At 60.0% G+C, this 55,494-nt stretch carries 60 protein-coding genes and 4 tRNA genes (2 of these 64 running past the window's edge); 21 read left to right on the top strand and 43 right to left on the bottom strand.

Features of this window, described 5'->3' with window-relative positions:
* From OO730_RS05765 to OO730_RS05750, 4 genes are all read right to left on the bottom strand, one after another.
* Positions 1-634 carry the beginning of a methyl-accepting chemotaxis protein gene (locus OO730_RS05765; protein WP_264983632.1) on the bottom strand. Its footprint begins 1,364 nt before the window's first position, so only the first 634 of its 1,998 coding nucleotides appear in the window; its start codon is at positions 632-634; its stop codon lies beyond the left edge, outside the window.
* Between the two features lie 204 nt (positions 635-838).
* Positions 839-913, bottom strand: a tRNA-Glu gene (locus tag OO730_RS05760).
* Positions 914-1,126: 213 nt separating this feature from the next.
* Positions 1,127-2,317, bottom strand: coding sequence for a lipopolysaccharide assembly protein LapA domain-containing protein (locus tag OO730_RS05755; RefSeq protein ID WP_264983631.1), 1,191 nt, complete (start codon positions 2,315-2,317; stop codon positions 1,127-1,129).
* A 412-nt stretch (positions 2,318-2,729) separates the two neighbouring features.
* Positions 2,730-4,208, bottom strand: coding sequence for a B12-binding domain-containing radical SAM protein (locus tag OO730_RS05750; protein ID WP_264983630.1), 1,479 nt, complete (start codon positions 4,206-4,208; stop codon positions 2,730-2,732).
* A gap of 800 nt (positions 4,209-5,008) precedes the next feature.
* On the opposite strand from OO730_RS05750, the gene OO730_RS05745 reads away from it, so the two are divergent.
* The 3 genes from OO730_RS05745 to OO730_RS05735 all read left to right on the top strand — a co-directional run bounded on the left by OO730_RS05745 (position 5,009) and on the right by OO730_RS05735 (position 7,610).
* Positions 5,009-5,965, top strand: a complete 957-nt coding sequence (locus OO730_RS05745) for an integrase domain-containing protein (RefSeq protein ID WP_264983629.1) — start codon at positions 5,009-5,011, stop codon at positions 5,963-5,965.
* 277 nt (positions 5,966-6,242) lie between these two features.
* Positions 6,243-6,488, top strand: a complete 246-nt coding sequence (locus tag OO730_RS05740) for a helix-turn-helix domain-containing protein (protein ID WP_264983628.1) — start codon at positions 6,243-6,245, stop codon at positions 6,486-6,488.
* Positions 6,489-6,527: 39 nt separating this feature from the next.
* Positions 6,528-7,610, top strand: coding sequence for a tyrosine-type recombinase/integrase (locus OO730_RS05735; protein ID WP_264983627.1), 1,083 nt, complete (start codon positions 6,528-6,530; stop codon positions 7,608-7,610).
* Positions 7,611-7,662: 52 nt separating this feature from the next.
* Here OO730_RS05735 and OO730_RS05730 read toward each other — a convergent pair.
* The 6 genes from OO730_RS05730 to OO730_RS05705 form a co-directional block, all read right to left on the bottom strand.
* Positions 7,663-7,740, bottom strand: a tRNA-Glu gene (locus tag OO730_RS05730).
* Positions 7,741-7,746: 6 nt separating this feature from the next.
* Positions 7,747-7,821, bottom strand: a tRNA-Gln gene (locus OO730_RS05725).
* 59 nt (positions 7,822-7,880) lie between these two features.
* Positions 7,881-8,231 (bottom strand): hypothetical protein, encoded by a 351-nt coding sequence (locus OO730_RS05720; RefSeq protein ID WP_264983626.1) that lies wholly within the window; start codon positions 8,229-8,231, stop codon positions 7,881-7,883.
* Positions 8,232-8,268: 37 nt separating this feature from the next.
* Positions 8,269-8,757, bottom strand: a complete 489-nt coding sequence (locus OO730_RS05715) for a DUF721 domain-containing protein (RefSeq protein ID WP_264983625.1) — start codon at positions 8,755-8,757, stop codon at positions 8,269-8,271.
* Between the two features lies 1 nt (position 8,758).
* Entirely contained in the window at positions 8,759-9,178 is a 420-nt protein-coding gene (locus tag OO730_RS05710; RefSeq protein WP_264983624.1) for a PEGA domain-containing protein, read from the bottom strand.
* Between the two features lie 9 nt (positions 9,179-9,187).
* A complete protein-coding gene (locus OO730_RS05705) occupies positions 9,188-10,078 on the bottom strand; it encodes a universal stress protein (RefSeq protein ID WP_264983623.1) in 891 nt (296 codons plus the stop codon).
* Positions 10,079-10,365: 287 nt separating this feature from the next.
* On the opposite strand from OO730_RS05705, the gene OO730_RS05700 reads away from it, so the two are divergent.
* The 4 genes from OO730_RS05700 (at position 10,366) to OO730_RS05685 (ending at position 15,232) form a co-directional block, all read left to right on the top strand.
* Positions 10,366-11,277, top strand: coding sequence for an ArsR/SmtB family transcription factor (locus OO730_RS05700; RefSeq protein WP_264983622.1), 912 nt, complete (start codon positions 10,366-10,368; stop codon positions 11,275-11,277).
* A gap of 27 nt (positions 11,278-11,304) precedes the next feature.
* Complete coding sequence (gene ahcY, locus OO730_RS05695; RefSeq protein ID WP_264983621.1) at positions 11,305-12,735, top strand: adenosylhomocysteinase; 1,431 nt, start codon at positions 11,305-11,307, stop codon at positions 12,733-12,735.
* 92 nt (positions 12,736-12,827) lie between these two features.
* Entirely contained in the window at positions 12,828-14,171 is a 1,344-nt protein-coding gene (locus tag OO730_RS05690; protein WP_264983620.1) for an NADase-type glycan-binding domain-containing protein, read from the top strand.
* 122 nt (positions 14,172-14,293) lie between these two features.
* A complete protein-coding gene (locus tag OO730_RS05685; protein WP_264983619.1) occupies positions 14,294-15,232 on the top strand; it encodes a discoidin domain-containing protein in 939 nt (312 codons plus the stop codon).
* Between the two features lie 29 nt (positions 15,233-15,261).
* On the opposite strand, the gene OO730_RS05680 is transcribed toward OO730_RS05685, so the two are convergent.
* From OO730_RS05680 to argB, 3 genes are all read right to left on the bottom strand, one after another.
* Positions 15,262-16,515 carry a molybdopterin molybdotransferase MoeA gene (locus OO730_RS05680; RefSeq protein WP_264983618.1) on the bottom strand — a complete coding sequence of 418 codons (1,254 nt, stop codon included), beginning with the start codon at positions 16,513-16,515 and terminating at the stop codon, positions 15,262-15,264.
* Between the two features lie 87 nt (positions 16,516-16,602).
* Positions 16,603-17,004, bottom strand: coding sequence for a bacteriohemerythrin (locus OO730_RS05675; RefSeq protein WP_264983617.1), 402 nt, complete (start codon positions 17,002-17,004; stop codon positions 16,603-16,605).
* A gap of 9 nt (positions 17,005-17,013) precedes the next feature.
* Complete coding sequence (argB, locus tag OO730_RS05670) at positions 17,014-17,889, bottom strand: acetylglutamate kinase (RefSeq protein ID WP_407681919.1); 876 nt, start codon at positions 17,887-17,889, stop codon at positions 17,014-17,016.
* A gap of 254 nt (positions 17,890-18,143) precedes the next feature.
* On the opposite strand from argB, the gene OO730_RS05665 reads away from it, so the two are divergent.
* On the top strand, positions 18,144-19,337 hold the full coding sequence (locus OO730_RS05665) for a putative sulfate/molybdate transporter (protein WP_264983615.1): 1,194 nt from the start codon (positions 18,144-18,146) through the stop codon (positions 19,335-19,337).
* A gap of 105 nt (positions 19,338-19,442) precedes the next feature.
* Positions 19,443-20,291, top strand: coding sequence for an amino acid kinase family protein (locus tag OO730_RS05660; protein ID WP_264983614.1), 849 nt, complete (start codon positions 19,443-19,445; stop codon positions 20,289-20,291).
* Between the two features lie 70 nt (positions 20,292-20,361).
* Here the strand turns inward: OO730_RS05660 and OO730_RS05655 are convergent, their stop codons facing one another.
* A complete protein-coding gene (locus tag OO730_RS05655) occupies positions 20,362-20,568 on the bottom strand; it encodes a hypothetical protein (RefSeq protein WP_264983613.1) in 207 nt (68 codons plus the stop codon).
* A 90-nt stretch (positions 20,569-20,658) separates the two neighbouring features.
* Between OO730_RS05655 and OO730_RS05650 the strand changes: the two genes are divergently transcribed.
* Positions 20,659-21,003 carry a helix-turn-helix transcriptional regulator gene (locus OO730_RS05650; protein ID WP_264983612.1) on the top strand — a complete coding sequence of 115 codons (345 nt, stop codon included), beginning with the start codon at positions 20,659-20,661 and terminating at the stop codon, positions 21,001-21,003.
* Here the strand turns inward: OO730_RS05650 and OO730_RS05645 are convergent.
* The 12 genes from OO730_RS05645 to OO730_RS05590 all read right to left on the bottom strand — a co-directional run bounded on the left by OO730_RS05645 (position 20,978) and on the right by OO730_RS05590 (position 29,144).
* On the bottom strand, positions 20,978-21,748 hold the full coding sequence (locus tag OO730_RS05645) for a hypothetical protein (RefSeq protein WP_264983611.1): 771 nt from the start codon (positions 21,746-21,748) through the stop codon (positions 20,978-20,980). The genes OO730_RS05650 and OO730_RS05645 overlap by 26 nt on opposite strands.
* A gap of 89 nt (positions 21,749-21,837) precedes the next feature.
* Positions 21,838-21,984 carry a hypothetical protein gene (locus OO730_RS05640; RefSeq protein WP_264983610.1) on the bottom strand — a complete coding sequence of 49 codons (147 nt, stop codon included), beginning with the start codon at positions 21,982-21,984 and terminating at the stop codon, positions 21,838-21,840.
* A 7-nt stretch (positions 21,985-21,991) separates the two neighbouring features.
* Positions 21,992-23,188, bottom strand: coding sequence for an MFS transporter (locus tag OO730_RS05635; protein ID WP_264983609.1), 1,197 nt, complete (start codon positions 23,186-23,188; stop codon positions 21,992-21,994).
* On the bottom strand, positions 23,189-24,346 hold the full coding sequence (proB, locus tag OO730_RS05630; RefSeq protein ID WP_264983608.1) for a glutamate 5-kinase: 1,158 nt from the start codon (positions 24,344-24,346) through the stop codon (positions 23,189-23,191). It lies immediately after the preceding gene.
* Positions 24,347-24,475: 129 nt separating this feature from the next.
* The gene (obgE, locus tag OO730_RS05625) at positions 24,476-25,525 is read right to left on the bottom strand and encodes a GTPase ObgE (RefSeq protein ID WP_264983607.1); all 1,050 of its coding nucleotides are present in this window, start codon (positions 25,523-25,525) and stop codon (positions 24,476-24,478) included.
* Between the two features lie 150 nt (positions 25,526-25,675).
* Positions 25,676-25,945, bottom strand: a complete 270-nt coding sequence (rpmA, locus tag OO730_RS05620) for a 50S ribosomal protein L27 (RefSeq protein WP_264983605.1) — start codon at positions 25,943-25,945, stop codon at positions 25,676-25,678.
* Between the two features lie 21 nt (positions 25,946-25,966).
* Positions 25,967-26,278, bottom strand: coding sequence for a 50S ribosomal protein L21 (rplU, locus tag OO730_RS05615; protein ID WP_264983604.1), 312 nt, complete (start codon positions 26,276-26,278; stop codon positions 25,967-25,969).
* 132 nt (positions 26,279-26,410) lie between these two features.
* Positions 26,411-27,154, bottom strand: a complete 744-nt coding sequence (locus tag OO730_RS05610) for a ComF family protein (protein ID WP_264983603.1) — start codon at positions 27,152-27,154, stop codon at positions 26,411-26,413.
* A 4-nt stretch (positions 27,155-27,158) separates the two neighbouring features.
* Positions 27,159-27,761 carry a flavodoxin family protein gene (locus OO730_RS05605; protein ID WP_264983602.1) on the bottom strand — a complete coding sequence of 201 codons (603 nt, stop codon included), beginning with the start codon at positions 27,759-27,761 and terminating at the stop codon, positions 27,159-27,161.
* A gap of 2 nt (positions 27,762-27,763) precedes the next feature.
* A complete protein-coding gene (locus OO730_RS05600) occupies positions 27,764-27,898 on the bottom strand; it encodes a hypothetical protein (protein ID WP_264983601.1) in 135 nt (44 codons plus the stop codon).
* Between the two features lie 104 nt (positions 27,899-28,002).
* On the bottom strand, positions 28,003-28,623 hold the full coding sequence (locus OO730_RS05595; RefSeq protein ID WP_264983600.1) for an MBL fold metallo-hydrolase: 621 nt from the start codon (positions 28,621-28,623) through the stop codon (positions 28,003-28,005).
* On the bottom strand, positions 28,623-29,144 hold the full coding sequence (locus OO730_RS05590) for a nitroreductase family protein (protein WP_264983599.1): 522 nt from the start codon (positions 29,142-29,144) through the stop codon (positions 28,623-28,625). The genes OO730_RS05595 and OO730_RS05590 overlap by 1 nt, the downstream gene beginning before the upstream one ends.
* A gap of 137 nt (positions 29,145-29,281) precedes the next feature.
* On the opposite strand from OO730_RS05590, the gene OO730_RS05585 reads away from it, so the two are divergent.
* The 6 genes from OO730_RS05585 to OO730_RS05560 all read left to right on the top strand — a co-directional run bounded on the left by OO730_RS05585 (position 29,282) and on the right by OO730_RS05560 (position 34,241).
* The gene (locus tag OO730_RS05585) at positions 29,282-29,836 is read left to right on the top strand and encodes an RNA polymerase sigma factor (protein ID WP_264983598.1); all 555 of its coding nucleotides are present in this window, start codon (positions 29,282-29,284) and stop codon (positions 29,834-29,836) included.
* A complete protein-coding gene (locus tag OO730_RS05580; protein WP_264983596.1) occupies positions 29,833-30,405 on the top strand; it encodes a glycogen-binding domain-containing protein in 573 nt (190 codons plus the stop codon). Before OO730_RS05585 ends, OO730_RS05580 begins: the two co-directional genes overlap by 4 nt.
* 145 nt (positions 30,406-30,550) lie before the next feature.
* Positions 30,551-31,156 carry a hypothetical protein gene (locus OO730_RS05575; RefSeq protein WP_264983595.1) on the top strand — a complete coding sequence of 202 codons (606 nt, stop codon included), beginning with the start codon at positions 30,551-30,553 and terminating at the stop codon, positions 31,154-31,156.
* Positions 31,157-31,255: 99 nt separating this feature from the next.
* Positions 31,256-32,212 carry a tetratricopeptide repeat protein gene (locus OO730_RS05570; protein ID WP_264983594.1) on the top strand — a complete coding sequence of 319 codons (957 nt, stop codon included), beginning with the start codon at positions 31,256-31,258 and terminating at the stop codon, positions 32,210-32,212.
* A gap of 18 nt (positions 32,213-32,230) precedes the next feature.
* Positions 32,231-33,088: a helix-turn-helix domain-containing protein gene (locus OO730_RS05565; RefSeq protein WP_264983593.1), complete on the top strand. Its 858-nt coding sequence runs from the start codon at positions 32,231-32,233 to the stop codon at positions 33,086-33,088.
* Between the two features lie 247 nt (positions 33,089-33,335).
* Positions 33,336-34,241: an HD-GYP domain-containing protein gene (locus OO730_RS05560; RefSeq protein WP_264984128.1), complete on the top strand. Its 906-nt coding sequence runs from the start codon at positions 33,336-33,338 to the stop codon at positions 34,239-34,241.
* Between the two features lie 3 nt (positions 34,242-34,244).
* Here the strand turns inward: OO730_RS05560 and OO730_RS05555 are convergent, their stop codons facing one another.
* From OO730_RS05555 to OO730_RS05540, 4 genes are all read right to left on the bottom strand, one after another.
* Positions 34,245-34,676, bottom strand: a complete 432-nt coding sequence (locus tag OO730_RS05555; protein WP_264983592.1) for a GNAT family N-acetyltransferase — start codon at positions 34,674-34,676, stop codon at positions 34,245-34,247.
* Positions 34,673-35,434, bottom strand: coding sequence for an acyl-[acyl-carrier-protein] thioesterase (locus tag OO730_RS05550; RefSeq protein WP_264983591.1), 762 nt, complete (start codon positions 35,432-35,434; stop codon positions 34,673-34,675). Before OO730_RS05550 ends, OO730_RS05555 begins: the two co-directional genes overlap by 4 nt.
* Before the next feature lie 61 nt (positions 35,435-35,495).
* Complete coding sequence (locus OO730_RS05545) at positions 35,496-36,089, bottom strand: MarC family protein (protein WP_264983590.1); 594 nt, start codon at positions 36,087-36,089, stop codon at positions 35,496-35,498.
* Between the two features lie 98 nt (positions 36,090-36,187).
* Positions 36,188-37,801 carry a DNA repair protein RecN gene (locus OO730_RS05540; protein WP_264983589.1) on the bottom strand — a complete coding sequence of 538 codons (1,614 nt, stop codon included), beginning with the start codon at positions 37,799-37,801 and terminating at the stop codon, positions 36,188-36,190.
* Between the two features lie 327 nt (positions 37,802-38,128).
* Between OO730_RS05540 and OO730_RS05535 the strand changes: the two genes are divergently transcribed.
* Positions 38,129-40,414, top strand: coding sequence for an ATP-binding protein (locus tag OO730_RS05535; protein ID WP_264983588.1), 2,286 nt, complete (start codon positions 38,129-38,131; stop codon positions 40,412-40,414).
* Between the two features lie 18 nt (positions 40,415-40,432).
* Here the strand turns inward: OO730_RS05535 and OO730_RS05530 are convergent, their stop codons facing one another.
* From OO730_RS05530 to OO730_RS05520, 3 genes are read right to left on the bottom strand one after another with little or no spacing between them, the layout of a single operon-like run.
* Positions 40,433-41,683 carry an alginate lyase family protein gene (locus tag OO730_RS05530; protein WP_264983587.1) on the bottom strand — a complete coding sequence of 417 codons (1,251 nt, stop codon included), beginning with the start codon at positions 41,681-41,683 and terminating at the stop codon, positions 40,433-40,435.
* Positions 41,680-42,522: an ABC transporter permease gene (locus tag OO730_RS05525; RefSeq protein ID WP_264983586.1), complete on the bottom strand. Its 843-nt coding sequence runs from the start codon at positions 42,520-42,522 to the stop codon at positions 41,680-41,682. Before OO730_RS05525 ends, OO730_RS05530 begins: the two co-directional genes overlap by 4 nt.
* The gene (locus OO730_RS05520; protein WP_264983585.1) at positions 42,519-43,517 is read right to left on the bottom strand and encodes an ABC transporter permease; all 999 of its coding nucleotides are present in this window, start codon (positions 43,515-43,517) and stop codon (positions 42,519-42,521) included. Before OO730_RS05520 ends, OO730_RS05525 begins: the two co-directional genes overlap by 4 nt.
* A 142-nt stretch (positions 43,518-43,659) precedes the next feature.
* Here OO730_RS05520 and OO730_RS05515 point away from each other — a divergent pair.
* Positions 43,660-43,735: transfer RNA gene (locus tag OO730_RS05515), tRNA-Ala, on the top strand.
* A gap of 77 nt (positions 43,736-43,812) precedes the next feature.
* On the opposite strand, the gene OO730_RS05510 is transcribed toward OO730_RS05515, so the two are convergent.
* Both OO730_RS05510 and OO730_RS05505 read right to left on the bottom strand, forming a co-directional pair.
* The gene (locus tag OO730_RS05510) at positions 43,813-44,055 is read right to left on the bottom strand and encodes a tyrosine-type recombinase/integrase (protein ID WP_264983584.1); all 243 of its coding nucleotides are present in this window, start codon (positions 44,053-44,055) and stop codon (positions 43,813-43,815) included.
* A 6-nt stretch (positions 44,056-44,061) separates the two neighbouring features.
* Positions 44,062-44,202, bottom strand: a complete 141-nt coding sequence (locus OO730_RS05505; RefSeq protein WP_264983583.1) for a hypothetical protein — start codon at positions 44,200-44,202, stop codon at positions 44,062-44,064.
* Between the two features lie 448 nt (positions 44,203-44,650).
* Here OO730_RS05505 and OO730_RS05500 point away from each other — a divergent pair, with 448 nt between their 5' ends.
* A complete protein-coding gene (locus OO730_RS05500; protein WP_264983582.1) occupies positions 44,651-45,514 on the top strand; it encodes a mechanosensitive ion channel family protein in 864 nt (287 codons plus the stop codon).
* Positions 45,515-45,573: 59 nt separating this feature from the next.
* On the opposite strand, the gene corA is transcribed toward OO730_RS05500, so the two are convergent.
* The 3 genes from corA to OO730_RS05490 all read right to left on the bottom strand — a co-directional run bounded on the left by corA (position 45,574) and on the right by OO730_RS05490 (position 48,299).
* Entirely contained in the window at positions 45,574-46,638 is a 1,065-nt protein-coding gene (corA, locus tag OO730_RS05495) for a magnesium/cobalt transporter CorA (protein WP_264983581.1), read from the bottom strand.
* A gap of 11 nt (positions 46,639-46,649) precedes the next feature.
* Positions 46,650-46,838, bottom strand: a complete 189-nt coding sequence (locus tag OO730_RS16290) for a LapA family protein (protein ID WP_407681918.1) — start codon at positions 46,836-46,838, stop codon at positions 46,650-46,652.
* A 426-nt stretch (positions 46,839-47,264) separates the two neighbouring features.
* The gene (locus OO730_RS05490) at positions 47,265-48,299 is read right to left on the bottom strand and encodes a TIGR00341 family protein (RefSeq protein WP_264983580.1); all 1,035 of its coding nucleotides are present in this window, start codon (positions 48,297-48,299) and stop codon (positions 47,265-47,267) included.
* Between the two features lie 78 nt (positions 48,300-48,377).
* Between OO730_RS05490 and OO730_RS05485 the strand changes: the two genes are divergently transcribed.
* Positions 48,378-48,770, top strand: a complete 393-nt coding sequence (locus OO730_RS05485) for a DUF21 domain-containing protein (protein WP_264983579.1) — start codon at positions 48,378-48,380, stop codon at positions 48,768-48,770.
* 163 nt (positions 48,771-48,933) lie between these two features.
* Here the strand turns inward: OO730_RS05485 and rsgA are convergent, their stop codons facing one another.
* From rsgA to tpx, 3 genes are all read right to left on the bottom strand, one after another.
* A complete protein-coding gene (gene rsgA, locus OO730_RS05480; protein WP_264983578.1) occupies positions 48,934-50,043 on the bottom strand; it encodes a ribosome small subunit-dependent GTPase A in 1,110 nt (369 codons plus the stop codon).
* A 451-nt stretch (positions 50,044-50,494) separates the two neighbouring features.
* Positions 50,495-51,133, bottom strand: coding sequence for an FkbM family methyltransferase (locus OO730_RS05475; RefSeq protein ID WP_264983577.1), 639 nt, complete (start codon positions 51,131-51,133; stop codon positions 50,495-50,497).
* A gap of 368 nt (positions 51,134-51,501) precedes the next feature.
* Positions 51,502-52,020 carry a thiol peroxidase gene (gene tpx / locus OO730_RS05470; RefSeq protein ID WP_264983576.1) on the bottom strand — a complete coding sequence of 173 codons (519 nt, stop codon included), beginning with the start codon at positions 52,018-52,020 and terminating at the stop codon, positions 51,502-51,504.
* Between the two features lie 247 nt (positions 52,021-52,267).
* On the opposite strand from tpx, the gene OO730_RS05465 reads away from it, so the two are divergent.
* Entirely contained in the window at positions 52,268-54,220 is a 1,953-nt protein-coding gene (locus OO730_RS05465) for a methyl-accepting chemotaxis protein (protein ID WP_264983575.1), read from the top strand.
* Positions 54,221-54,318: 98 nt separating this feature from the next.
* On the opposite strand, the gene OO730_RS05460 is transcribed toward OO730_RS05465, so the two are convergent.
* Together OO730_RS05460 and OO730_RS05455 are read right to left on the bottom strand one after the other, a co-directional pair.
* Positions 54,319-54,963, bottom strand: coding sequence for an ABC transporter ATP-binding protein (locus OO730_RS05460; RefSeq protein WP_264983574.1), 645 nt, complete (start codon positions 54,961-54,963; stop codon positions 54,319-54,321).
* On the bottom strand, positions 54,956-55,494 hold the 3' portion of the coding sequence (locus OO730_RS05455; RefSeq protein WP_264983573.1) for an oligopeptide/dipeptide ABC transporter ATP-binding protein. The gene runs 385 nt beyond the window's last position; 539 of the gene's 924 nt are visible here — the last part of the coding sequence; its start codon lies off the right edge, out of view; the stop codon is at positions 54,956-54,958. The genes OO730_RS05460 and OO730_RS05455 overlap by 8 nt, the downstream gene beginning before the upstream one ends.

Raw genomic sequence — 55,494 nt, 5'->3', positions numbered from 1 at the left:
GCTCCTTGATTTCCTCCATCAATGCCCGGATTTCGGGATTTGAAGTCGAATATGACTCCATCCAGTGGCCGAATCTGCATGCGGTGGGGTCTTCCCCACCCTCGAACGGTCGGTCGTCAAGGAGCAGCACGCCGATCTTGGAGGCGAGCATGTGGTGGTCGCTGATGAACATCCACAGCCGTTTCTGGTACTGGTCCGGGTTGAGGATATCCAGCTTGATGAGCTCTTTCGATTTTTCCGTGGCTTCGTCGTTGTATCCCGCCCATTTCGTCACACCGGCAAGGAATCGCTGGATGATTTCCTCCTCCTCGTCCGAGTGGGGCAGGTTGCTGTACGCATCGAAGTGCTTCTTGTACAACTGTCGGCTTTCGTCCACGGTCAGGAACTGTTGTTTCCTGTCTTCCAGCGTGGTGTATGGCGACATCATGGCAGCGAGGGAAATCATGACCTCGTTGATGTACGATTCAGCCTGAAGCAGATTCACCATCTTCGGCATGTCCTCGTTTCCCAGCATTTCCGCGTGGCCGGCCATTTTGGAAAGTTGGATGTAGCCAACTCCGCCGACGAGCAGGGTGATGAGCGCGGTTGCGATGAATCCGCCGATCAGTTTGATGCCCAGTTTGATGTCCTTCATGTTCCCTCCATGCAAAACTTCTATCTTCCGACACTGTTCAACAAATTGAGAAGTCGGGCCATTATTTTTTGAGAAGGGATGGGGACGTCAAAAAAGAGGCGGGGGGACCGGCATGAGGAAAGAGGTCGGCCAGAGCGGTCTGGCGCAAGCCGGAGGGCATGAAAAAGCGGCAGCTGCTTCAGCAACTGCCGCTTTTTGTTTTCGTGGCGTCCCCAAGGGGATTTGAACCCCTGTTAACGGCGTGAAAGGCCGTAAACAATCAACCGGAAGGTTGCTTACCTACATTATTTCAATTGTTTAAAATCGCCATATTCGCCACTAAAACCATTGTTGCCGCTGAGTATGACACTTGGGTGACACGTGGGTGCGTCAGGTTTGAACTAGCCGATAGGTGGGGAGTGAGGAGCCTGTCTCGGTGTGGTTCTGAGGGCGGATCTCACGGAGAATGATTGTTGGAGCTGCTGCTTTTGGCTTGTCTACCCTTGCTTCCTGCTAGGCTTCTGCCTTTGGCAGATTGACGTAAATGGTTGTCATCCCGGGCTCGGAGCAATCTAATTCAATGCTCCCGTTTTGGGCTTTGACCATCAGCATGGCTGAGTATGTCCCAAGGCCTGTTCCGAACTTCTTGCCCGCAGTTACCATTTTGTTGAAAAAAGTATCCCGGATGCTTTCCGGCACTTCGCCATGATTGCGGATTGAAACGGTGCAATAGTCGTTTCGACTGAGAGTTATTGAAATTTGCTTTCCGTTCGGGGAGGCTTCGATAGCGTTGGTAATCAGATTCATGAAGGTGCTGAAGAGAAGAAACTCATCTCCACAAACAAGGAATACATCGTTTCGTTGATCGCCAGCATCCATGCAATTGATTGAAATATCTTGGTTTGAGTTTGTAATGACTCGTTGAATCCGTTCGATTACTGTGGAAATAACCTTGCGAAGGTTTACTGAGGTGAATTTTTTTTCATACGCTCCTTGCTCTATCCGATAAATCGTCAGGCTTGAGTCCAATATCTCAAGCATCTTTTTCCCACTATCACGTATGAGAGTCACAATTTCCTTCTGGTTTTCATCCAAGTTGGCGTCATCTAGAATCGCTTCAGGGAGCAGGACCGACGCCGAGATGGCTCCTCTGAGGTCGTGCTGAATAATTCTATCAATTAATTCTTTAGTATCAAGTTCTTCATGTAGTTTTTCCATTTCGTTCGTCAGAGCTGAAATGGCATATCTGGCATCGCTCAAGGCTGTCTTGACCGTCGATAATTCTTCTTCAGAGAGCCGTTGTTTACTTTCGGATGACCTGATTCGGTCGAGTGACTCCTTTTGACTTGCCTCGAGTACTGCTGAAGCCTGCTCAGCTTTGATCAGTTTCGAGTGCAATTCCAATCTCTCGGCGTCGTTGTTCGCCATCGTATTTTGCTGTTCCGCCCAGTTACTGTCCTGCCTTGGCGTGACGGGTGCAGCTTTTCTTGCCCGTTTTCCCAAAACGGCAACCAATCCAATGATGACGCCGACAAGCATGGTGACCAGAAGCATTATCGAACGTGATGTTGAAATCGTCCAAAACAGAAATGATATCTGGGTCTGTTCAATGTTTTGCAGAATGAACAACAAGCATAATAATACGAGCGCAATGGAAACGGCCAGGTGGGCCTTTCCCCGAAACGCTGTGAACTTGCTTCCCATCAACGATCTCCTTGGTTGATACGGAGTGGATGCTAAGATTTTTTCTTTTTTTTGGGAGAGAATTGGCCACACCAATCAGTTTTTGCCACTCTTGGCCAGATGGCCATGGCTGACTCCGAGACCATAGAGACCGTGGGGGGGGAGAATCTGCATGTTCCATCTTCTTTATAGGCAGTTTGAACCGAGAGATAGTAACGACAGTTTTCACATGATTCTTCCATCGGATATCTCCTGGTAAAGATGTCGAATTCGGTTACCAACGGTTTCAATCTTGAATTTTCAAATTTCGCCGTCGGGTTATCATGCAATTGCCTACAATGAATATACAAGTCATATTGCTCAGCGCCATCTCCATATGAGAGTCGCACCCGATGGCATGAAGGAGGCGTCCGGCCCTGCCCCCCCTGCTGCCTCACACGCCCATGATACGCTGGGACACCCGGGCAAAATGCAAGCCCTGAATCGCCATTTCAACCACGGCGGAGAGGGCTTTGGGCTTGGTCAACAGTGTTTTTAGCACCAGCTTCCAGTAGAGGATGCGGGCTGGTGAGGCGAACCCGACAGCCCACATGCTTTTCAAGAAAGCCTGAACATCCGTCCGCACCATTTTCCCCCGTGCCGTGGGCGCGTAGGAAGAGAGAAACGTGCTGATCCGGTCATAATATTTCCTTGGAGAGTAAAGCTCACCCACGAGTTTCTTGTATCCATCCAGCAGGGTTTCGCATCCCATGCGGGGATCGAAGTTCAGGCAGGCGTCGGTATTCTCTCCGCTCAATTCGCCAAGCAGTCTCCCTTCGGATTTGAGCCGAGCCCATAATCTCGTATGCGGCATCGCATTGAGAACCCCGATCATGGCCGTCACGACACCGATCTCCTGAATGAATCTGAATTGCTGCCCGAAAATCGACGAGGTGTCGTTGTCGAACCCCACGATGAAACCACCCATCACCTGCATGCCGTGTTGGTGAATATTCCTGATCGCCGAGCTGAAATCGGCGGTTACGTTCTGTTTTTTCCCGCACTCAACTAGGCTCTCCGTGGAAGGCGTTTCAATGCCGATGAACACCTTGTGGAAGTTCGCCGCGCTCATCATCTCCATGAGTTCATTGTCCTGTGCCAGATTCACGCTGGCCTCGGTCATGAGCTTGAAGGGGTAATGGTGCAGCCTCTGCCATTCGGCGAGCCTGGGCAGAAACTCCTTCACCCGGACTATGTTCCCGATAAAGTTGTCGTCCACGATAAAGACGGACTCCCTCCACCCGGCATCATACAGACTTTGAATTTCCCGCATCATCTGATCGGGATTTTTGACGCGAGGGCGACGTCCGTTCATGGCCACAATGTCGCAAAACTCGCAATCAAAAGGGCAGCCTCTGGAATACTGCACCGACATGGAGATATAATCCTTCATTCTCAGCAGGTTCCACGCCGGAAGGGGGGTGATGTCCAAATCGGGGTGTTCGGAGGACGTATAGTGCTTCTTGGCTACTCCTCGTTCGAAGTCCCGCAGAAATTCTGGCATGACGGTTTCCGATTCACCGATGATGAAATGATCCACATCGGGAAATTGCTCGAGATGCGACCTGAAGGCTGGTCCTCCCGCGATCACGGTTTTTCCGGCTTCCCTGGCGCGTTTCATGATATTCCTCGCGCTGGGAAGTTGCACCAACATGGCGCTGACCATGACAACGTCCGCCCATTCGAGGTCGGCGTTTTCCAGAGGGGCGATATTCGTATCAACCAGTTTTTTTTCCCATTCCACGGGAAGCATGGCGGCCACAGTGAGCAAACCGAGCGGGGGGAAAGCCGCCTTTTTTGATACAAAGGACAGTATGCTTTTGAAACTCCAGAATGTATCGGGATAGGCAGGGTAGACCAAAAGAGCGTTCATAATTTTCACCTCATATGCATAGTACTCCGATCATGGGAATCCACAATTCAAATCGTGTTATTTTTTGGTGAAACAGAAATGGGTCCACCTTGCTTCTCACCACATGGTAAAACGTGACAGCTTATAATCCCTTGAGCTCGAGTCGATCCCGCCATCCCTCTCGCCGTTGCCTGCGCGGATAACGACGCAAGTAAAGCCGTCGAGGCAAGGCCGACCGGCTCGCCGGTCGCCCGAAGGGCTTGGCCTTGCCCCGGCGGCTGCTTGCGTCACGCTCGCAGGGGAAATCGGCGTGAGGGAGAGAAACCCTGCCGTCGGACCTTGCGCGGCGATTTCTCGGAGTGATAGGACAGGGCATAACCAGTCAGGTTGAGGAACCAGAAGGAGGTAAGAATCGCGTTCAGGCGCGTTCATAAGTTTTGACGACAGTCTAAACTGATGAACGCTTAAATCGGCACCAACATGCCGGAACACCAAACACTTCGCTGCCGTTCATTTCCAAACGGCACACTTTCACATCCAAACGCCAGGCTGAAACACAGCACCCCCGCCGGACAAACGACAGGTATCTAGAAATCTGCCGTTGTCGAAATTCCCCCATGGCCACCGCTTTTTGCGCAGGACGAACGAGCCTGCGTGGTGGCACCCCTTATTGAATGGATTCTCAGGATTTTTCCTTCTGTGGGAAACGGACATTGATTTGTCCCGTGTCGGTTGTTGTGTGGCGCATTCGCGCCATAGGCGGACCCGTGGGTTCGCTTTGTCCCGGGGCACTGCCCCGAACTTCAGGAAGGAGATTCAATATGAAATCCATCAGTCTGGTACTGGGCGCGAACAGGGCAACCTTGTCCGGCCCGCGCTCGAAACAACACAGAATCCGGCAGAACGCCAAAGCCTTCGCAAGCCGGTTGCGTGAAGCCGGGTTTGGGGTCCGCAAATGGACCAACATTTCCAACAAGCATTTTGCGGCTGTGGCCGACAAAATGAAAGAACAGGGCGTGGGTGACGGGCGTATCGCCGAAATCTTTTCGGCAGCCCGTCACCTGTGCGAAGCATATGGCAACACCCGCATCAGTCCGACCAATGACGTGTTCGGCGTGAAGCGCGGGACCATTGCCAACGCCAACAGCAAGGCGGTTGCCCCTGAATTCGTCTTGGGGGCAATCGCCAAATTGGAAGCCGAATCGTCATACGAGCACGGTCCCCGGTGCGCCGCCCAGATCCGGCTTCAATACGAACTGGGGCTCCGACGCGAAGAATCGGCAAAAGTCGATCTGATCAACGATTGGGACAAGGAAGGCCGCACTCTTCGCATCCAGTATGGCCCGAAGGGTGGACGCCCCCGGACGCTGCACAATCTGTCCGATCGGCAGCAGGAAGCTCTTGAGCGAGCTCTACCATACGTCAGTCAATCCGACAGGCCGGGGATTCATAACCTCATGCCGAGCGGGATGGGCGACAAATGGCAGGAAAAGCTGTCCTACGCGGCCAGGCTTTGCGGCTTCACCAAGAAGGAAAGCGGGTGGACGCTGCACAGCAATCGTCATGAACGGTTCCACCATATGTACGTCGAGCACACGGGCTTTCAGCCGCCCAACCAGCACGATTCCGTGGAAGCCTTCCAGAAAGCCGCGCGGGACACGGCTGGGAACGAATGGCCTCGGCTCGACGCCGAAGCCCGTGACGACATCGAGGTCACTGCCGGTCATTCCCCCGGCCGCCGGGATGTGTCCGACGCCTATCTTGGCAGCTCCCGTTAGAAGAAGCCCCGCCCTTTCCGGCGGGGTTTCCCTTATTGGGCATGAGGTTGCCTGGAGATGAATCGCTCAGGCGATTCATCTCCAGGCAACCGTCCTCCCGCCCGTCGGCTTGTGGCCGATGGGCGGGAGGACGGTTGCCCCCTGATGAGCGACTCATCGAAAAGTGAAAATACCCTATCCCGATTCCTTGAGTTCAAAGGTGCCGGTGTGATCAGACTGAAGGGTTGGCTGGGAGTCCCGCTGCGGGACAGGTGTTTAACCCTTTGGTTTAGGTCGCATGTCGAACGCATTGAAGGTCAAGGATGTCGCCCGAATCCTGAATTGTTCGGAAAGCCTGGTCAGAACTCCGGCCATGCTTGCCGCGCTGGGGGCTTTTCGGATCGGAAAACGGGGCATCCGATTTCACCATGATCTGCTCGAGGCGTATATCGCCAGGGGCCAGATCGGCCATGCAGAAAAGACGCCAGTCACGGACGAAGGCGGAAGCCGGTCCAATTTGACGGATCGTCATGGCATTTGGTAACTTCAATAATGGTAAGCGACCTTCCCTGCAGGAGAAAATATGCCCTACAAGGAAGGAAAACGGTGGAGGGGCGTGGTGCGTTTCACCCCGACACATGGTCCGATCATCAGGCGCACGAAGTTCTTTGAAACCAAGAGACAGGCAGAGGACTGGGAAGGCGAAACCGTCAAGGCATTCAAGGTGGCCGATCAGAGAAACCCTGCCAAGGCCGATGTGATTGGCCGGGCTCTGACCGTGACGGAATGGGCGAATCGTTACCTCGATCACGTCGAGGACACGATGTGCCGGAAGACCTACAACGAAAAGCGGTTGGCTTTCCAGCGACTGGGGTCTTTCCTCAGGGACGACCGGTCGCTGGTCGGGCGAATCAGCCTTCACGTGGCTCTGGAGCATCTGGCCATGGTCTCCAGGACGGTAACCGGGAATTCGGCGAACAAGGATCGCAAGAATCTCGCCGCCGCCTGGGTGTGGGGAATCAAGTACCTCAATCTGGACAGGGACAATCCCTTCCAGCATGTGGACAGGTTCCCCGAGGATCGCCACCCGCGCTACGTCCCGCCGTTGGGCGACTTCCGCAAGGTGGTGGACCTGGCTGGACCTCGTCGTAGGCAACTGCTGTTGCTGGCCTTCCATACCGCGCCGCGCAGGAGCGAGCTTTGGAAGCTCAAGTGGAGCGAGGTCGACTTCGGTTCCGGACTTGTCGGCTACTGGACACGGAAGCGGCGAAGCGGAAACGCGGAATTCGACGAACTCCCCATGTCCGCAGGGCTTCGCGCCAAGCTGGCCGAATGGAAGCTGGTGTCCGGCTCCGAGGACCTGGTCTTTGGCAGTCGGTTCAACGGCCTTCTGGACCCGAACAATCGGTGGCTGAAGCGGTTGTGCGCCGAAGCCGGGGTGAAGCCGTTCGGCTTTCATGGCATCCGTCACCTGGCGGCCCGAGTGGCTATCGACAACGGTGCGACCATCATGGAAGTGAAGCACCTGCTCAGGCACAAGTCCATCGCCACGACCCAGCGCTACATCCTCCGGACGAAGAAGACCACCGGTGCCGTGGATGCCCTGGACGCGGCCTTGGCCGATGCGGTCAGAGGCCGAGCCCGGAAAAATGACACTTGCGGGTGACACGTGAAAAGGAAAAGGCCTTACGCGGTGTGCGTAAGGCCTTTGATTTCCTTGGCGTCCCCAAGGGGATTTGAACCCCTGTTAACGGCGTGAAAGGCCGCCGTCCTGGACCAGGCTAGACGATGGGGACGCAATTTGGCTGGGCTGCAAGGACTCGAACCTTGATTAACGGAGCCAGAACCCGTCGTCCTGCCAATTGAACGACAGCCCAGCAGCGAGAAGTTGATTTAAGGGCTGGCCCCTGGAATGTCAACTTCTTTTTTGCGCTATTTAGACAGCTTTGGCGAGCTGACGGGTGCGCTTTTTCAGCTTGTTGATCTTGCGGCGCAGGTAGTCGCGCTTGGCGCGGTCCTGAAGGGCTTCCTTTTCGACGCGCATGGCGCGGATCTGACGCTTGATCTCGGCGATCTGCTTCTTGTAGGGAGAGACCTGCTGCTCTTCGACGATGCCGAAGACGTCCTTGATGGACTGGACCAGCTCGGCCTTGTCCCTGCCGGAAGCGCCGGTGATCATGGGGAGCTTTTCGATGCACAGGGTGCGCAGCTCTTTGGTGGTCATCTTTTCCAGCGGCTTGGTCAGGCCAAGCTCGTCAAAGGCAATTTCTTTCACTTCTTCACTCATGGTGTACTCCTTAAAATGTGGATTGAGGAAGGATGGACTACTCGTCGTCGAACACCCTCTGGTACGCCCGGTAACATCTCCCCACGGGGGAGTCGGGGTCCAGTTCCTCGTTTAAATCGCCTAATTTCTTAGGCTTTTTAAGTTTCCTCGGAGGCTCTGGAGCCTCCGGCCGGATTGCTCCGTCCAAAGGAACTCTGCCGTTTAGCAGCTCGAATACTATTTTGTCAAAGACTTCTTCGCTCAGAAAAGCGTTGATTTTCTGGAGCAGCATGGGGGCCAGATATTGGGCCTCCTGCATGACGATGGGGTCGTCGGCGGCCAGGATGATCGTTGTTCGCCTGTGGCCCAGGGGGCGGGCGAACTGCGCCATGTCGCCCATGATGTCGTCCCAGGCGCGCCACAGCCTGACCAGGGCGAAGCCGCCCGTGGTGTCCAGCCTGTCGAGGAATCGGGGCAGGGCCTTGCCCACCTTTTTGGTTGTGTTGGCGCGACCGGGTTTGTTGTATGCGCGGAAGTAGCGGGTCATGTTACAGCCGGTCTCCCTTCGGGGTCAGCCTGATGGTGACGATGGACGGCGTGAGCACGTATGCCTCGCCGGACCGCTCCTGCTCGTCCACTTCCCTGGCGGTCTCCTTGGCCACGCCCTCGGCCCCGCCGCCTCTGATGATGCCGGAGATGACGCCGTCGCGCAGGGCCCTGTCGGGCTTGAATTGCCGCTTGAGGATGATCTCTTCCTGCTCGTACCCCTCCTTGACGATGGTCAGCAGGTGGTCGCCCTGTTTGTCCGCCCGCACCGCGCAGGGGCTGGTGCATTGTTTTTCGCCGTCCAGGTAGATGGCGGCCCCGATGGGGTCGGTGGACACGGGAATCTTCTGCTTGGGCACGCCGCAGGCGGCCAGGGCGAGCAGGCAGGCGACGGCGAGCAGGGGGGCGACTGGTCGGGACATGAATGCTCCTTACATGCAGTTGCGGGCGCGGTAGTTGACGATGATGGCCGGGCAGCCGGGCGAAAGGGCCACCTGGATGGGGGTGGACCCGACCGACGGCTTGGCCTCGTCCTCGCTGGATGAATACTGGGCCATGACCACCACGTCGGCCTTCTCGAACCTGGCCTGCTTGAGTATCTCGACATAGGGGATGCCCTCCCAGCAGTGGAAGGCGTGGCTGACGCCCGCGAGGGCCTTGGTGTAGCGCCGGGCCATCCGCTCCTTGGCCTTGTCGATGAACACGTTCATCGCCTGCATGTAGTACTTGGGGTTGGGCGAGGTCTGGCCCACGTCCAGCACATGGAAGATGTCCAGGTGGGCGTCGTTGGCCCGGGCCAGCTGGATGGCGTAACACAGGGCGGAGTCGGACGGCGTCGAGAAGTCCGTGGCCATGAGGACGCGCTTGATCTCGGCATCGGCGGGGATTTCGCTGGTCACCACCATGACCGGGCAGAACACGTTGGCGCATACCTTGCGGATGGTGGTGTCCACCACGCCCCACATGCGGTCCGGACGGTCCATGGCCGCGGTGTGGTGCCCCATGATGATGAGGTCGACGGACTCGGCGTGGATGATCTTGAGCAGCTCCTTGTGGGGAGTGCCCGTGGCCACCCGGATGGAGTGGTTGGGGATGTCCTTCAGGCCCTCGGCAAAGAACTCGGCGATCTTCTTCCGGGCCGAGGCGACGAGTTCGTCGCTGGAAATAGTTTCGTCAAAGGAGCACCAGGGGTCCCTGCCGATGGGCAGGGCATGGAAGAGGATCAGTTCGGCGCCGCGCTTTCGGGCCAGGTCGAATGCCGTCTTGGGCGCGGTCTGCACGTCTATCAGCGGGGTCACTGCCAGGAGTATCTTCTTGAACATGTGCGTTTCCTCCGTCTGGGCCGGTATATGAGGTCAGTTCGCCGCCAACCGGCTGGCGGCTTTCCACTGCTACTATTGCAATTTCAGATGAGCAGGGCAAGCAATATCAAAAGGGCGGCTGCGGCGCAAAAGGAGGCGGCTTCCCGGCTGCCGGCGTTGTTCAGGCTGCTGCATCCCGGGGCGAAATCGACAAGCGTGTGGGAAAAAGCGTCTTGACCGTGCCCCGCATCTTCATGTAGGAAGGGTTTATTCCTTATATCAAGATATCCTGATATAGGACGAAATAGATGGAAATAATAAAATATTGTAAGGCGTTAGCCGACGAAACCCGAGCCCGGCTGGTCAATGTTCTTCTTGAATACGAGTTGAACGTGGGCGAGATCGTGCAGGTCATGGCCATGGGCCAGTCGCGCATTTCGCGGCACCTCAAGATCCTGTCGGAATCCGGGCTGGTGGAGGTCAGGCGCGACGGGCTTTGGGCGTTCTACCGGGCCAGCGAGGAAGGGCCCGGCCGGACGTTCCTGGACGGCGTGCGCTCGCTGTTGTCCGAGGAGACCGACGCCTTGCGCGACCGCAACCGGGCCGAAAAGGTCATCCGGGAGCGGACTGCGGCCACCCGCAAGTTCTTCGACGACATCGCGCCGGAATGGGACCGCATGACCGCCGAGGTCCTGGGCGACCTCGACCTTGGACGCGAGATCCGCAAGCGGCTGCCCCGTTGCACCTGCGCGGCGGACATCGGCTGCGGCCCCGGCGATATGCTGGAGATTCTTTCCAAGACCGCCGAGACCGTCATCGGCGTGGACAACTCGCCCAGGATGCTTGAGCTGGCCGAGGAGCGGTTCTCCGGCGACGGCCGGATGAGCCTGCGCATCGGCGACCTGACGCACCTGCCCCTGCGCGACTGGGAGGCGGACTGCACGGTCATCTCCCTGGTCCTGCACCATCTGCCCCGCCCCCTGGACGCGCTCATCGAGGCGGGCCGCGTGCTCAAGATCGGCGGAAGGCTGATCATCGCCGAGTTCGACCAGCACGAGAACGAGCTCATGCGCAGCGAGTACGGCGACCGGCGGTTGGGCATCCCGCGCGAGAAGATGAGCGCATGGCTGGAACAGGCCCGGTTCGAAGTCCGGTCCGTCACGGAATTTTCCGTCAACATGGGCCTTGTCGTCGTTTTGTACGAGGCCGAGAAAAAATAAGAATATCACCTTAGAATCGGAGGAAATATGTCCAAGAATGTCCTGCCCGTCGACCCGACTTGCGAGAACAAGGTCGCTGATCCGTCCCAGGCCGAATGGGGCCGCATGGAAATGCAGTTGTCCGAGCGCGAGATGCCGGGCCTGATGTCCATCATCGAGAAATACGGCAAGGATAAACCCCTCAAGGGGTTGAAGGTCATGGGCTCTCTGCACATGACCATCCAGACCGCCATGCTCATCCAGACCCTCTATGAGCTGGGTGCCGACATCCGCTGGGCGTCCTGCAACATCTTTTCCACCCAGGACCACGCCGCAGCCGCCATCGCCGAGTCCGGCATGGCCAAGGTGTTCGCCTGGAAGGGCGAGACCCTGGAAGAGTACTGGTGGTGCACCGAGCAGGCCCTGACCTGGCCCGACGGCTCCGGCCCGGACCTGATCGTGGACGACGGCGGCGACGCCACCCTGCTCATCCACCAGGGCGTCAAGGTCGAGAAGGACCCGTCCCTGTGCGACAAGGAATACGACGTCCACGAGTTCCAGCTGATCATGGACCGGCTGGCCGCGTCCGTGAAGGCCAACCCGACCAAGTGGACCGAGATCGCCAAGAAGGTGCGCGGCGTGTCCGAGGAGACCACCACCGGCGTGCATCGCCTCTATGAGATGCAGCGCGCAGGCGAGTTGCTCTTCCCGGCCATCAACGTCAACGATTCCGTGACCAAGTCCAAGTTCGACAACCTGTACGGCTGCCGCGAGTCCCTGGCCGACGGCATCAAGCGCGCCACCGACGTCATGGTGGCGGGCAAGATCGCGGTCGTGGTCGGTTACGGCGATGTGGGCAAGGGCTGCGCCCAGTCCATGCGCGGCTTCGGCGCCCGTGTCCTGGTTACCGAGATCGATCCCATCTGCGCGCTTCAGGCCGCCATGGAAGGCTTCGAGGTCACCACTATGGACGACGCCGCCTCCCGCGGCGACATCTTCGTCACCTGCACCGGCAACTACCACGTGGTCACCGGCGAGCACATGGAGCAGATGAAGGACGAGGCCATCCTGTGCAACATCGGCCACTTCGACTCCGAGATCGAGATGATCTACCTGGAGAAGAACCCCAAGTGCGTGCGCAAGCAGGTCAAGCCCCAGGTGGACAAGTGGACCCTGGAATCCGGTCGTTCCATCATCATCCTGGCCGAAGGCCGTCTGGTGAACCTCGGCTGCGCCACCGGCCACCCGAGCTTCGTCATGTCCAACTCCTTCACCAACCAGGTGCTGGCCCAGCTCGACCTGGCCAAGAACGACTACGACCCCAAGGTCATGATCCTGCCCAAGAAGCTGGACGAGGAAGTGGCCCGGCTGCATCTCGCCCGCCTCGGCGTGAAGCTGGAAAAGCTGACCAAGGCCCAGGCCGACTACATCGGCGTGGACGTGGAAGGCCCCTTCAAGCCCGACCACTACCGCTACTAGCAACCGGCGGTATATCAAGCATTAAGAAATAATCGGATTCGTCCGAAAAAGAGGGGAGCCAAACGGCTCCCTTTTTTGTTACGGGAAAACGAATGCCTATGTCGAATGTGAAACCACTGCTCCTGGGTCCGGCCGCGTTGCTGCTGGCGGTACTCGTCTGCGTGCCCGCCCTGGGCGCGCCCGTGGACGGCGTGGAGGTGACCGTGCGCAACCATGAGGGGAGCTTCGTGGGCGCCAATCTCATCGACAACGACCCGGAGACGGCGTGGGTCGGCGGCGGCACGGGCGTGGGGCCGGGCAAGTGGATCGAGTTCACCTTCCCGGCCGATGTCCGGCTGGATTCCCTCAGGGTGGCCAACGGCCACCAGGGCAAGGGACGGTTCGACAAGTTCCGGCGTTTGACCAGGGGGGTCATTCTCTATCCCGACGAGACCCGCCAGAAGTTCACCCTCAAGCCCGTGTCCGGAGTGCAGACCATCCGGCTGGAGCCCAAGACGGTCAGGACCTTCCGGGTGATCATTACCGGCGTGGCCCCGGCTGCCGGGGACGAGGCCATGGGCAAGGCCAAGGTGGCCGTTTCCGAGATGACCGTGTTCGGCGAGATCGTCGGCGCGGCGGGAGCGGGAGCCGCCGGGGAAGCGAACCTGCCCGCAGAGGTGGAGACCGCTGCCGGGAAGCCGGACCCTGTGGCCCAGGCCACGCCGAAGCCGAAGGGCGAGAAGGTGCCCGGGCCCATTGCCAAGGCAAAGCCCGCAGTCAAACCGAAACCGGCAGCCAAGGCGGAGGCCGGTCGGACCGAACCTGCGGAGGCCGGGGAAACGGCCCCGAAGAAAGCCGCGCCGGTCGATAAGGCGGAACCTGTCAAGCCCGCGTCGAAGCCGGCGGCAAAGACCCCGCCCAAAAAAATTGCGGCCAAAAAAATTGCGGCCGAAAAGCCCGTGTCCAAAAAGTCTGCTGCCAAGCCCAAGCCCAAGGCCAAGGCCGGGAACACGGCGGCAGGGTCCGTCGCCTACCTGCGGCCGGTCACGGAAGTCCCTGCGGACAAGCCTTTGCAGGCGGGCGTGATCAGCCCCTGGCTCGACCTGGAACTGGTGGCCGGGATAAAGCGGTTCCTGTCCCATCTGACCACGCTCTCCGACAGTTTTCCCGACGTGCTCGCCTCGGCGATCCGGGAAAAGGAGCGCGGCGCGTTCCTCTCCCTCCAGGCCGAGACCCGGAAGAAGAAGGAGTTCAACAATCACCACATCGCCATGCTTGAACTCATCGGCCTGAATTTCGACAAGCCCGTGGAGTCCGGTGGCGCGGTGTCCACGCTGGTGCACGGTCCCTGCCGGTATTATGTGGGCGACCGGGGATACGAGTTCCAGGTCAATGCCTTGTTCACGCTGGTCAACGAGGGCGGAACGTGGCTGATCAGCGGCGTCAGGGACAAGTGACTTCCTGCGTTCCAACCCCCTCGGCCATACTTTCTATTGATATGTCGACCCCGGTTCGGGCGTCCTGAATTTGCGACCATTTGATGGAAGCGGTCCGGGAAAAGTTGTGCTATGAGTCGGCCATGCGTTTCAGCCTGATGCTTCTCATTCTCGGCTTCGCGGCACTGGCGGCCTGTCCGGCCCAGGCCCTGGACGTGGACGTCAAGGTGTCCAGCCAGAAGGTGGATTTCGGCCTGGAGTACGGGCCGGAGTATCTCCTGGACAACGACCCGACAACGGCCTGGGCCGTGGGCAAGGCGTCCTCGGGTGCGGGGCAGTGGATGGAGTTCTCCTTCGGTCTGCCCGTGAACGTGGTCAAGCTCGGCATTTACAACGGCCATCAGGGCGAAGGCCTGTTCGATCAGTTCCGCCGCATCCGCTCCGGCCGCATCATCTACCCCGACGGCACCGAAACCCGGTTCTGGCTGCGGGACGAGCCAGGCGAGCAGATCGTGGCCTGTCCCATCCAGCCCGTGAAGTCGCTGAGGATCGTGGTGGACGAGGTGTTCCCCAAGTCCGTGCCCGTGGCCCGCAAGAAGCTGGCCGTGTCCGAGGTCAAGTTCTACCTCACGCTCATGAACTCCCAGACCGACGGCGCGGCCATCGATGCCCACAACGCCGATATTTCCGGCCTGCCCCCGGCGGATCTGACCAGCGAGGTCCCCGAGGAGATCAAGGACCTGCTGCGGACCTTCTACGTCCGCCAGACGTCATTGGACGACGATTACTATCTGCTGTTCGCGCACCATGTGCGCGACAAGTTCGACTTCCAGTTCGAGGTGTTCAAGGAAATCCAGCGCCAGCGCGGGACCTTCAAGCGGCTGCGCACGGCCAGGGTGGACCCGGCCGGGCTGCGCTTCGACCTGATCTATCTGGACAGGGACCTGGCCGAGGTCCGGGTCTTCGGCTCCTATAACGTGAAGGTCGAGAACCTGGACAAGAACTTCGAGGATGACTCCGTGTTTGTGCTCATGAAGGGCGGGGAAGGGTGGCGGATACTGGAGTTGGACGAACAGGACTGATCTAATCGAAAGCTATCGATTCCGATAGCTTATATAATCCATACATCAATCAGGTCGTTCTCGTAGAATCCTTCGGATTCGGCGGGGATGCGGGCCAGCCCGTGGGCCTGGACAATGGTCCGCAGCAGTCCCGACTTGCCCAGCACGGGGTGGGCCGCGTCCGGTTTGCCGTCGCGCGTTTCCAGCCGGATGCGGACGTAGTCCTCCCGGCCCGGTTTGGACGGCAGGTTCCGCGAAAGGACTGCCTTGCGCACGGCGCGGCCGGTTTCGGAGAAGGCGTGGCCGTCGCCCTGGAGGTGGCGGACCAGGGGCAGGATGAGCACGTGCATGACCACCAGGGCGGAGGTCACCTGGCCGGGCAGGCCGAGGACGGGCTTGTTCCCGACGCGACCGAGAATGGTTGGCTTGCCGGGGCTGAGGGCCACGCCGTGGGCCAGGATTTCGGCCTTGTCCATGGACTCGATGGCCTGGACCGTGAGGTCGCGCACGCCGATGGAGCTGCCGCCGGAGAGGAGCACCAGGTCGTTTTCATCGATTGCCCGTTCCAGGGCCTCGGACAGGGAGGGCAGAACATCCTTGATGATGCCGTAGCGGGTCGGAACGCCGCCCGCCTGTTCGACCAGGGCGGCCAGGGTCAGGGAGTTGACGTCGCGCACCTGGCCGGGCCGGGGCGTCCCGGTCACTTCGATGAGTTCGTCGCCTGTGGACAGGATGCCCACGCGCGGCCTTCGCGTCAGCTCCACGGACTCGAAGCCCAGGGCGGCGGCCAGTCCGATTTCCTGGGGCCGCATGACAATCCCCTGGGCCAGGGCTGTCCTGCCCTCGCGGGCATCTTCGCCGCGCTGCATGACGTTTTCGCCGGGGGCCGCGCTCTTGCGGATTTCGATGGTGCTGCCCACGGTTTCCTCTTCCATGGCCTGGGTGTGCTCGACCATGACCACGGCGTCGGCGCCTTCGGGCAGGATGCCGCCCGTTGCGATGCGGGCGCACTCGCCGGGCTGCAGGGTGATGTCCGGCAGCCGGTCGATGGGCAGGGAGGCCACGCACTCCAGATACCCTGGATTGGATTCGCCGGCCCCGAACACGTCGCGGGCGTTGACCGCGAACCCGTCCATGCAGGATCGGTCGAGCAGGGGCCAGTCGTGGGACGCCGTCAGTCCTGCGGCCAGGACCCGGTCGCGGGCCAGAGCCAGGTCCACGGTTTCGGCCTCAAGGGAGGCGAACACCTTGAGGCGTTCCACGAACTCCTCGCGGCTGATGATGGTGAAAAATCCGTGATTCATGATGGTATCGGTTCCTGTTCCGATGAGGATACCTATGGCCCGGCCCATGGTTCAAGGGGTGCGCCATTGGTGCCGGTTTGGCACCGGTTATTTCCGGGACCTGACGAAATCCCCGATGGCCTTGTCGCTGGTTGAGACGTGCTCGTCGAGCCATTCGGCCAGGAAAAATGCGACGCCCTCGGGTTTGATGGGGTCGTTCCGCCGGTCGAGATTCCAGAGCATCCGGCAGCGCAGCAGCAGCTGTTCGTGCTGGGTCTTGTGTGCTTCGATGTCCGGGTAGCCGATGGAGCGCATGAAGTCTTCTTCCTCCGTGAAATGCCTGGTTGTGTAGGCTTCCAGGTCCTTGAAGGCCTTTTTCACGGCCTCCTTTCCCTGGCCGGAGAGGAGGGCCGAGTGCAGGGCCTCGGAGATGGCGAAGAGCTGCTTGTGCTGCGCGTCGATGGCGTCCAGCCCGACGCTGAGTCTTTCGGTCCATTGAGGATGCTCCATGCGGTCCCCCTAGTAGACGATTTCGGTGCCGATGCCGGACTTGGTGAACAGTTCGAGCAGGATGCAGTTTTCCACCCGGCCGTCGATGATGGCGGATTTCTCCACCCCGGCCACGGCCTCCAGGCAGCATTTGATCTTGGGGATCATGCCGCCCGTGACCACGCCGGACCGGATGGCTTCAAAGGCCTCCTTGGCGGTCAGCGAGGTGACCAGCTCCCCGTCGGCGTCAAGCAGTCCGGGCACGTCGGTCAGCAGGTACAACCGCTTGGCCTTCAGGGCGGTGGCCACGGCTCCCGCCACCGAGTCGGCGTTGATGTTGTAGGTGACCCCTTCCTCGTCCACGCCCACCGGGGCGATGACCGGGATGAAGCTGTCCCGCATGAGCGATTCCAGCAGCCGGGTGTTGACCGAGGTGACCTCGCCCACCTTGCCCAGGTCGATGATCTCGGGCGGGGCGTTGTCCTTTTCGATGGCCAGCTCCTTGGGCTCGGCAGTGATCAACCGCCCGTCCTTGCCGGACAGCCCCACGGCCTGGCCGCCGTTGAGGTTGATCAGGTTGACGATCTCCTTGTTGACCTTGCCCACCAGGACCATCTCCACCACGTCCATGGTGGCCTCGTCGGTGACCCTGTATCCCTCGCGGAAGTGGGACTCGATGTTCAGGGCGGTCAGCATCTTGCCGATCTGCGGGCCGCCCCCGTGCACGACCACCACGTTGATGCCGATGTATTTGAGCAGGATGACGTTCAGGGCAAAGGCGCGCTTGAGGTCCTCGTCGATCATGGCGTTGCCGCCGTACTTGATGACCAGGGTCTTGCCGAAGAACTCGGTGATGAAGGGCAGGGTCTCGATGATGGACTTGGCCTGCAGCTGGTACCGCTTCATGTCCCGCTTGCTGATGGATTCGTGTTTCATGTGTGCTCCTGGTTTCGGACACCGGGCCCGATGATGGCCGGGATTGTCCTTCAAAGGAGGGTTGAAGTCAATTCCCGATCGGTCGCAGGAGCCGTTGGCGGCAGGTAATTCCGACACTTTTCAGAGTGGAAAGGTATGTTTTTTGGGTTGGAACGGTTGCATTTCGTTGTCCGGACCTGTTAATTGTCCAGTGAGTCCAATAACTCATGACAGGACGGTAGGACGTGAAGATCAGTTTCAACAGAATGGAATGGGCCGGGTCCGTGGGGGATTTGGGTACGCTCCTGCCGCTGGCCTTCGGCATGATCATGATCAACGGGCTGTCCGCCACCGGGCTGTTCCTGACCATCGGGCTGATGTACATCCTGGCCGGTTCCTATTTCCGGGTGCCCATCGCGGTCCAGCCCATGAAGGTGGTGTCCGCCTACGGCATCGCCCTGGCGCTGACGCCCGGCGTGATCACCGGTTCGGGGATGCTCCTGGCGGCCCTGTTGCTCATTCTCGGGGCCACGGGCCTGGTCAACGTGGTGGCCAAGGTGGTCCCCCGGCCCGTCATCAGGGGCGTTCAGCTGGCAACCGGCGTGCTCCTGCTCTCCAAGGGCGCGTCCCTCATCGTGGGCAACAGCCCGTTCCAGGCCATGCGCGGCGGCGTCGAGCCGTATTTGTCCGTCCAGGCCCTGGGCCCGGTGCCCATGTCCGTGGTCACGGGCGTCCTGTTCGGGCTGGTCACCCTGTTCCTGCTCAAGAACCGTCGCTATCCGGCCGGGCTGGTGGTCGTGGTTTGCGGGGCGGCCTTCGGGGCGGCCCTGGGCGCGTGGCGCGAGCTGGCCTCGGCCTCCGTGGGGCTGCACCTGCCCGAAATCCTGCCGTTCGGCCTGCCCACGGGGGTGGACCTGACCTACGGCCTGTTCGCCCTGGTCCTGCCCCAGATTCCCATGACCATGGGCAACGCGGTCATCGCCAGCCGGGACCTGAGCTTCGAATATTTCGGCGAGGAAAGCCGCCGTGTCACGGACCGCGCCCTGTGCATCTCCATGGGGCTGGCCAACGTCTTTTCTTCCCTGGTGGGCGGCATGCCGGTCTGCCACGGCGCGGGCGGGCTGGCCGCGCATTACGCCTTCGGCGCGCGCACCGCCGGGTCCAACATCGTCATCGGCGGGTTTTTCCTGCTCCTGGCCGTGCTGCTGGGGCCGGGGTCCGCAGGTGCGCTGCACCTGCTGCCCATGGGCGTGCTCGGCGTGCTGCTGTTCTTCTCCGGCATCCAGCTGGCCCTGACCATCCAGGACGTGGAGTCCCGCTCCCACCTGTTCGTCATCGTGGTCATGCTCGGCATCACCCTGGCCGCCAACCTGGCCTGGGCGTTCGGCGTTGGCCTCGTCCTGATGCATCTCATGAACAAGGGCCGGATCACGGTCTGATCCCCCGGTGCCGAAGTCCGGAACGCAATAACCCGCTTGTTTTTTTTATCCCGGCAGGTACAATGGTGCTGAGTGAATTTAAAAAATTGAATTTGGAGGAATTTCATGGGCAAGCTCATCAAGGAACAAGAAGAAAAGGGACGCCTGCATATTGACACCCCGCTGATGGGCGAGTCCCTGGTCGGCAAGGCGCTGCTCCGTCGGACCGAGTCGGCCGAATATTTTCGCATGCAGCCGGACGTCAACGTGCTCAAGATCGGGGGGCAGTCCATCATGGACCGGGGGGCCAAAGCCCTGTTCCCCATTCTCGAGGAGCTGGTCAAGGCCAAGGAGAAGCACAAGATCCTTCTCATGTGCGGCGGCGGCACCCGGGCCCGGCACGTGTACAACATCGGCGTCGATCTGGGCATGCCCACCGGCGTCCTGTCCAAGCTCGGCGACAAGGTGTCGGCCCAGAACGCGGAGATGCTGTCCGTGCTCCTGGCCAAGCACGGCGGTGCCATGATCGGCCACGGCGCGCACCTGGAACAGTTGCACATGTACTGCCAGCTCGGCTACATCCCCATCACCACCGGTATCCCGCCCTACGGGTTTTTCGAGCACCCGGCGGAGCTGGGCTCCATTCCGCCCCACCGCACGGACTCGGGCGCGTGCCTCCTGGCCGAAAATATCGGTGCCAAGTCCCTGATCTATCTCAAGGACGAGAAGGGCATGTACGAGAACGATCCCAAGAAGGGCGACCGGAAGACCATGAAGTTCTTCGACAAGATTCACGTGGACGAACTCATCGAGATGGACCTGGAAGACCTCATCGTGGAGCGGCCCGTCCTGACCTTCCTCAAGAACGCCAAGACGCTCAAGTCCTTCCAGATCATCGACGTCCTGCGCCACCCCGAACACCTCCACGCCGCCCTGGAAGGCGAGCATGTGGGCACCATCATCTACAAGGATTAGACGGAATCGACAAAACGCGAAAAAGGCCGGGAGCATGATGCTCCCGGCCTTTTTTGCGTGCGTTGCGCGGCTATTCCTTGCCGCCGCCCTTGCCTTCGCCGTCGCGTTCCAGGAGAACGACCTCGGCACCGGTGGACTTGGCGATTTCATCGAGTTCGCATTTGCGGATGCGCTTGACGTAAATCTTGAGGTCTCCGCCCTGCACACCGACAACGCGGTAACGGGGCTTCTTGTCTCCCTTGTCGGAACGCCGTCTTTCCCTGACAAAAATCTTCATATCGTCCTCCTTGGCTTGAGCCTTGATGGATATTGGTCTATAGTGTTTATATATCCATCAAGCACATAGAGTCAAGAAGGAAATAGTACGATGTCGAAGAAAGTCGGCGGCGAGAAGCGTCAACGGTATATGCAGCCTTCCCTTTTGATGGCCCTGCGCGAGGGGCCGAACTACGGATACCCTTTGATCAGCGCCATCAGCGAGTACGGGTTCTTGAGCGGGGACGCGCCTCCGGGCATGGTCTACCGCCATCTGCGGCAGATGGACGAGGAGGGACTGGTGACCTCGAGTTGGGACAATGAGGGCGACGGCCCGGCAAAGCGGGTCTATTCCATCACCCCGGAGGGCGAGGAAGTGCTGGAGATGTGGATTCAGCACATGGAGCAGCAGCGGGACAGGCTCGACGCCTTTATTGCGTTCTACCGGAGAGGGTAGACGCCGGTTTGTCCCGGCGCGCCTTGTCCTTGTGTTTGCCCCTTTTGGAATGGGCGGGAGCCCAGACGCCGTGTTCCACGTTCCTGACCTGCAGTACGGGTTTGCCGTCCCACAGGGAGGGGCGGATCCAGACCGCGTTTGTCACCACGTCGCCCGGCAGGGGCACCAACGGGTCGCGGTCCACGGAGACCACGGACACGCCGATGTCGTTCAGGTCGTGAACGTGCATGTCGGCGGGGAGGTCCCGCAGCCGTCCGAATTCGATGAACCGTCCGCACCAGCCGAGTCGGGTCAGGCCCACGGCGGCCAGGGCGCCGATGATGCCGTCGTTGGTGCCGCCCAGGCCGTACAACTGAATTGAACGGGCCGTTTCCATGGCCTCTTTCTGGGTCAACCGGTGGCCGGTGGCCTTTTGCCCGAATTCGACCATGGCGGGGACGACGTCGGCTTCTGCGGCCAGGCACAGGCCGGGGTCGCTGCCGGGCGCGCAGTGGGCTTCAAGGTGTTTGACGGCCAGGTCGCGCAGCATGTCGGGGGAGCAGTCGTCGTCCATGTCGATGATTGCGCAGGCCGAGCTGTTGTTGGAGGTGAAGGGTATTTCTTCCAGCCGCGGCAGCTGGTGCCGGACGATGCCCGCCAGGGTGTACCCCTCGGGCAGTTGGCAGCCGAATTCGCGCACCAGCCGTCCGGTCCCCATGGCCGAGTCGTGGTCGTCGGTGTCGTCAAATCCCAGGAAAATACGCATAAACCCCTCCCTTCGTACGGTCCGGAACAATCTCACAGAGGACTTCCGGGTACAAGGGGAAAGTACCTGCCATCAATGTGGCACAGGGGTCAGGCAAGCACGAGGCGGTAGAGCGCCCGCTCGTAGCAGCGGGAGAGAATGACGGCCGTCCCGTGGGTCATGCCCAGGGTGCGCAGCCGGCAATAGAGGTGCAGCGGGTTGAGCCTGTGCTGCAATCGGTTTCGAATACCTGTCATGCCTTTCTTATCGGCGTGGACATTCGGGAGTATTAGGCTCGGGCCGGGTGTTTCGGGTGGCGAACAGGGCCAGACCGAGGAGGGCCGCAGCGCAGGCCAGCCCGCCGAGGAAGACGGCCCCCATGCCGAACAGGGCGTAGATGCCGCCCATGACCAACGGGGCCACGGTCTGGGCCAGGCGCAGGAGCAGCCCGTTGGCGGCCATGAACGCGCCGCGCTGTTCCATGGGCGCCAGCGAGGTCAGCATGGTCATGATGGTCGGGATGTTCAACCCCTGGGCCAGGCCGAAGCAGATCACGGGCGGGATCACCTGCCACATGCCGGGCGCATGCGGCATGAGCAGCATGGCCAGCCCGTAGAGCACGGCCGCTGTGCCCAGCAGCGCCTTTTGCCCGAAACATTCGGCCAGCCTGCCGAGCTGGAACGAGGCCAGGCCGGAGAAGCCCGAGGCCACGAGGAAGATCATGCCGATGGACGCGGGCGAGGCGTGGAATCGGAGGTCGAGCAGCAGCGGCAGGTAGGTGACGATGGGGCCGTAGAGGATGACGAAGGTCAGCAGGGTGGTGGCGAACAGGGAGAGCGCCTGCCGGGTTTTCATCTGGGTCAGCGCGGTGGAGAGATATTGCTTGAAGCTGCCGGAAATCCGGGGTTCCGGCGTGTCCATGGCCGTGGAGATGGCCAGTCCCAGCGGGATGGCCACGAGCGGCAGGAGAAAGGGCCAGTTCCAGCCGAGCAGGGCCAGGAAACCGCCCAGGGCCGGAAAGCCCGCCGTGCCCATGGCCAGGACCGAGGAATTGTAGCCCATGGCCTGGCCGCGTTCGCGGCCTTCGTACAGATCGCCGATCATGGTCCCGTAGAGCACGCCCAGCGGGGCCGCGCCCACGCCCTGGCAGAAGCGGAGGACCAGCAGTTGGGTGACGGATTGGGCGAAGAAGCAGGCGAATCCGAAGCCGCCGAACAGGAACAGGGACGGCACCAGCACCACCTTGCGCCCCAGCCGATCGGCCAGGATGCCCACCAGGGGCGCCAGCAGCACGCCGGGCAGGGTGAAGACCGCGATGGTCAGGCCGATGGTGGCCGGGGTGAAGGACAGCCCCTCCATGATATCCGGCAGGGCCGGGATGATGGAGGACACGCCGAGCACGGCCATCAGGGTTACGCCGAAGATGAATTGCAGATTCTTGTCGAGATAAAGTCTTCGCATCTAGATGGCCGCGTCCAGCAGCATGTTGTCCCGGTGGATCGCTTCGTCGGACGGAATGGGGCCGAGGATGGCGGCCAGCTCGTCGGTGTGCCTGCCCTTGATGCGGCACAGCTCGTCGGCCGAAAAATTGGATATGCCGACACCCAGCTCCTCGCCTTCCAGGGTCCTGATGAAGACCAGGGCCCCGCGCTCGAAGCAGCCGTCCACCCCGGCGATGCCGATGGGCAGGAGCGATTTGCCCTTGCGCAGCAGTGCGCCCGCAGCGCCTTTGTCCACCCGGATGGAACCGGCCGGGTCGTCGTGGTAGGCGAGCCAGAATTTCTTGCTCGACACCGCGTTCTTGCGCGGCAGGATCAGGGTGCCCCGGGTCTTGCTTTCGAGGGCGGCCAGGATGTCGAAGTCGCCCTTGCCGGACACGATGAAGGTCGGCACGCCCAACTGGGAGGCGCGGCGCGCGGCCCGGAGCTTGGAGTACATGCCGCCGGTGCCCACCGAGGTCTTGCCGTCGCACAGGGATTCGATGTCCAGGTCGCAGATGTTGTCGATGGTCGGCATGGGCTTGGCGTCCGGGCTGCTGTCCGGGTTCCTGTCGAACACGCCGTCCGCAGAGGTCAGGCTGACGAACAGGTCGGCTCCGGTCAGCCCCACGCACATGGCCCCGAGGGTGTCGTTGTCGCCGAACTCCAGTTCGCGGGTGGAGACGGTGTCGTTCTCGTTGACGATGGGGATGACGCCCCATTCCAGGAGGCGTTCCATGGTGGTGCGCGCGTTGAGGAACCGTTCCCGGTCCTTGAGGCCGCTGCGGGTGAGCAGCATCTGGGCCGTGACCACGCCGTGCCTGGCAAAGGCCTCGTCGTAGTCGTGCATGAGACGTCCCTGGCCCACGGCGGAAGCGGCCTGGCGCGAGGCCATGTCGGCAGGATTCTGCGTCTGCCGCGTGCGTTCGAAGATGCGCTGGCGGCCTGCGGCCACTGCGCCGGAAGAGACCAGGATTACGTCCACGGACCGGTCCCGCAGCCCGCAGAGCTGGTCCGCGAGCCGGTTGATGGCCGTACTGTCGAGCCCGTCCCCGGTGGTGATGACGGCACTCCCGACCTTGACCACCACACGTTTGAGCGAGGCGAGAACGGACTGCCGATTGATCGCATGATTCGTCATGGGGCGCACAGTACAGCACTCCGGGCGGGGGTGGCAAGGCATGACTTCGGGCTGGCCGCCGATATCCCGTTTCCGGGACCTGCGGGGGCGGCGGACCACCTGATCCGCACTCGGGAGTGAAGCGGACGGCTAGTCGGTCTGCTCGGCGGCTTCGGCCTGGTTCATGACTTCCAACTGCTTCCACATTTCGGCCAGCAGGGCATCCACGCCTTCGCCGGTGAGGGCGGAAATGAAGAACACGGTTTCGCCGGAGGCGGCCACCTTGGCCTTCAAGTCCGCCAGGTCCTCTTCGGTCAGGGTGTCGATCTTGTTGATGACCTTGATCTGGGGCTTCTCGGCCATTTCCTCGTTGTACTCGGTCAGTTCCTGGTTGAGCATGGCGTAGCCGTCCACGGGGTTGTCGCGGTTGACGTCCTCGGCGGCCAGGATGTGGACCAGGAAGCGGGTGCGTTCCACGTGCTTGAGGAACTGGATGCCCAGGCCGCGCCCCTCGTGGGCTCCTTCGATGAGGCCGGGGATGTCGGCTATGACCAGCCGCTGGAAATGTTCGTTCTCGATGACCCCGAGGTTGGGCACCAGGGTGGTGAAGGGGTAGGCCGCGATCTTGGGCCGGGCTGCGGACACCTGGGCAATGAAGGTGGACTTGCCCGCCGAGGGCAGGCCGAGCAGTCCCACGTCGGCCAGGATCTTCAGCTCCAGGCGGATATGCTTCTCTTCACCGGGGAAACCGGGCTCGGCATAGCGGGGGGTGCGGTTGACGGACGACTTGAAATGCAGGTTGCCCCGGCCGCCCTTGCCGCCCTGGCAGACGACGATTTCGGTTCCGTCGCCGGTCAGGTCCGCGATGAGTTCCTCGCTGGTCGAGCCGTCTTCGTTCTCGGTGATCCCGAAGACGAGCGTGCCCACGGGCAGATCGACGATCAGGTCCTCGGCGGCCCTGCCGTACCGGTCACGGCCCATTCCGGCCTGACCGTTTTTGGCTGCGTACTTGCGCTTGAGGCGGAAGTCGTACAGGGACATCAGCCGCGAGGAACCACGGAAGATGACGTCGCCGCCCTTGCCGCCGTCGCCGCCGTCCGGGCCGCCCTTGGGCAGGTTGGCCGCGCGCCTGAGGCTCGCACAGCCGTTGCCGCCGTTGCCGGAGATGACCTTGATGGTCGCTTCATCCACGAATTTCATATCAGTTCCTTAACCCGGATTAGCCCGAAAGCGCCAGACGCCGGTCCGGAAGAGTCTCCAAACCGGGCGTTTCGCGAATCAGAACGCAAAAAACGGGCAGGGAGCAGCATAACTGCTCCCTGCCCGGCGCAAAAGTTTTACCTGCGAGAACTAGGCCTCGGCGGGAAGTACGTTCACGCGGGTCTTGACGACCTTCTTGCGTGTGTACTTCTCGAACTGGACAACGCCGTCCACCAGGGCGAACAGGGTGTAGTCCTTGCCCATGCCGACGCCTTCGCCGGGATGAAATTTGGTGCCGAGCTGACGCACGAGGATGTTGCCGGCAGCCACTTCCTGGCCGCCGAAACGCTTCACGCCACGCCTTTGTCCGGCGCTGTCGCGACCGTTCCTGGAACTACCACCAGCTTTCTTATGAGCCATGTTATCCTCCCTTCCAGGCCGCTAGGCCTTGATGGACTTGACTTTCAGTTGGGTATAATCCTGGCGGTGACCCTGGGTCTTGCGGGCGTCCTTCTTGGACAGCTTGTGGAAGACCACGACCTTTTCGCCACGAGTGTGGCCCAGGACTTCGCAATCAACCTTGGCACCCTTGACGTAGGGCTCGCCGATCTTGGTGTCGCCGTCCTGGTCAACCAGGAGAACGGAATCGATGCTCAGGCTTTTGCCTGCATCGGCCTTGATCAGATCTACATTGAATTCAAGACCTTCTTCAACGCGGTACTGTTTTCCGCCGGTCTCGATAATAGCAAACATATTGTCAACCTCCAATTCGTAAGAGGAGGCAACCTAGCCGCAACCTATGTGAGAAGTCAAGTCCCGGAACGGTTTTTTTTGCTATTTTTTTGCTCCGGGCCCGGCCCTTCCGATACCTGCGATACGCCGTGCTCAGCAGGGTTCCTGCTGGGCCCTGGCCAGGACCAGCACTTCCACTGCGGCGGCCCCGGCCCGGTTCAGGGTGCGCGCGCACTCCCGCAGGGTCGCGCCCGTGGTGTACACGTCGTCCACCAGGAGCACGGTCTTGCCCCTGACCTGTCCGGGGTCGGCGGTGAAGGCATCCTTGATGTTGGCCTGGCGCTCCCTGTGTCCCAGGCGGGTCTGGGGCACCGTGTTCCTGGTCCGCACGAGGCCGTTTTGGAGCATGGGCCTGCCCAGTTTCCGCGACAGGAGACGGGACATCTCGGTGGCCTGGTTGAACCCTCGCCACATGAGCCGTCTGCTGTGCAGGGGAACCGGAACGATGACGTCCGGCACGGCGTTCCCGGTCCCGTTGAAGGCCCGCTCGGCCATGTCCGCCAGCAGCCGGGCATGGCCGAAGCCTCCGCCGAACTTGTAGCCGAGGATCAGGGTGCGCAGGGGGTCGGCGTATTTGCCGTGGAAATGGAGCCGGGCCCAGGGCGGGGGCGTGCGGCGGCATTCGGGGCACAGCGAGGGCGGGTCGTCCTTACGGCCGGACATGTGGCCGCAGCCCGGGCAGTACCCACCGGTCCGCGGGGCCATGGCCCGGGCGCAGTCGGCGCAGAGCGTATTGCCGTCGGTCTTCGCAGGGGCGTGCGTCACCGCGCCGCAGGCGGGGCAGCGCCGGGCCGTCAGGCCTATCCTGCGGGCGAGATCAAGAATCCGGGGGATCATGGGCTCAGGCCGATGCCCATGCCGTCTTGCCGAGTTCCACGATCCGTTCTTCCAGTTCGGAACGGTCGGCCAGATCGGTTCGGTCGTCAATGCCCCGCAGCAGGAGCGGTTCGGCCAGGGTCATGTTGAAGTTGTGCAGGAAATACTTGAGGGTCAGGGCGGCGCCTTCGAAGAGCCTGGCCCCCTCGGGCCGCCCGGCCGCCAGCACCGCATGGGCCGTGCGCCGGGGCAGGTCCGCCACCCACGGTTCGCCGGTCTGTCGGGCCGTCCAGAATTGCTGGCTGCGGTCGATCCAGGTCTTGAACAGGGAGGGCAGGTGGTAGAAGTAGATGGGCGAGGCGAACAGGACGGTCCGGGCCGAGAACAGTTTCGCGAACAGCTCGAAGGCCTCGTCCTTTGCGCCGAGCACGCACCGCTCGCGCCCCCGGCGGTCGACGGCTTCGCAGCAGTACCCGCAGGCCAGGCAGGGCAGGACCTTGTGGTTGCGGAGGTAGATGATCTCGGCATGGCCGCCCGCAACATTCACCCCCTCGGCCATCAGCCGGGCCGCGTGGTCCGTGTTGCCGTCTCTTCTGTGGCTGCAGGCGAAAATCACTGCTTCGTCCACGTTCACTCCTTGTCGAACAACGGTTTTCTGCGGGTCATGACCGCTCGTGCGTGGTCGTCCATCTCTTCAATGTCGAATTCCCAGTCCGGAAAGATGTGTTCCTCATGGCGCACCTGAGCCGCGCCCTTGGTGGACACCAGGGCCGTGACGCGGTCCGTCTTGGCGAAACGGAGGTACCAACCTACCTCCAGCCCGACGCCTCAGCACTTGTCGCGGATGTCGATGGTCACGTCTTCGGCCATCAGAATCCTCCGAAAAAGGGGTTGTGGTTCTTCTCGTCGCCCACCGTGGTTTCCGGCCCGTGGCCGGACAGGATCACGGTCTCGTCGGGCAGGGTGAAGATGTGTTCCTTGACGGACCGCTTGAGCACGTCCATGTCTCCGCCCGGGAAGTCCGTTCGACCGATGGAGCGGTAGAAGATCAAGTCGCCCACAAAGGCCGCCTTGGCCTCGGGGAAGTAGAACGTCAGGCTGCCTTCGGAGTGCCCCGGCGTGTGCAGGATGCGGCATTCCAGGCCGGCGAACGCCCGTGCGCCCGGTTCCAGGTTGTCCCACTCGAAGGGGTCGATGAGCGGCAGCCCCATGTCCCCGCCCTTGCCGAGCCATGTGTCCAGGAGATAGGCGTCGCGTTTGTTGCCGAGCACCGGCGCGCCCGTGGCGTCGGACAGGGCCTTGTTGCCCGCCGTGTGGTCGAAGTGGAGGTGGGTGTTCAGGATGTGCGTCAGGGTCAGGCCGCTTTTCTCGAGGAAGGCCAGGACCGGTGCCGGATCGCCGCCCGGATCGATGGCCACGGCTTCGGTCTCCCCGGCCAGCAGGTAGCAGTTGGTCTGGAGCGGTCCCAGTTGGTAGTCTTTGATGGTCATCAGAATGTCTCCAGCATGAGTTCGGCAAGCTCCTTGCGGCTGGAGCCGCCCTTCTGGGCCGGACGGCCCAGGGCAATGACCGCCTGGAGTTCGTATTGGTTTTCGGAAAGGGAGAGCGCGCCCAGGGATGCGGCCTGGTCGTTGACGATCTGGCCGATCCAGACCGAGCCTATGCCCAGGGCATGGGCGGCCAGCAGCATGTTCTGGATGCATGCCCCGGCACCCTGGTGGTCCTTCATCTCGCTGTACATGGCCTCTTTTTCGAGCAGGACCGCGATGCAGGCCTGGGAGCCGCGGACGATGTGCGCGTACTTGGTGCATTCGGCGAGCTTCTCGTGCCGTTCATCGTCGCGGGTGATCACCAGGAACCGCCACGGCTGGTTGTTCAGGCCGCTGGGCGCCCACCGTCCCGCATCGAGGATGGCGGTCAGCTCGTCCCGGGTGACGGGCTCGTCCGTGTACTTGCGAATGGACCTGCGGGTATAGATGGCCTGGAAAACCGGGTTGTCATCGTATTGCATTGAATAATCCTCCTGAATGCGTGTATGTTTGTATATCACGAGCCCGGAGCGGGCAAGCCCGTGTGACCGTGAGCGCCCCTGCGGCGTATATAGGGGTGCAGAGAGAGTCGGAGGGGCTTCGAGGCCCTTGGAGTGTAATGAAAGAGGAACGCGAAGCGGATATCGTACGCAAGGTGCTTCTGGGCGATGTCCAGGCGTTCGGCCTGTTGGTGCGCGAGTACCAACGGCCCGTGTACAATCTCATGATTCGCATGGTGGGCGACGAAGACAAGGCAGCCGACCTCGCCCAGGATGCGTTCACGAGGGCGTACGATAAGCTCGAATCCTTCAAGCCGGGGAGGCGGTTTTTCCCCTGGCTGTATTCGGTTTCCTTGAACATCGCCCGCGACTGGCTTCGTGCCGACGGCCGGGACAGGCTCGTCTTCGTGGAAGACGCGTCGGTGATGGCCAGGCAGGAGGACACGCCGGACGAACAGGACACGCTTCATGCCCGGTTGGACGGGGCCAAGGCGTTTGACATCGTCCTGACGCTGGACCCGAAATACCGGGAAGCGCTGATACTCCGGTACCGGTACGATTTCACCATGCAGGAAATCGCCCGGACGCTGGAGACATCGGTGAGCGGCGCGAAAATGCGCATCAGCCGGGGGCTGGACATGGTCCGGCAGAAATTCGACGGGGGAGTCATATGACCGACGAACAGAAAAAGATCTACACGGAAGACGTGATCATCCAGTCCATCCGGACCTCGCCCGGCACAGACGTGCCCGAAGGGTTCGCCGAGCGGGTCATGCAGGGGCTCGAGCCCCGCCGCCCGTCGGTCTGGAAGCGGCTCAGGCTGTGGCTGATCCGGCCGCAGGTCATGACCTTCAGGCCCATGACCGTCATACCGGCGGTGACCTTGGCCATGGCCCTCATCGCCCTGGCCGTGATCAATAACGACACCCCTGCGCCGGACCGGACGGCCGCCATGACCTCGGTCCGGTTCGTCCTGCACGACGCCGGGCAGCAGGCCAGAAACGTGTCCGTCATCGGCTCGTTCAACAAATGGCGGGCGGAGCGGTCCGTCATGTGGTATGATCCGGAGGCGCGCGCCTGGGTGCTCGAAGCCAAGCTGCCGCCGGGCGACCACGAATATCTCTTCCTGGTGAACGGCCGGGAGCTGGTGCCCGATCCCCAGGCTCCCATGACCCGCGACGACGGTTTCGGCAACAGGAACTCCATCTTGTTCGTGAACGGTGACGATGAACAGGCCCTGTAGTTTTACTCTCTGCGCCCTTGCGGCCCTTTTCTGTCTCCTTGCGGCGGCAACCGCTTATGCGGATCACGCCTCGTTTTCGGAAACGGCGGAGCAGGCCCGCACGTGCGGCGTCTTTCCCGGTGTCATAGACCGGGTCTCGGTCAGTGTGGAAGCGGGTGATCTCAGCGAGGAGGACGGCAGCGCTCTGCTCGGGTCCCTGCTGGAAGCCTGTACCGGCAGGCTGCCGCTGGTGCCTTTCGAGGACAAGCTGGACGAGGGGCTGGCCAAACGGGTGGCCCCGTCACTCATAGTGCGGGTGCTGGAGCGCAAGCTGGAAGCCTACCGCTTCGCGCGCAGGCTGCTCTCGGGCCGGTCCGCAGAGGTGGCCCCGGAATTGCTCGTCGTCATGGGTGAAGGCGTGTCCCAGGGCACTCCCCAGGCCGACCTCGAGGCATACGTCACCGAATTTTCCACCCGGCCGCAGGCCTCCTTCCTCACCGGGGCGCACATGGTCTGCCTGCTCGGGCAGTCGGCCTTCGACTACCAGCTGACCCGCTCGATGCTCAGGGAGGCCTTTGAAAACGGCGGTCCGGCCGACGAGTGGCGCTACTTCATCCGCATCGTCCTGGTGGCCCGCAAGCGCGGCCTGGATGATGCCGACATCGCCGAAGCCGCGCGGCAGGTTTTGGGACGGAAGGGGGCGCTGCGCGACGTTTCCTCCCGGCTCGGCTTCACCTCACGCAGCCTGAAAGGGCAACCGGATTCCGAATAATAATTTCTGCCTGAATTGTGACCATGTACGGTGGCCGGGTGTATATATTGTATATGAGGACAACGGTTCTTTCATGACATGTCGTAGGGGAGTCCTTTTGTGAAGAAAATTGCTTTTGCCGGTCTTTTGCTGGCCGTGTTGGCCCTGGCCGGTTGCGCCAAGGTCGTCGGACCGTACTATCTCGAAAGCGAGAAGTACGAGGAAGGAATCGAAGTATTGGGCGATCAGCTCAGGGAGAACCCCGGGGATGCCTCCTCGGCCTACTACGTAGGGAGATACTACCTGGCCCTGAACAAGCCCGAGGACGGCCTGCCCTATCTGGAAAAGGCCGTGGCCCTGGACCCTGAAAACGCGGATTACGTGTTCTGGACCGGGGTGGCCCACTGGGCGATGCTGGATTTCGAGCGGGAGCGGGCGGCCTACAAGAAGGCGTTGAGCCTGGACCCGGAACATATTTCGGCCAACCTCTATCTGGGACACGGGTACCTGGATCAGGGAGAATGGACCCGGGCGCTCGAGCAGTACGACACGGTCATCAGGCTGGATAAATACAATCCCGAGGCGCTCTACAACAGGAGCGTCGCTTTAAGCGGACTGAAAAGAACACAAGAGGAGATTGCGGGCTGGAAGAAGTTTCTGGAGTTTTACCCCGCCGGGACCCTCGGCATGGAGGCTGCGGCGCGACTCAATCTGCACGGAGACTTCACCTATCGCAATTTCATAATCGGAAAACGGAACATCACGCTGAAGAGCATGACGTTCAAACCGGGATCGAGCGATCCGGATGCCCAAAGCAAGGAAACCCTGCACGTGATCAGCGCCCTGCTTGAAACCAACAAGGACCTGACACTGAACGTTGTTTCCTACGTGGACGGCGATGCCGCCCGGGCCAAGGCCTACGCGAAGAGCATTCGCGACTACGTTTTGGCCGGACATCCGGGGATCGGTGCCCAAAGGCTGCCTCTGAGTTGGTTCGGGACCGCCGAGACGGTCGAGGCCGGGGACAGGACGTTCTCCCTCGACAAGTCGGTGAACTTCATTACCGGAGTCCGGTAATCACTCAAGGAGAGGATCATGAAAATCACATTGAACAAGATTATATTCGGGCTGATGATAGCGGCTCTCGTGGCCGTTCTCGCCGCACCTGCGGCCTTTGCCCAGGAAGACCCCGCACCGGGGGACGCGGTGGGCGACACCGGCGACACCGGTGATGCAGGGGATACCGGCGACACGGGCGACACCGGCGAGACCGAAGACGCCCCCGAGTTCAGCAATCCGGCACAGGCCGCCAAGGCCGAAGCCATAGCCGAAGCAGCGGCAGCCGCCGCTGCCGGAGCGGTGCAGGAAGCCGAGGCGGCCGTGACCGAGGCCCAGGAGGCCGTGACCGAGGCTCAGGAGGCCCTGGACGCAGCCACCACTGAAGAGGAAACGGCGGCGGCGCAGACTGCTCTGGACAGCGCCTTGTCCGATCTTCAGGATGCCGAGGATGCCGCTGCCGCCGCTGCGGCTAACGCCGCGTCCGTGGACGTGTCCGATGTCGCGGCCATGCGTGAGGAAGGCATGGGTTGGGGCGAGATCGCCAAGGAACTGGGCGTGCACCCGAGCACCGTGGGCCTGGGGCACAAAAATCAGAATCGTGAACGGGCCAAGGTCGCCAGCATGGGCGTGGGCATGGAAAAGGCCGCCGTCGCTTCGGCGGCAGGCAAGGCCACGGGCCGGAACCTCAAGTCCGGCGTCTCCTCCACGCCGGGCGCGCAAGCCGGCAACGGCAAGGGGATCGGTCTGAACAAGGCGTCCAAGAGCGCCAAGTCCGGCTCCAAGGAGTCCAAGTCGAGCAACTCCAATGCGGGCGGCAAGAGCGGCAATGCCAAGGGCAAGGGTAGCAGCAATGCCGGCGGCAACGGCAAGGGCAACGGCAACGGAAAGAGCTGACCGCAACCGGCTCATTGATATCCCGGACGGGACCCGTAAAACGGGTCCCGTCTTTTTTTTCGTTGACAAACGAGCGGTTACGCTTGAAATAATTATACGAATATGGCTAGTAGGCCAGTATCTTGAATCATTCAGAGGTGTTTTTATGAGCGGCGAGTCCCTGTCGGAAACGTATTTACAGATAAGTCCGAATATATTGGAGAGTTTCCCCAAGTTCCGGCCCCCCGTGGATTTGTACGTGTTCGATATGGACACCGCCCAGACCAAGAAATACCACAAGGCCGAGGAACGGTTGTCCAAGGACCGGCAGGCGGAAGTGGCCGGTTTCGCTGCGGAGAGCCTGTTGTTTCTTCTGCGCGAGGACTACCGCATCTACGCCAGCCACCTCAGCAAGAAGCTCGGCCTCATCCTGACCGAGGACGACTTCACTCCCCAGGAAGTGGCGCAGATATTCTTCATCGCCTTCCGCGACCGGGTGGAGGACTTTTTCGGCAATCCCACCGAGGGGCCGTTCAAGGCCATGGCCAAGGACGTGTCCATCCTGGCCGAGTACGTGTGGGCCGATCCGGGCAGGGTGGAGTACCTGACCGCCACCATCCACAAGGAATACAGCCTGACCACCCACTCGGTGAACACCATGTTCGTGGGATTGGCCCTGTTCACTCTGGTCACTGCCGGGAAGTTCAGGCAGGCGGACCTGGTCGACGTGGCTCTGGGGTTGCTGCTGCACGATGTCGGCATGATCCAGGTGCCCCGGTTCGTCCTGGACCGGGCCGGATACCTGGTGCAGCGGGACCGGACCTCCATCGAGAATCACGTGGAGGCGGGCGAGTCCATGATGATGCGGCTGCGCATCCAGTCCCAGATCATCCTCGACTGCATGCGCCAGCACCATGAGCGGTTGGACGGTTCCGGCTATCCCAACCGACGGTTCAAGAAGGATATTTCACTCATCGGGAAGGTCTGCGCGGTGGCCGACTCCTTCTGCGCCATGGTCTGCGAGCGTCCCTTCCGCGAACCCAAGGACATCCCCAAGGCCGTGGTCACCCTGGCCAAGGACACGGCGAAATACGAGCCAGTGCTGACCAAGCTGCTGGCCGTGCTGATGATCCAGGGCGGCAAGCTGCGCACCGAGATGACCGTGGTGGAATAGGGCCTACAGACGAATGTAACCCCGGGCTGCGGACGCCTCCGGGTCTTCCATCCGCGCCATGGCGGTGAGCATGGGCTTGAAGCCGAGCCTGGCGTAAAAGCCTTCTTTCCCGGGCACAGACCACAGGACCACATTGGGCGTGCCCAGCTTCTCCATCATTGCCTCCATTATCCGGGTGCCGAGGCCCCGGCCCTGGTACTCGGGCAGCGTGCACAGGTCGTAGATGACCGACTGCACCTCGCCGTCCGACAGGGCGCGGGCCAATCCGACCAGGACGTCGCCGTCCCAGGCGAAGCAGACCAAATCACTGTTGCGGCAGGTGCGCTCGAATTTGTCAGGCTCGCGCGTGCCGAGCGGGGCGCGCTCGAAGATCGATGCGGCCTCGGCCCAGTCCACACCCTCGCTGTCGAAGGCCAGCCGTATGCCTTGGCTCATGACTTTCTCCACCACGTCTTCATGCGCACGATCTCCCGGTTGTCCGAGGTCCGGATCAGGGAATGCAGGAAGGTGTCCATACCGTTTTCCGGTTCCGCAGGCGAGCAGGCCGCCGCGTAGGAATCTCCGGCAAAGGACTCGGTGCGGAACTGGATGTCCAGCCCCAGGCAGCGGTGGCTGTCGGTCCAGGTCTGCGGCACCGCCTCCAGGCAGAACTCCACGTATTTCACGTTGTTCACGTGCCCGTTGATGTCAATGTCGGCCCGGCGGGCGGTGATTTGCACGGAGTGCTCGCCCTCCTTGAGCCGGGTCACGGACTTGGAGGGGAACTCCAGGGCGCGGTCGCGCTCCGGGATGAACCGGCGGTCGAGCACGGTGTCCGGCTTGTCCGGGCGGTGGGTCTCGGCGTTCAGGGTCACCCAGGAGGTGGTGGCGCGGCCCACGATCCCGTCGGCGTCATGGACCAGGAAGTCGCGCAGGGCGACCAGCCGCTCGTTGCCCGAGGGCCAGGTCAGGATGCGCGCCTGTTCGCCGTAGCCGGGCAGCCGGTCCATCATCAGATGCAGCCGGGCCAGTATCCAGAAGTGGCCGCTTTGCTGCAGGTCGTCGAAGCCGAAGCCGAGGGAATCGGCGTGGCGCGAGGCGATGTCCTGCAACTGGTTGCATACCGAGGCGATGGAGACGCGCCCGTCGGTGCGCGGTTCGTAGGAGCGGATATTGTAGGCGTGTTCGAATGTCAGATCAGGATTAGTTGTCATAGCAACTAGTCTGTATGGGAGATCCGGGGCCGTGTAAAGGGGAAAGGGGGGGCATGGGGGATCAGGCCATGAAATTGCGCACTCCGGTGAACACGATCTGGGCGGCCATGGCCGACAGGACCAGGCCGGTGACCTTGGTCAGCACGGACAAGCCCATGGAGCCGATGACCTTTTTCACGGCCGACGCCGAGAAGAGCATGATTCCCACGGTCAGGCAGGCCGCGACCAGCGAGCCCGCGCCGATCATGCGCTGGGAAGTGGTGCCCAGCTCCGCGCCCAGGATGAGCAGGGTACCGATGGTCGCCGGACCTACGGTGATGGGGATGGCCAGCGGCACCACGGCCACGTCCGCGTCATCGTCGGGCTCGGGCCGCTGCCGCTTGCCCGACACCAGCGACACGGCGGACAGGAACAGCAGGCTGCCTGCGCCCACCCGGAACCCGTCCAGGGTGATTCCCAGCGTGGCGAAGATCGGGTTGCCCGCGAAATAGAGCACCAGGGAGATGACCAGCACGGCCAGGGTCGTGCGGACCGCCAGCCTGTGCTGCGCCGCCACCTCCTCGCCTTCGGTCAGGGACAGGAACACGGACAGCACGAAGAACGGCGTCAGCAGGAAGAACAGTTTTATGTACAGAGAGACGAAGAGTGAGGTCATGCGATCCCCGCGCGAAGCGCGCGACAAAAAGTTTAGGAAGGGGAGTCCAGAGGGGAAACCCTTCTCAAAGGGTTTCCCCTCTGGTCGCCGAAGGCAAATTATTTCACCAATTTCGCGGCCAGGGCCGCGCCCTGTTCGCCGCCGCCCGCCATTCTTGAGAGCTCGTTTTTGATATCGTCGGCTTCCAGCCGTTCGCATTTGGTGTAGGTCGCGTCGTCGATCACTTCCTTGAGGATGAGGAAGTGGCGGTCGGCCTTGCCCGCCAATTGCGGCCAGTGGGTGATGAGCAGCATCTGCTGGCGGTCGGCCAGGGTGCGCAGCTTGTCGCCCACGGAGTTGAGCGTCAGGCCGCCGATGCCCGCGTCCACCTCGTCGAAGATGAGCGAGGGCAGGGTGTCGTGATCGGCCTGGTTGTTGCCGCGCATGGAGACCAGGGCGAGCAGGAAGCGGGACAGCTCGCCGCCTGACGCGATCTTGTGCAGGGGCTGGGCGGGCTGGCCCGGGTTGGGCACCCACATGAGGCGGCCGCGCATGTCGTCGCAGCCGGGGTAGAGCTCGCGGGCGTCGAATTCGAAGTGCACCTTGACGTGCTCGGAAAAGCCGAGGTCCAGCAGCTCGTCAACGATGCGGATGGACAGTTCCCTGGCCGCCTTCTTGCGGGCCGCGTTGAGCTTGGCCAGGACCGCTTTCAATTCGGTCGCCGCGGCGTCCTCCTCGCGGTTCAGGGCCTTGACGTCCAGGGCGCAGGCGTCCAGAAACGACAGGCTCTCGTCGATCTCGGCCTTCATCTCGACGATCTCGTCCAGGCCGCGCCGGAGTTTGCGCTTGAGCTTGGCCAGCTCGAACAACCGCTCCTCGATGTCGTCGAGGGACATGGTGTCGTCGTCGCCGAGACCCTCCGGTCCGCGCCGCAGCCGGGAGTCCATGTCGTGCAGCCGCATGCGCAGTTCCTCGATGGCCTCGCGGTCCTCTTCGAAGCCGGGGAAGAGCCGGGCGATGATTTCCATCTCGCGGGTGAGCAGGGTCATGGCGTCCAGCAGGCCGACCTCGCCGTGCAGGATGTTCAGGGCGTTTTGCAGGCATTCGCCCGCCCGTTCCCGGTCCTTGAGCACCTTCTTGCGTTCTTCCAACTCGTTTTCCTCGCCGGGCTGCGGGTCCAGGGCCTCGATTTCCTTTTTCTGGAATTCCAGGAAGTCGCGTTGCTTCTCGATGTCCTCGAACCGCTCCAGGAGCCGCTGCTTGCGGTCCAGCACGTCGGTGAGCACGGCGAGCTGTTCGTTGCGGGCGATGACCAGGGACCGGTCGGGCAGGAAGGAGTCCAGGATTTCCGCCTGGAAGGCCGGGGAGAGCAGCCGCTGCTGGCCGTGCTGGGAGGTGTGGATCACCAGCTTGCTGCCCATGTCCCGGATGGTGGGCTGGGACGAGAGCACGTCGTTGACGTACACCCGGCTGCGCCCGGTCTCGGCGGACAGTTCGCGGCGGATGACGGTCTCGCCCTCGGGCAGCACGAACAGCGCCTCAACGGTGGCCTTGTCCGTTCCGGGTCGGACCAGGTTCCGGTCCATGCGTTCGCCCATGAGAAAGTCGACGGCGCGCATGATGAACGACTTGCCCGCGCCGGTCTCGCCGGTCAGGGCGTTCAGGCCAGGAGCAAACTCCAACTCCACGTCTTCGATCAGCGCAAGATTTCGGATGCGCAACAATTCCAGCATGTAATATACCAGCCTGGTAACAAGGGTTGGCCCGGCGCACGGTCAACTCAACCAATCGCGTCCGGTCCGGCAAATCGAATTGCCATGGCCGGTTATACACCACTGCGCTCCTGCGGAAAAGGGGGAACATGGAAGGCGCTGTCGGCGCGGTGCCAGGCCCTGGCCGGATTATAATGTACAGTCCGGTAGAAGCATTCAAATATTATACACCAATTTTGCCGCATCCCCAGACCCTATGGGAGCCTGGAGCATCCCCTGCGACGTTGCCGAAAGGCAGGTGATCCGTTCGTGAACCCGGCCTGTGCCCGCGCAGCAAAGGAGCGCTGAGTGATTGAACTTGAAAGGATACAGACGCAACTCAAGGTCGTCGCCCGGGTCGTTTCCTGTGAATTGGACCGGGTCAAGGACGCCCTGGTCTATCTTGCGCACCATTCCCTGGAGTTGTTTCGCGTCATCCCGCGTGATCCCGAAGCGGTCCGCGCCTGGCTGGCGTCCGAAGGATTCGGCGTGGGGGAGGACGGATTTTTCCTCAGCCTGCCCGATCTCGCTGCGCACAGGAGCGGGACCCTGCACGCGGACGCGTTGAGCTATTCCTGGCCGGGGGACATCCGCGACGACCAGGACGCGGCTTACCGGCTGTTTTGCCACAAGGACATGGGACCCATGCTCATGGCCCTGTGCGAGCGGCTTCCGGGCACGGTCTGGGTCTACTATCAGGACGTCACCAACACGGCTCTGCAATATCCCTACATCGACCAGATCACGGCCATCACCCCGGATTTTCAGTGGCGGGATTACCATACCTACGCCTCGGTCGAGCCGGAGGTGAATCCGGAACGATCCATCCGCTGGTCCCCGCCGCACATCGATTATGCGGGCCAGGGACTGATAGTGGCCGCCTCCATTCCCGTCTACGTCCGGGACGAGTTCATAGGCCTGTGGTCCATCGATTTGAAGGTCGACAGCCTGGTCCGTCCGTCCATCCTGACCCCGACGAGAAAATCGCAACTGACCTGCGTGGTCCAGGCCGACGGCACGGTCATATCCTGCAGCCACGGCGTCCTGTCCGAGGACATGGAAAAGGGCGAGATATGTTTGACCCCGTTCAGGAACATCCACGAGGCGTTCAACGGGCTCGACCTGCATGCCCTGCACACGCAGGGAACCGGGCACCAGACGGTCGAGGCCGGGGAAGACGAGTACCAGATTTACTGGGTGACCCTGCAATGCATGGACTGGATATGCATCACGGTATTGAGCCGGGACAACCTCCTTGACGCGGCCAGGGGACAGTTCCGCGAGGCGTTCGAAAGCCTGGGCAAGGGCCGGCTCGGTTCCTCCATAGGCATCGAGAAGCTGCCCCTGGAGATGCTGGAGATGGGAGAGGCCTACAACGAAATGGTGGGCAAGCTGGAACGGGCCCGCGAGCATCTGCTGCGGCAGAAAGCCGAACTTGCCCGGGAAAAGGCCAATGCCGAGGCCGCCAACGAGGCCAAGACGGTTTTCCTGGCCAACATGAGTCATGAGCTGAGGACGCCCCTGAACGGCATCGTGGGTATGCACCAGTTGCTTTTGGGCACGTCCCTGGACCGGGAGCAGGGGGAATACGTGGACATGGCCGTGCAGTCCGCAAAGCGGCTGACGTCGCTGCTCGGTGACATCCTCGACCTGACCCGGGTCGAAACCGGCATGATCAGGCTGACGGAAGCCGCCTTCAGCCTGAGGGAAACGCTGCAGTTCACCAGGCAGCTGTTTGCCCCGTCCTGCCAGCAGAAGGGCATCGGTCTTGAGGTGAATGTTCATGACGCCATCCCCGACAACCTGACCGGCGATGCGGTGCGGCTCCAGCAGATCGTCAACAACCTGGTGGGCAACGCGGTCAAGTTCACGGATCAGGGAAGCGTCCGGCTCGAGGCATACCCGTTGTCCGGCGCAGGCCCGGACGAGTCCCGGATTCTGTTCTCCGTGTCCGATACCGGCATCGGCATGGAGGAGGACGACATCGAGCGGCTTTTCGAGCCGTTCATACAGGCGGACCACGGGTACGGGCGTTCCCATCAGGGCGCGGGGCTGGGGCTGGCCATCGTGCGGCAACTGGTGGGCCTGATGGGCGGCAGCGTGTCTGCCGCGAGCACGCCCGGGGGCGGCACGACCTTTCATTTCTGCCTGCCGTTCGGGGTTCGGGAGGGCGTCGAGGCGGACCGGGTCCGGGTGCCGACCGTCTGCCCCGTCGACAGGCATAGCCCGATCCTGCTGGTGGAGGATGACGCGGTCAACCGGTTGTCCGTGAAGCGGCTCCTGAGCCGGGCGGGCTATCGCATCGATGCGGTCGAAAACGGGGCCGAGGCGCTCCGGGCCGTGACCGACAAAAGTTACGCCATGGTGCTGATGGACATCCAGATGCCGGTCATGGACGGCGTGGAAGCCACCCGGGCCATCCGTTCGGGTCGGGCGGGCGGGCACAACGCGCGCATCCCCATAGTGGCCCTGACCGCCTATGCCCTGTCCGGGGACAGGGACAATTTTTTCGAGGCCGGGGTAGACGACTACGTGGTCAAGCCGGTGGCCGTGGACCGGTTGATGGAGGTCGTCGGCAAGTGGCTGCGGGTCTGACCGGAGGCTGGCGGTCCCTCAATGGCAGAGCGTCGATCGGTGGGTTTCAACGGTTTTCGGCGGCAGGTCCTTCAGGAAGTCGAGATACTTTTCGTCTTTGAACACCAGGGTCGCCCTGCGGAGGAGCCGGATATGTTCTTCCGGGCGGAACTCGCCGGTGGGGCCGTGGGGCCACTCCTTTTCCGGGTCCAGATACGGGGCGGCGAAATCCAGGGCCTCGCGTATGGACGACCCCACCGTGTCCCGCCAGTTCCACAGGTCGATGTGGAGCCCTTCCCCCACAGCCGCCAGCACGGCGAACGCTTCCAGGTTGAAGAAGGTGTAGTGGCGCGACCGGGTGCGCTTGAGTTCGCGCGGCATGGAGCCGCCCGGCAGGATTTGGCGCACGATGCGGCGGCGCTCCGCCGTGCCGACCACGGCGCGGGCCAGCTGGACGTCGCCGGAGAAGACGGCGAACACGGCGACCTGGGCATCGAACCAGGTGCCGTGGTTGTTTTCCGCCCGGGCCTCCTCGCGTCCCTTGTCGCTGTGCATGAGCCAGTCCGTATAGGCCGCGAACCACTCCGAAAGCTTGCGGGCGTCCACCCTGGTCCAGGCACGGGAAGGCTCCAGGAGCCGGGCAGCGTCCGCAACACGGATCAGGTCGCGGGTCTCGATGATGCCGGTGGGTGACCCGTCCGCCGTGCCGGGGCGTACCTGGGCGTGCTCCATGTGCGGGTTCATGCGCGTGGTCCGGTCGATGAACCAGGCGCGGAGCATGGCGGCGGCCTTGATGGCGTAGAGTTCGTTGCTGCCGAGGTAGTGGGCCAGGGCCAGGGTCTCCACGTCTGCGGCCATGCGGGCCATGCGTTTACGGTCATAGGCGTCGGAATCGGCCTCGGGATTGCGCTCGCCGTCGCGTCGCAGGTAGGGCAGGCCGTCCCGTTGTTCCGGGTCGGGCCACCAGTAGGGCGACAGGGAGACATAGTCGAGTCCGTCCCTGCCCCGTTCGATTGTGGGCTTGTCGGCAACCGACCGGACAGGCGACTTCAGGGCGCGGTCCGCTTCCCGGAGCAATTGCTCGTAGGCGGGCTTTACAGCCGGGTCGCGGCGTAGGATTTTCTGCCTGGTTTCGTACAGGACCTGCGGCGAAAGCACGATGGTGCCCGGCAGGACGGGGCCCGCCAGGGCCGGAGCGGCCAGGACGGCCAGGAAAACGAGGACGAGGAGCGGTGTTGTGACGCGACTCGCCGTTTTGCCTCCGGGCCGGGCCGGACGGCAGTCGATCACTGCTTGAGCCTCGGGTCGAGCAGGTCGCGCAGGGACTCGCCGAGCAGGTTGTAGCCGAGAACGGTGAGCAGGATGGCCACGCCCGGGAAGACCGACAGCCACCAGGCGATGCCCAGCACTTCCTTGCCTTCCATCAGGATGTTGCCCCAGGAGGCGTCGGGCGGCTGGACGCCCAGGCCGAGGAAGGAGAGCGAGGACTCGGTCAGGATGGCCCCGGCGATGCCCAGGGTCGCGGACACGAGCACCGGGGCGATGGCGTTGGGCATGATGTGGCGGAAGATGATGCGCATGGGCCCGGCCCCTGCGGCGCGAGCGGCCAGCACGTAGTCGCGCTCGCGGATGGAGAGGGTCTCGGCGCGCACCAGCCGGGCCACGCCCATCCAGCCGGTCAGGCCGATGACGACCATGATGTTGGTCAGGCTCGGCTCCAGGAAGGCGATGACCGCCAGGATCAGGAAGAACGACGGAAAGCAGAGCATGACGTCCACGCCGCGCATGATGATTTCGTCCACCACGCGCCCGAAGTAGCCCGCCACCAGGCCGAGGACCAGGCCGATGGAGGTGGCGATGCCCACGGCCACGAAGCCCACCCACAGCGACACGCGGCCGCCGTAGAGAATGCGCGAGAACACGTCGCGGCCCAGCGCGTCGGTGCCCATGAGGTGGGTTGCGCCCGGGGGCAGGAGCAGGGCGTCCACATTGATGGCGTTGGGGTCGAACGGGGCGATGAAGGGAGCGAGCACCGCGCCGAGCGACATGACGCCCACGATGAGCGCGCCCAGCCCGAACAGGCTGTATCGCGCCCAGGGGGAAATCCGTTTCAGGGTCCGTTTTTTCATCGGTCCCTCCCCTGGCCCACGCGGATGCGCGGATCGGCCAGCCCGTAGCCCACGTCGGCCAGCAGGTTGCCGATGAGCGTCAGGACCGCGCCCAGCACCAGGCTGCCCATGATCAGCGGGTAGTCGCGGGCCATGACCGCCTGGTAGAAGAGCTGGCCCAGGCCGGGCAGGGCGAAGATGGATTCGATGATCACGGACCCGCCGATGAGGGCCGGGACGGACAGGCCGAGGATGGTTATGACCGGCATGAGCGCGTTGCGCAGGGCGTGCTTGAACAGCACCACGCGGCTGGAGAGCCCCTTGGCGCGGGCGGTCATGATGTAGTCCTGGCGCAGCACCTCGAGCATGGAGGAACGCATGAACCGGGACATGCCCGCCCAGGAACCCGAGGTGTAGATGAACACCGGCAGGATCAGGTGCCTGATCACGTCCCACGCCTTTTCCAGCGGCGACATGGCGTCGAAACCCATGGAGGTCAGGCCGGAGATGGGCAGGATGGGCCAGGCGATGCCCAGCCAGAGCATGAGCAGCAGCGCCAGCCAGAAACCGGGCATGGCGAATCCGATGAACACGATGACCGTGGAAATCTTGTCAAAGGCCCCGCCCCGCCACCAGGCTGCGGCCACGCCGATGGGCACGGCGATCAAAAGCGTCAGGAGCATGGAGGCCACGTTCATGCCGAAGGTCAGCGGCAGCCGCTCCCTGATTTTGTCCCACACGGGCCGGTGGTCGCCGGACATGGACTGGCCGAAGTCCAGCTTGACCAATCTTTGCAGCCAGTTGACGTATTGGATGTGGATGGGCTGGTCCAGCCCGTAGAGCTCTTCGAGCTGGGCGCGCGCCTCCAGTCCGGCCTCGGGGTTGAGCGTGGTCTGCAAGTCCGTGGGCGAGCCGGGAGCCAGATGGATGACCCAGAAGCTGATGACCGTGATGCCGAGAAACACCACGCCCACCCATAACAGCTTGATCAGGATTCGTTTCAGTACTTGGGCCATCGTTTTTCCAGGTTAGGGTAACCGCCCATATTGTTTACGCCAAGTCGCCGGTCGAATCAATGTGCATCTCCGGCATGCTCCCCCTGATTTCTGGTTGACAACCGACCCCGCCTTGGATAAATACCCCTCCACCCAACTACGTGGGGCTGTAGCTCAGTTGGGAGAGCGCTTGAATGGCATTCAAGAGGTCGTGGGTTCGATTCCCTCCAGCTCCACCACAAGAAAAATAAGGATTTCAAGTCAATACTTGGAATCCTTTTTTCGTGTCTGCGGGGCGCTTTCGAGAATATGTCCGCTATGTGTTCCTTTTTTCCGAAACACTGACTTTTTGATCTTCATAATGAGCGGCCAGATTGTCCTGTATGACGTTTTCTCTTGCCGCTTCAAGGTGGGAATACCGATCCGCCATGCGGAGCGTCTTGTGGCCGATCATCTCCTTGGCATGCTTGAGTGTGCCGTCTGCCATGATGATGTTTGAGCAGTAGGTGTGCCTGTTGTCGTGGAAGTGGAAATCCTCGATGCCGAGAGACTTGCACACACTCTTTCAGGCTGAATTGAACTCGCTCATCCTGCTGCCGTCCAGATGGCCGACAACTTCGGCCCTGTATTCCAGCAAATCCTCTTTGGTGATCGTTCCCGCAACATTCTTGTCCCATCTCTTGAGCAGTAATTTTTGCGTATCCATAGTCCTCTCCGAGCAGTTTCATTCACCCAGACACGCAGGGTGTGCATAGTAACTAGCGAGGAGAGACCAACGAGTCTCGGACAGTCCTGATTTCTTTTGGGCTGTACCAGATAACCAGAGGTGTTATCTGGTACAGCCCCTAGAAAAATATTGTTTTTAATATGCTCCTGTCATATATATTTAATTATGATCAGGTGTGTGCTTATCCAATTTGGCACAAATCGGGAAAGATAGGGCAGAACTCAGGTGTCGTGAGTTTACATTGAGTTGTGGTCTAGTTTCTTGGCCCAACTTTTATTTGTTTGTTTATCCTGATCTTTTTATTCTCAACGAGGGGCCAAGTCCGTGTTGGAAATTATAGCAATTGGAATTCCGGCGGATTAAATGTCAGGACATAAAATTGATTGTAGAGAAAGACTTCAAATTTTAGTTGCCTATAGGAGCGACAGTGCAATTAATTGAGAGCATATTTATTAAATTACAAGCTTACTTTAGCATAGACCGGTTTGGAGAGCTTTTGAGTGGGCTATTCGTTAAGCTGGTGATTTTTATTTTAGTTTTAATGGTGTTTTATACTATTTGGTGGTTGCTAAGCCGTTTGATAGAATCAACTTTGAACAGGCGTTTTGATAAAACCAGCGCATCATTCGCTAGTATATCGATTAAAATATGTTTATTTGGAATAGGCTTTGTTGTTGCACTTAGCGCTGCCGGGGTTGAGACAGCAGCACTATTAGGCTCTCTGGGGGTAGTTGGTCTTACTCTTGGATTTGCGCTGAAAGACGTGATTTCAAATATAATTTCTGGCGTTCTTTTGCATATGGATAGGCCATTTACTGTTGATGATTTAGTTGAAGTCGATGGAAAATATGGGAGGGTGGATTTAATCACATTGCGTACTACACGGATCGTAACAAACGATGGAAAGATGGTCGCAGTACCTAATGCCGAGGTAATGAATAAGACAGTTGTATCATATACAAATTTTCCTCATCTTCGGCTGGATATCTCTGTATGTGTTGGAGTTTCAGAAGACTTAGACAATGCTAGAATGTTGTTGTTGTCACAAATTGAAAATGATCCAGACTATATGACAACGCCTTCACCTGCTGTTGTTGTGACACAACTCAATGACTACAATGTTGAGTTGGAGTTACAAGCATGGATCAGCAACGAACGAAAGCATATTAAAAAGGCTTATGAGTTGCGGGAGAGAATATTTAAATCATTTATTTCTTCTGGAATAGAAATGCCTTGCGAAACAATACAACTTGCTCAACACACTGTCAATGTTAAGATGTCTAACGAATAATTTCAAATAGAATTAATATATTGTAATTTCGTGCCGATTGGCAATGGTCTACGTCTCTGTTAAATCCATTTTCTTTTTTTAAAGTACATTAACATTGTTATTGTTACTGCCAGCATGACAAACAACAGGATAAAGTACCCATATTTGTAATGTAATTCTGGTATAAACTCGAAATTCATTCCATATATACCGGCAAGAAAGGTAAGAGGGATGAAAATAGTTGCAAATATTGTCAGAAATTGCATGATTTCATTCAACCTGTTTCCCATAACCATATTGTATGTGGTGATGTGAGAGGCAAGCATCTCTTTATATATTTCAGCAGAGTCTACAGATAGTTCAGAAATATCGGATAAATCCATTAAGTAAGGCAATATGTCGGCGGTAATAATGTCCGATTCAAGTTTATTGATTCTGGATATGATCTCCCGAGCGGGGCGTACAGACTTGCGAACGTAAGCAATTTCTTGTCGATACAAATTTATCTCTTCCAAAAGTTTTGGGTCCGGGTTGGCCAAAACTTCATCTTCCATCTCTTCTATTCTTTCTCCCATCGTTTCTATTACTTTTAGATAGTTTTCCAGGATGGAATCGATGAGCGTATATAATAAATAGTCTGGTCCGAATTTCCGAAGCCTTCCATTTTGTCTTTTAATCCTATCACGAACGGGTTCAAAGACGTCCCCAGGTTGCTCTTGAAATGTGATCAAGTAGTTCCTTGCCAAAACGGCACTCACTTGTTCTGATTTGACTTTGCCTTGGGCTTCGTCAAGAGAGAGCATTTTCATGGTAATAAAAATGTGGTCGGAGTGTTCTTCGATCTTAGGCCGTTGTCCTGTATTCATTATGTCTTCGAGAACCATTGACGGCAGGCAGAAATTGTCACCTACTCTTTTCATCAATTCCGCATCATGAAGGCCGTCGATATTGATCCAGCTGGTTGTTTCGGTTTCTTTTGTCCAGGCAGCATCATCGATGCTTTGAATGAATTCATCACGCATCATTGAAATGTCATAGTCAATAATTCGAAGGCGAGGTTTGTCTGTTTTTTGTTGCCCGACAAAGACAAGAGACCCAGGAGGCAAACCTTTTTTCCGATCAAATTTTTTAAGAAACCGAGCCATAATTCCCCCTCCTAATTTGTTTCAGCCGAGCATGATTTTTTCGTCTGTGCGAGCAGATATCCGATTACAATGCCTATACTCAATGTCGCGAATAGTAAAAGGGCGCGTGGAGTTGAAATGGTCCAAAATATGAAAGAAATCTCCACTTGCTGTATGTTTTGAAAAAGGAACAGCAGGAACAAAACGAGTAGGGTTATCATGCTAAATACTTTGGCTTTTCCCAATAGGCTTAGAGTCGGTGTTTTCATTGGAACTCCAAATTTAGAATAGCTGTTAAGCTCGAATGTTATTTGTCAAAAAATAATCATATTTTCATTTAAGCGCAATAAGGAGAGACGTTATACGAAGCAAGTCTGCAAGAATCGCTTTGGCGGTTCTTGTTCTCGATGTGAGCGTTTGTGAGTGGACTTCAGTATGTAATGTGAAATATTTCAAAATCAAGCCGAAAACTCTGCTTGTTTGCTTTTTAAAATGCGGGAGAGAGCGTTAGTTTTTCTGTAATTGTTTTATTGATCGTGTCATACTGCGTCTATTTTCTGAATTGATGGAAATACATCAGTCGTTTCCCATTTTTTTTATAGTTTGTCCGAGACATTGAGTGTCAATACAATCCGGAGTGTTGGTTGTTACCGAACTATTTCGAAGTACAGAAGCATGATAAGTGCAACTAGCAAGCTACTCCACAGAAGAGCTACGCGGACCGTCGTTGTCCTAGCCTGTTCTTTGTCTCTCCAAGATAGAGGTTGAATTCCCTGAACAAGAAAAGTGACAATGCCGGCAAGATTCAGACAGATGATGTTTGCAATAAAGAGGAGTCCTGCTCCTATCGCATATCCGGTCATTCCGGATCCTAAGAACAAACCACTTGCAGTGAGAGGTGGTAGCAATGAGAGGGCAACCATGACTCCGACTATTGAAGTCGGGACGCCCATAGTGAATGACACAATACCTGCTGCACCGGATACGATTGCGAGGATGATATCTGAATATGCCATTGTATTTCTTAGCAGAAGTTCGTTAGTCATGTTCGGCAACCCAAAAATACTGCCAGCAGCAAAGGAAAGGGCAAAGCAAAGGCTGATCCCACAGAACAATGTTTTTATTGCTTCACGTGCCAGTTTGTAATCGCCCAGAGTGCTTGCGAGAGCCAGGCCAACATTGGGTCCTAGTAGCGGTGCAAGGACCATGGCTCCAATGATGATTGCCACGCTGTCCCGTCTGAGCCCAATTATCGCGACTATTGAAGAAAGGGATATCAGCACCATATAGTTCTTAGAAATAATTGTAGTGTCGAGGACATCGGAATATAGTTCTTCGCGACTTATTCTGTTCTTTTTTATTTCATCATCGTTGTCGGTGGGATCGTTCATTTCCTTTTCGTCTTCCTCCTTTGCGAGAGGGTCCAAACGAGGTAGGGTCGCTTCGGCCGGGTAGACTACTATCCGGTATTTTTCAGACCACGCGAAAAGATGTTCCATTTTGTCCATAACATTCTCAGATTCTTGAACATCAAGGATGATTTTGAAAGCGAGTGCTTCTTCATCTTCAAGAGGAGAGGCCCAAAAGACGTACCCTTCTTTAGGGCGATGAGCTTCAAGGGATTGTATGACTTGGTCCTTATCTGAGCGAGGTGTCACTATTTCGATGACCCGCAATGGCATGGCTAGTCCCCTATGCTGGTTGTTAATTCTTTATAATTAGACAGATATGGTCATTATCATATCTACTGAGGATAGTATATGCAGTCAGCATTGATATGGGTTGGTATCATCTTTTGCTTATCTCAATCGGCAGTTTTTTCTGGTCTTAATTTGGCTTATTTTAGCCTGAGCAGGCTTCGTCTTGAAGTCGAGGCGCACTCTGGGAACAAGATGGCTGCGACCGTTTTGGCTTTACGACAGGACCCAAACCGTCTTTTGTGCACAATTTTGTGGGGCAACGTGAGCATCAATGTCCTGCTAACACTGCTTTCCGAGTCAGTTATGGCTGGTGTCGGGTCATTTGTTTTTTCAACAGTCGTTATTACCCTTGTAGGTGAGATCGTACCGCAAGCTTATTTTTCTAGAAAGGCACTCGTCGTGGGGTCTTTCCTTGCCCCGCTGGACAGAAAGGGGTCAGGTCTTTTATTTTAGCGCGAGAACGGCGAGAACGGGGTCAGGTCAGGTTCGATTCCCTCCAGTTCCACCAAGAAGGGAAAGAGGTTATCCATTTGTTTGGATAACCTCTTTGTGTGTTGAGGCGCTGCCTGTTGCCCTCTTTTGGCTTTCAGAATGTGGGAAGGGCTGCCTGTCTATACTATTTTTTCCGCTTGTTCATATCCTTTATCAGCAGGGCGATGCCCTGTCTGCGCTCCTTTTCGATGCGGTTCGCGCTTTTTGTGCGGCGGTCGGCAAGATACTGCATCTCGCGTTTCATCTTGCGATAGCTCTCCAGGCGAGCCTGCGGGAGTTCGCCGTCCCTGACGGCCTGCTGGACGGCGCAGCCGGGTTCCTGTTCGTGCGAGCAGTCCGCAAAGCGGCACATCCCGGCCAGCTCCCGTATGTCTTCGAACGTGCTTTCCACCCCGTGGCCGTTTTCATGGAACGCGATCTCCCGAATGCCGGGGTTGTCCATGAGCATCCCGCCCTGGGGCATGCGGATGAGCTCCCGGGTCGTGGTGGTGTGGCGTCCCTTGCCGACGCTGCCGCTGACTTCGCCGATGGCCTGGATCGCGCTGCCGTACAGCATGTTGGCCAATGTGGACTTGCCCGCACCGGACGAGCCGATCATGGCGACGGTCTGTCCTTCGCCGAGGCGGCTCTCCAATTCATCCTTGCCCCTGTCGTCCAGCATGGATGTCAACACCACGGGAACTCCGAAGGCGATGCTCTCGATTTCCAGTCGAAAGGGGACCGGGTCTTCATGCAGGTCCGCCTTTGTCAACACCACCACAGGGGAGAGGCCGCAGTTGTGGACCAGCGTCATGTACCGCTCCAGGCGTCTGGCATTGTAATCGCGGTCCAGGCCGCAAACAATGAATACGGTGTCGAGATTGGCGGCGATCGCCTGCTCGCGTTTAACGGCCTTGGACAGGTTGCCGCGTGAACCGGACTCGCCCCGGGACAGGAGGTTCCTGCGGGGAATGACGCGGGTAACAACGGTGTCGTCAACCAGCACCCAGTCCCCGGTGACGGGGTAGTCCCGGTGCGGGGAATGCAGGAGCTTGCCCGCAGGAGCGCACAGCCATTCGTCCCGGCCGTCCGTCACCAGAAACCGGTTTCGCAGCACGCTGACAACGCGCCCGATGCGGTCCTGCGACCTGTTCATGGCAGCCACGTGGCGTTCGAAGTGTTCGTTCCACCCCAGTTGGCGGAGACGTGTCGGATCACCGGGCGTGTTTGCCGGTACGTGTATGTGATTGATCATTTGTCATCACCATTTCGTTGAGGCCGATCGCATTCGATCGACCATGATTGAGTCGGCGGAAGCCGGTGACTCGCGGTCAGGGGCTTCGATGCTTGTACGATGGTGAATGCGTTGCGGAAATGAAGGGTGCGACAAAAGACCGATTTCGGAAGAAACGCGAATCGGACTGGCCGTAAAGACCTGGGTGCAAACCGCAGATGATTGCGGTCCGGAAGCGGTTTAAGCCTGTCGATTGCCCTTTATTTCGGCAACTTCGGACACAAGATCAATAAACCGGGTGAACATAAAATCTCCTGTTTGATGCAATGTGCAGGCAAATTAGCCCGACCGATCCGCAGGTGTCAACCGCTGTGACTTTCCTGCATTGGGGAGAGAGCCGGGGGCAGTCCGTGAAGGACGGGATTCCGGCATGAATGAACCCCCACGATTCAAGCCCCGCCGGTGTCTCTCGTCAGAATATCGGCTGCCACGGAGAGTGGTGGCTCGTCGCCGGTTCCTTCGGCGATTTCATGCTGTACTCGGCCTGGTATTTCTTCGGCAGGAAAACAAGGTCGACCTGCCACAGGGTGCCGTGGGAGTAGCAGAGATCGACGATGTCCCACAGGAAGAACCCCTGCCGGGAAAGCAGAGAAAGGGTGGGCCCGATCCGTGGTACAGTGGCTTCGACGACAACGCAGGAGCATTGGGGGAGAACCTCCCGGCAGCCTTTCAGCACTTCGATGTCCTTGCCGTCCACGTCGATCTTCAAGAGGAACGGGGCCGCGTAGGAGTGGGCGGGAATGATCGTGTCCAGCTTGTGCTGCTCGACGGATATGCAGTCTTCTCCTTCGGTGTCGGCAAGCTGGGAGTGGCTGACGGCCTGCCGGTCGGTTCGGATCAGTCTCAGGAAACTTGTCCCGTCCTGGTCGGAGACCGCGCATTGGTGCAGGTCGTAATCCAGGTCCTTGTAGGCCTGCCTGATGGCCTGCTCGTGGTCGGGGACGGGCTCGAACAGGGCGTGCTTCTTGTCCGGAAAGCATCGGATCAATTCAGAGGTCTGGCTCAGGACGCCGACATCTATGACCGTGCCGACCGGTATCCCGAGTTCCACGATCATCTGCAATGCACTGAGTTTGGTAGGGCGCCGTTGCGCAGCGTCGGGTTGTGTCTCCGTCACGGTTCGCTCTTCCCGGGTGTCTTCCGAGGGGGTGCGTCTGCTGGGCCAGGCCTGTTTCAGGCTGTTGAAAAAATTCGGCATATTGTGTGTGGTGGTAATCCGTTATGGCGGAAATGCCCGTGGCCTGATCCTTCCCCTGTCGTTTCGAGTCCGATCGACAGCTTGTAGTAGTACCCCCGAGTCGTCCAGAGCACAATTCCCAATTTGCGCGGACCATGCCCCGGCGAGACGGCGAAATGACCGGGCATGAGAACGGCCCGGAAGGTTCCTTCCGGGCCGGTTGTCGGTATCCGTTGCCTGTATCAGGCCACGGCCTTCTTGGCGGCAGCCAGGGCTGCCTCGTAATCGGGCTCCTCGGTTATCTCTTTCAGGTATTCGACGTACTCGACCTTGCCGTCCCTGCCCACCACGAAGACCGCGCGGGTCAGGAGGCGGAGTTCCTTGATCAGGGTGCCCCAGTTCTCGCCGAAGGACGCCCCGGCATGGTCGGACAGCGTCTGCACGGCCTCGATTCCGGCGGCCCCGCACCAGCGTGCCTGGGCAAAGGGCAGGTCCATGCTCACGGTCAGGATTTTCACCTCGTCGCCCAGGGCCGCAGCCTCGGTGTTGAAGCGGCGGGTTTCCATGTCGCACACGGGCGTGTCCAGGGACGGGACCGCGGCGATGATCAGCACCTTGCCCGCAAAGTCGGCCAGGGTGGCCGGGGACAGGTCGTTGGCGGCAATCGTGAAGTCGGGAGCCGTGTCGCCGACTTTGATCTCGGGGCCGACCAGGGTCAGGGGATTCCCCTGGAACGTGATTATTCCGGTTCTTTCACTCATGAGTATCTCCTTATCAAAGCTGATGGGTCTTTTTCACACCATACCACATGGCAAAGGAAAGGAGTAAAGAAAAACCCGGCTTGGCCGGAAACGGGTTTTGCATACCTGGAATATGTATTCGCCACCGGCGGATGCAGCCGGAAAAATGGGCTATCAGGACAATGAATTAACCCGCATTATTGCCAATTATTATAATTGATCCTCCCAACAAATGAGCTAGCGTGCGAAATAATACCTGGAGGTAACCATGAAGATACACCTTGGACTCGGACAACGCCTCGTTCTTCTCGTGAGTGTTGTCGTCCTCTTTCTCGTCACCGGAACACTCCTGGCCGTCAATGTCGGAACCAAAAATCTTACCCTTGACTTATCTGAAAATGTACTCAGCCAGAATGCGAATTCCGTTTCCGCCACTCTTGACAGTTGGCTGGATGAGCGTTTGAGCTTGCTCAGTCTGTTGGCTTCGGAACCCAGCGTGATAGAGGCTTTGAACCATGGCGATTATACCGTGGCAACCGATATCGCGCTTGCTGCCAAGGCCAGGGATGCGTCGTTGGAGTCTTTTTTTGCTCACGACGCCGAAGGGACGTCCGTCATCACCACCAATCAAGGCGGAAGAGGGAAAAACTACAAGTCCCGAGGATATTATAAAGATATTATCGTCGACAAGAAGCCGTATTACATTTCCGACATCACGCTTTCGCCTGTCTCGAACAAGCCTAGGCTGGCAATTGCCGTCCCAGTGAAAGATGGCGGGAAAACGATCGGATATGTGGGCATGTCGGTGCTGGCCACCGCGTTCACCGAAAGGTTTATTGACCCCATAAAGGTCGGCGAAAAGGGCTATTGCTTCATCGTCGATCCCGAGGGCAAGATCCTGGCCCACCCGGACAAGGATACCATCTTCAAGGACCTGTCGAATTATCATTTCATCCAGGAAGCCGTCACTCGCAAGAACGGATTCATCAATTACGAGTGGAAGGGCGCGACCAAGTACATGGCCTTTTCCGATGTGAAGAAGACCGGCTGGGTCGTGGCGCTGAGCGCGGAGCAGGACGACCTGATGAGCGCCGCCTATACGCTGCAGAAATTCCTGCTGCTACTCGGCGTGTGCGGCCTTTTGCTGACGGTGGTCATCATCTTCTTCTTCGTGAAGCGATTGGTTACGGTCCCGCTGCAGCGCATCCAGCAGAAGTTCGCCACCCTGGCCGAGGGCGTACTCGATCCGAACATCGAGGGATCGTTCAAGGCCGAGCTGGCCATGCTTCGCGAGGCGTTCATTTCCATGGTGGAGCGGCTGCTGGCCATCGTCACGGACGTGAAGGAAGCCAGCCGGGCCGTTTCCGTGGGCGGGGCGGAGCTGACCGATGCCTCGCAGACCCTGTCGCAGGGGTCCACCGAGCAGGCCGCCTCCATCGAAGAGGTGTCCGCCTCGGTTGAGGAGATGGTCTCGAACATCACCCAGAACGCGGAGAACAGCAACAAGACCGAAGAGCTGGCCGCACGAGCCGCAGAAGACGCCCGCCGGGGCGGCAAGGCCGTGTCCGAGGCCGTCACCGCAATGAAGAACATTGCGGAGAAGATCGTCATCATCGAGGAGATCGCCCGTCAGACCAACCTGCTGGCCCTGAACGCGGCCATCGAGGCCGCCCGGGCCGGGGAACACGGCAAGGGATTCGCCGTTGTCGCCGCCGAGGTGAGAAAGCTGGCCGAACGAAGCGGTGTGGCCGCCTCGGAAATCAGCGAGATATCCTCCAAGAGCGTCGAGGTGGCTGAAGAGGCAGGCCAGATGCTGGACAAGCTCGTGCCGGACATCACGCAGACGGCGGAGCTGGTGCAGGAAATATCCGTGGCCACGACCGAACAGCATTCCGGCGCCGGACAGATAAACAAGGCCATGCAGGAGTTGGACAAGGTCATCCAGTCCAACGCGGCCATGTCCGAAGAGGTCGCTTCCAGTGCGGAAGAGCTCTCGGCCCAGTCGGCGCAACTGCAGGAAACCATGTCCTTCTTCAAGACGGCGGCCGGGCAGGGCAGGGCGTCCCGCACCATGGCCCGAAGGCCCGTCAGGACGGTCAAGCGCAAGCCTGCGCCCGCCTTGCCCGCGCGATCGACAGGAGCTTCTGCGTCCGCGCCCGAGGATGTTCCCTCAGGCGGGATGAACCTGGAGATGGACGACGAGGACTTTGAACGGTTTTAGGTAAACCGTTCTGAAGGGATTGTCCCTTTGATTTCACTCATGCCTTGAAAGGCCTGGAAGGTTTTCCTTCCAGGCCTTTTTCGAGGCTGCCCGACCGATCAGGCTGCGGCCCGGCAGGATTCTTCTTCATGGGACACCGCGTCCCGGGGGGCAAAGGTCTCGTCGATGCGGTGGGCCACGCGCGCCAGCAGGTGGCGGTCATGGCTGATGGCCAGCACGCCCACCTCGTGTTTCCCGGCCCACTTGAGCACCGCGTCCCAGACCAGGGCCTGGGTGTTGGGGTCGAGCATGGCCGTCATCTCGTCGGCGATCAGGTACCGGGTCTTCGGGGTCATGACCCGGGCCAGGGCGAGCCGTTGCAGCTCGCCGCCCGACAGTTCGTGGGGGTAGCGGGACAGCCAGGCGGGCTCGATGTTCAGCCGCTCGAGCGTGCGGGGGCCGGGATTATGCCCCTCGGCGAGGCTGTCGCCGATTTTCCAGCGGGGGTTCATGGTCAGCTCCGGGTGCTGCAGTATGAGTTGCACCGGGGAGAAAACGCGGGTCGGAAGCGGTTGGCCGTCGCAGCTCACCAAGCCCTGTTGCGGGACCAGATGTCCGGCAAGGATCTTGGCCAGGGTGGATTTTCCCCGACCGCTGGGGCCGGGCAGTCCGACCACCTCGCCGGGACGGACGTGGAAATTCAGGTCCTTGAGAATCCAGGGTGTGGAATCATACCGGAAGGACAGGTTGTTTCCCTTAAGCATGGCAGCACCTCACCTGGCCGTCCCCCACGGGGCGCAGGGGCTGGGGTCCCAGGCACTCCGCAGTCTTTTTCGGGCACCGGTCGCCATAGATGCATCCCGCCACGGCCCGGTCCTCCATGGGTTGGTTGCCGGGCACGAATCCGAAATTCTGTTGCGGCAGCGCATTCCACAACGCCTGCGTGTACGGGTGCCGGAGTTTTTCCCGCTCCCGGAAGTCCCGGGCGGACGCCATCTCCACCGTGGTGCCCGCGTAGATGACCGCCACCCTGTCCGCAATGGTCACGGCGGCGTCCAGGTCGTGGGTGATGAGCATGATGGACTTGCCGGAGTCGGCCAGCTCCCGGAGGTGGTGCAGGGACTGCCGGGCAACGGCGGGGTCCAGCCCGGTGGTGGGCTCATCGGCGATGAGCAGGGCGGCGTCGCCCGCCGTGGCCGTGGCGGTCAGCACCCGCCGGGCCATGCCTCCGGAGACCTGGAAGGGGAACATGGCCTTGACCTCGTTTTCCAGCCGGTAACGGGCAAAGGCCGTGT

The organism is Pseudodesulfovibrio portus (assembly GCF_026000375.1).
GTDB classification, from domain to species: Bacteria; Desulfobacterota; Desulfovibrionia; order Desulfovibrionales; family Desulfovibrionaceae; genus Pseudodesulfovibrio; species Pseudodesulfovibrio portus.
This window is presented reverse-complemented; position numbering and strand designations above follow the sequence as displayed.

Coding starts and splice junctions, on each gene's coding strand:
- OO730_RS05755 (WP_264983631.1), bottom strand. CDS start 2,317: ATGGGAAGCAAGTTCACAGCGTTTCGGGGAAAGGCCCACCTGGCCGTT.
- OO730_RS05750 (WP_264983630.1), bottom strand. CDS start 4,208: ATGAACGCTCTTTTGGTCTACCCTGCCTATCCCGATACATTCTGGAGT.
- OO730_RS05745 (WP_264983629.1), top strand. CDS start 5,009: ATGAAATCCATCAGTCTGGTACTGGGCGCGAACAGGGCAACCTTGTCC.
- OO730_RS05740 (WP_264983628.1), top strand. CDS start 6,243: ATGTCGAACGCATTGAAGGTCAAGGATGTCGCCCGAATCCTGAATTGT.
- OO730_RS05735 (WP_264983627.1), top strand. CDS start 6,528: ATGCCCTACAAGGAAGGAAAACGGTGGAGGGGCGTGGTGCGTTTCACC.
- OO730_RS05720 (WP_264983626.1), bottom strand. CDS start 8,231: ATGAGTGAAGAAGTGAAAGAAATTGCCTTTGACGAGCTTGGCCTGACC.
- OO730_RS05715 (WP_264983625.1), bottom strand. CDS start 8,757: ATGACCCGCTACTTCCGCGCATACAACAAACCCGGTCGCGCCAACACA.
- OO730_RS05710 (WP_264983624.1), bottom strand. CDS start 9,178: ATGTCCCGACCAGTCGCCCCCCTGCTCGCCGTCGCCTGCCTGCTCGCC.
- OO730_RS05705 (WP_264983623.1), bottom strand. CDS start 10,078: ATGTTCAAGAAGATACTCCTGGCAGTGACCCCGCTGATAGACGTGCAG.
- OO730_RS05700 (WP_264983622.1), top strand. CDS start 10,366: ATGGAAATAATAAAATATTGTAAGGCGTTAGCCGACGAAACCCGAGCC.
- ahcY (WP_264983621.1), top strand. CDS start 11,305: ATGTCCAAGAATGTCCTGCCCGTCGACCCGACTTGCGAGAACAAGGTC.
- OO730_RS05690 (WP_264983620.1), top strand. CDS start 12,828: ATGCCTATGTCGAATGTGAAACCACTGCTCCTGGGTCCGGCCGCGTTG.
- OO730_RS05685 (WP_264983619.1), top strand. CDS start 14,294: ATGCGTTTCAGCCTGATGCTTCTCATTCTCGGCTTCGCGGCACTGGCG.
- OO730_RS05680 (WP_264983618.1), bottom strand. CDS start 16,515: ATGAATCACGGATTTTTCACCATCATCAGCCGCGAGGAGTTCGTGGAA.
- OO730_RS05675 (WP_264983617.1), bottom strand. CDS start 17,004: ATGGAGCATCCTCAATGGACCGAAAGACTCAGCGTCGGGCTGGACGCC.
- argB (WP_407681919.1), bottom strand. CDS start 17,889: ATGAAGCGGTACCAGCTGCAGGCCAAGTCCATCATCGAGACCCTGCCC.
- OO730_RS05660 (WP_264983614.1), top strand. CDS start 19,443: ATGGGCAAGCTCATCAAGGAACAAGAAGAAAAGGGACGCCTGCATATT.
- OO730_RS05655 (WP_264983613.1), bottom strand. CDS start 20,568: ATGAAGATTTTTGTCAGGGAAAGACGGCGTTCCGACAAGGGAGACAAG.
- OO730_RS05650 (WP_264983612.1), top strand. CDS start 20,659: ATGTCGAAGAAAGTCGGCGGCGAGAAGCGTCAACGGTATATGCAGCCT.
- OO730_RS05645 (WP_264983611.1), bottom strand. CDS start 21,748: ATGCGTATTTTCCTGGGATTTGACGACACCGACGACCACGACTCGGCC.
- OO730_RS05640 (WP_264983610.1), bottom strand. CDS start 21,984: ATGACAGGTATTCGAAACCGATTGCAGCACAGGCTCAACCCGCTGCAC.
- OO730_RS05635 (WP_264983609.1), bottom strand. CDS start 23,188: ATGCGAAGACTTTATCTCGACAAGAATCTGCAATTCATCTTCGGCGTA.
- proB (WP_264983608.1), bottom strand. CDS start 24,346: ATGACGAATCATGCGATCAATCGGCAGTCCGTTCTCGCCTCGCTCAAA.
- obgE (WP_264983607.1), bottom strand. CDS start 25,525: ATGAAATTCGTGGATGAAGCGACCATCAAGGTCATCTCCGGCAACGGC.
- rpmA (WP_264983605.1), bottom strand. CDS start 25,945: ATGGCTCATAAGAAAGCTGGTGGTAGTTCCAGGAACGGTCGCGACAGC.
- rplU (WP_264983604.1), bottom strand. CDS start 26,278: ATGTTTGCTATTATCGAGACCGGCGGAAAACAGTACCGCGTTGAAGAA.
- OO730_RS05610 (WP_264983603.1), bottom strand. CDS start 27,154: ATGATCCCCCGGATTCTTGATCTCGCCCGCAGGATAGGCCTGACGGCC.
- OO730_RS05595 (WP_264983600.1), bottom strand. CDS start 28,623: ATGACCATCAAAGACTACCAACTGGGACCGCTCCAGACCAACTGCTAC.
- OO730_RS05590 (WP_264983599.1), bottom strand. CDS start 29,144: ATGCAATACGATGACAACCCGGTTTTCCAGGCCATCTATACCCGCAGG.
- OO730_RS05585 (WP_264983598.1), top strand. CDS start 29,282: ATGAAAGAGGAACGCGAAGCGGATATCGTACGCAAGGTGCTTCTGGGC.
- OO730_RS05580 (WP_264983596.1), top strand. CDS start 29,833: ATGACCGACGAACAGAAAAAGATCTACACGGAAGACGTGATCATCCAG.
- OO730_RS05565 (WP_264983593.1), top strand. CDS start 32,231: ATGAAAATCACATTGAACAAGATTATATTCGGGCTGATGATAGCGGCT.
- OO730_RS05560 (WP_264984128.1), top strand. CDS start 33,336: ATGGACACCGCCCAGACCAAGAAATACCACAAGGCCGAGGAACGGTTG.
- OO730_RS05555 (WP_264983592.1), bottom strand. CDS start 34,676: ATGAGCCAAGGCATACGGCTGGCCTTCGACAGCGAGGGTGTGGACTGG.
- OO730_RS05550 (WP_264983591.1), bottom strand. CDS start 35,434: ATGACAACTAATCCTGATCTGACATTCGAACACGCCTACAATATCCGC.
- OO730_RS05545 (WP_264983590.1), bottom strand. CDS start 36,089: ATGACCTCACTCTTCGTCTCTCTGTACATAAAACTGTTCTTCCTGCTG.
- OO730_RS05540 (WP_264983589.1), bottom strand. CDS start 37,801: ATGCTGGAATTGTTGCGCATCCGAAATCTTGCGCTGATCGAAGACGTG.
- OO730_RS05525 (WP_264983586.1), bottom strand. CDS start 42,522: ATGAAAAAACGGACCCTGAAACGGATTTCCCCCTGGGCGCGATACAGC.
- OO730_RS05520 (WP_264983585.1), bottom strand. CDS start 43,517: ATGGCCCAAGTACTGAAACGAATCCTGATCAAGCTGTTATGGGTGGGC.
- OO730_RS05505 (WP_264983583.1), bottom strand. CDS start 44,202: ATGGATACGCAAAAATTACTGCTCAAGAGATGGGACAAGAATGTTGCG.
- corA (WP_264983581.1), bottom strand. CDS start 46,638: ATGGCTCGGTTTCTTAAAAAATTTGATCGGAAAAAAGGTTTGCCTCCT.
- OO730_RS16290 (WP_407681918.1), bottom strand. CDS start 46,838: ATGATAACCCTACTCGTTTTGTTCCTGCTGTTCCTTTTTCAAAACATA.
- OO730_RS05490 (WP_264983580.1), bottom strand. CDS start 48,299: ATGCCATTGCGGGTCATCGAAATAGTGACACCTCGCTCAGATAAGGAC.
- OO730_RS05485 (WP_264983579.1), top strand. CDS start 48,378: ATGCAGTCAGCATTGATATGGGTTGGTATCATCTTTTGCTTATCTCAA.
- rsgA (WP_264983578.1), bottom strand. CDS start 50,043: ATGATCAATCACATACACGTACCGGCAAACACGCCCGGTGATCCGACA.
- tpx (WP_264983576.1), bottom strand. CDS start 52,020: ATGAGTGAAAGAACCGGAATAATCACGTTCCAGGGGAATCCCCTGACC.
- OO730_RS05465 (WP_264983575.1), top strand. CDS start 52,268: ATGAAGATACACCTTGGACTCGGACAACGCCTCGTTCTTCTCGTGAGT.
- OO730_RS05460 (WP_264983574.1), bottom strand. CDS start 54,963: ATGCTTAAGGGAAACAACCTGTCCTTCCGGTATGATTCCACACCCTGG.